49 protein-coding genes and 3 pseudogenes (2 of these 52 running past the window's edge) are annotated in these 56847 nt (G+C 70.2%); 26 read left to right on the plus strand and 26 right to left on the minus strand.

Features of this window, described 5'->3' with window-relative positions; all coding sequences use genetic code 11:
• Positions 1–4889 carry the 5' portion of an AAA family ATPase gene (locus WMF29_RS09920; protein WP_437328601.1) on the minus strand. Its footprint begins 1087 nt before the window's first position, so only the first 4889 of its 5976 coding nucleotides appear in the window; the start codon lies at positions 4887–4889; its stop codon lies off the left edge, out of view.
• A 389-nt stretch (positions 4890–5278) separates the two neighbouring features.
• On the opposite strand from WMF29_RS09920, the gene WMF29_RS09925 reads away from it, so the two are divergent.
• Complete coding sequence (locus tag WMF29_RS09925) at positions 5279–6259, plus strand: response regulator (protein ID WP_437328602.1); 981 nt, start codon at positions 5279–5281, stop codon at positions 6257–6259.
• A gap of 25 nt (positions 6260–6284) precedes the next feature.
• Here WMF29_RS09925 and WMF29_RS09930 read toward each other — a convergent pair whose 3' ends face one another.
• The 4 genes from WMF29_RS09930 to WMF29_RS09945 form a co-directional block, all read right to left on the minus strand.
• Positions 6285–7004 carry an acetolactate decarboxylase gene (locus WMF29_RS09930; protein ID WP_437328603.1) on the minus strand — a complete coding sequence of 240 codons (720 nt, stop codon included), beginning with the start codon at positions 7002–7004 and terminating at the stop codon, positions 6285–6287.
• Between the two features lie 31 nt (positions 7005–7035).
• Complete coding sequence (locus tag WMF29_RS09935; protein ID WP_437328604.1) at positions 7036–7434, minus strand: MarR family winged helix-turn-helix transcriptional regulator; 399 nt, start codon at positions 7432–7434, stop codon at positions 7036–7038.
• Between the two features lie 260 nt (positions 7435–7694).
• Positions 7695–8903: a chromate efflux transporter gene (chrA, locus tag WMF29_RS09940; protein ID WP_437328605.1), complete on the minus strand. Its 1209-nt coding sequence runs from the start codon at positions 8901–8903 to the stop codon at positions 7695–7697.
• Positions 8900–9385 (minus strand): DoxX family protein, encoded by a 486-nt coding sequence (locus WMF29_RS09945; RefSeq protein ID WP_437328606.1) that lies wholly within the window; start codon positions 9383–9385, stop codon positions 8900–8902. Before WMF29_RS09945 ends, chrA begins: the two co-directional genes overlap by 4 nt.
• A 391-nt stretch (positions 9386–9776) precedes the next feature.
• Between WMF29_RS09945 and WMF29_RS09950 the strand changes: the two genes are divergently transcribed.
• Both WMF29_RS09950 and WMF29_RS09955 read left to right on the plus strand, forming a co-directional pair.
• A complete protein-coding gene (locus tag WMF29_RS09950; protein WP_437328607.1) occupies positions 9777–10496 on the plus strand; it encodes a hemerythrin domain-containing protein in 720 nt (239 codons plus the stop codon).
• A 103-nt stretch (positions 10497–10599) separates the two neighbouring features.
• Positions 10600–11454, plus strand: a complete 855-nt coding sequence (locus tag WMF29_RS09955) for an AraC family transcriptional regulator (RefSeq protein ID WP_437328608.1) — start codon at positions 10600–10602, stop codon at positions 11452–11454.
• Between the two features lie 53 nt (positions 11455–11507).
• Here the strand turns inward: WMF29_RS09955 and WMF29_RS09960 are convergent, their stop codons facing one another.
• Positions 11508–12389, minus strand: coding sequence for a VOC family protein (locus tag WMF29_RS09960; protein ID WP_437328609.1), 882 nt, complete (start codon positions 12387–12389; stop codon positions 11508–11510).
• A 202-nt stretch (positions 12390–12591) separates the two neighbouring features.
• The gene (locus WMF29_RS09965) at positions 12592–12996 is read right to left on the minus strand and encodes a VOC family protein (RefSeq protein WP_437328610.1); all 405 of its coding nucleotides are present in this window, start codon (positions 12994–12996) and stop codon (positions 12592–12594) included.
• Positions 12997–13343: 347 nt separating this feature from the next.
• On the opposite strand from WMF29_RS09965, the gene WMF29_RS09970 reads away from it, so the two are divergent.
• Positions 13344–13829: a hypothetical protein gene (locus WMF29_RS09970; protein ID WP_437328611.1), complete on the plus strand. Its 486-nt coding sequence runs from the start codon at positions 13344–13346 to the stop codon at positions 13827–13829.
• An 88-nt stretch (positions 13830–13917) separates the two neighbouring features.
• On the opposite strand, the gene WMF29_RS09975 is transcribed toward WMF29_RS09970, so the two are convergent.
• On the minus strand, positions 13918–15765 hold the full coding sequence (locus WMF29_RS09975) for a DUF2169 family type VI secretion system accessory protein (RefSeq protein WP_437328612.1): 1848 nt from the start codon (positions 15763–15765) through the stop codon (positions 13918–13920).
• A 218-nt stretch (positions 15766–15983) separates the two neighbouring features.
• Here WMF29_RS09975 and WMF29_RS09980 point away from each other — a divergent pair, with 218 nt between their 5' ends.
• Genes WMF29_RS09980 through WMF29_RS09990 form a run of 3 tightly spaced genes read left to right on the plus strand, consistent with a single transcriptional unit; the run spans position 15984 to position 18964 of the window.
• Entirely contained in the window at positions 15984–16202 is a 219-nt protein-coding gene (locus WMF29_RS09980; protein ID WP_272101560.1) for a hypothetical protein, read from the plus strand.
• A 16-nt stretch (positions 16203–16218) separates the two neighbouring features.
• Entirely contained in the window at positions 16219–17463 is a 1245-nt protein-coding gene (locus tag WMF29_RS09985) for a DUF2169 domain-containing protein (protein WP_437328613.1), read from the plus strand.
• Between the two features lie 28 nt (positions 17464–17491).
• Entirely contained in the window at positions 17492–18964 is a 1473-nt protein-coding gene (locus tag WMF29_RS09990) for a hypothetical protein (RefSeq protein ID WP_437328614.1), read from the plus strand.
• Between the two features lie 66 nt (positions 18965–19030).
• Here the strand turns inward: WMF29_RS09990 and WMF29_RS09995 are convergent, their stop codons facing one another.
• Positions 19031–19792, minus strand: coding sequence for a hypothetical protein (locus WMF29_RS09995; RefSeq protein ID WP_437328615.1), 762 nt, complete (start codon positions 19790–19792; stop codon positions 19031–19033).
• 506 nt (positions 19793–20298) lie between these two features.
• On the opposite strand from WMF29_RS09995, the gene WMF29_RS10000 reads away from it, so the two are divergent.
• From WMF29_RS10000 to WMF29_RS10015, 4 genes are all read left to right on the plus strand, one after another.
• Positions 20299–22761, plus strand: coding sequence for an FG-GAP repeat domain-containing protein (locus WMF29_RS10000; RefSeq protein WP_437328616.1), 2463 nt, complete (start codon positions 20299–20301; stop codon positions 22759–22761).
• A gap of 511 nt (positions 22762–23272) precedes the next feature.
• Entirely contained in the window at positions 23273–23572 is a 300-nt protein-coding gene (locus tag WMF29_RS10005; protein WP_437328617.1) for a hypothetical protein, read from the plus strand.
• 131 nt (positions 23573–23703) lie between these two features.
• On the plus strand, positions 23704–23841 hold the full coding sequence (locus WMF29_RS10010) for a hypothetical protein (RefSeq protein ID WP_437328618.1): 138 nt from the start codon (positions 23704–23706) through the stop codon (positions 23839–23841).
• Positions 23842–23973: 132 nt separating this feature from the next.
• A complete protein-coding gene (locus WMF29_RS10015; protein ID WP_437328619.1) occupies positions 23974–24405 on the plus strand; it encodes a CBS domain-containing protein in 432 nt (143 codons plus the stop codon).
• A gap of 165 nt (positions 24406–24570) precedes the next feature.
• On the opposite strand, the gene WMF29_RS10020 is transcribed toward WMF29_RS10015, so the two are convergent.
• The 9 genes from WMF29_RS10020 to WMF29_RS10060 form a co-directional block, all read right to left on the minus strand.
• Complete coding sequence (locus tag WMF29_RS10020; RefSeq protein ID WP_437328620.1) at positions 24571–25791, minus strand: hypothetical protein; 1221 nt, start codon at positions 25789–25791, stop codon at positions 24571–24573.
• Positions 25792–26120: 329 nt separating this feature from the next.
• Entirely contained in the window at positions 26121–26261 is a 141-nt protein-coding gene (locus WMF29_RS10025) for a hypothetical protein (protein WP_437328621.1), read from the minus strand.
• Positions 26262–26479: 218 nt separating this feature from the next.
• The gene (locus tag WMF29_RS10030; RefSeq protein WP_437328622.1) at positions 26480–26662 is read right to left on the minus strand and encodes a hypothetical protein; all 183 of its coding nucleotides are present in this window, start codon (positions 26660–26662) and stop codon (positions 26480–26482) included.
• A gap of 107 nt (positions 26663–26769) precedes the next feature.
• Entirely contained in the window at positions 26770–27060 is a 291-nt protein-coding gene (locus WMF29_RS10035; protein WP_276597748.1) for an RNA recognition motif domain-containing protein, read from the minus strand.
• Between the two features lie 529 nt (positions 27061–27589).
• Entirely contained in the window at positions 27590–28660 is a 1071-nt protein-coding gene (locus WMF29_RS10040) for a DUF2169 domain-containing protein (protein ID WP_437328623.1), read from the minus strand.
• A gap of 31 nt (positions 28661–28691) precedes the next feature.
• Positions 28692–30872 (minus strand): type VI secretion system Vgr family protein, encoded by a 2181-nt coding sequence (locus WMF29_RS10045; protein WP_437328624.1) that lies wholly within the window; start codon positions 30870–30872, stop codon positions 28692–28694.
• A 177-nt stretch (positions 30873–31049) separates the two neighbouring features.
• On the minus strand, positions 31050–31610 hold the full coding sequence (locus WMF29_RS10050; RefSeq protein WP_437328625.1) for an NADPH-dependent FMN reductase: 561 nt from the start codon (positions 31608–31610) through the stop codon (positions 31050–31052).
• 419 nt (positions 31611–32029) lie between these two features.
• Positions 32030–32461 carry a type II toxin-antitoxin system VapC family toxin gene (locus WMF29_RS10055; protein ID WP_437328626.1) on the minus strand — a complete coding sequence of 144 codons (432 nt, stop codon included), beginning with the start codon at positions 32459–32461 and terminating at the stop codon, positions 32030–32032.
• The gene (locus WMF29_RS10060) at positions 32458–32757 is read right to left on the minus strand and encodes a type II toxin-antitoxin system Phd/YefM family antitoxin (RefSeq protein WP_437328627.1); all 300 of its coding nucleotides are present in this window, start codon (positions 32755–32757) and stop codon (positions 32458–32460) included. Before WMF29_RS10060 ends, WMF29_RS10055 begins: the two co-directional genes overlap by 4 nt.
• Before the next feature lie 437 nt (positions 32758–33194).
• Between WMF29_RS10060 and WMF29_RS10065 the strand changes: the two genes are divergently transcribed.
• The 3 genes and pseudogenes from WMF29_RS10065 to WMF29_RS10075 all read left to right on the plus strand — a co-directional run.
• Positions 33195–33401, plus strand: coding sequence for a hypothetical protein (locus tag WMF29_RS10065; RefSeq protein WP_437328628.1), 207 nt, complete (start codon positions 33195–33197; stop codon positions 33399–33401).
• Positions 33402–33596: pseudogene (locus WMF29_RS10070) on the plus strand (HNH endonuclease); the annotation flags it as partial.
• A gap of 264 nt (positions 33597–33860) precedes the next feature.
• A pseudogene (locus WMF29_RS10075) lies at positions 33861–34007 on the plus strand (NAD-dependent epimerase/dehydratase family protein); the annotation flags it as partial.
• Between the two features lie 73 nt (positions 34008–34080).
• On the opposite strand, the gene WMF29_RS10080 reads toward WMF29_RS10075, so the two are convergent.
• Positions 34081–34968, minus strand: a complete 888-nt coding sequence (locus WMF29_RS10080; RefSeq protein ID WP_437328629.1) for a hypothetical protein — start codon at positions 34966–34968, stop codon at positions 34081–34083.
• 448 nt (positions 34969–35416) lie between these two features.
• Between WMF29_RS10080 and WMF29_RS10085 the strand changes: the two genes are divergently transcribed.
• The 8 genes from WMF29_RS10085 to WMF29_RS10120 all read left to right on the plus strand — a co-directional run bounded on the left by WMF29_RS10085 (position 35417) and on the right by WMF29_RS10120 (position 43789).
• Positions 35417–36340 (plus strand): Rieske 2Fe-2S domain-containing protein, encoded by a 924-nt coding sequence (locus WMF29_RS10085; protein ID WP_437328630.1) that lies wholly within the window; start codon positions 35417–35419, stop codon positions 36338–36340.
• A gap of 129 nt (positions 36341–36469) precedes the next feature.
• Entirely contained in the window at positions 36470–37966 is a 1497-nt protein-coding gene (locus WMF29_RS10090) for a DUF692 domain-containing protein (protein WP_437328631.1), read from the plus strand.
• A 3-nt stretch (positions 37967–37969) separates the two neighbouring features.
• Positions 37970–38716, plus strand: a complete 747-nt coding sequence (locus WMF29_RS10095) for a nucleotidyltransferase domain-containing protein (RefSeq protein ID WP_437328632.1) — start codon at positions 37970–37972, stop codon at positions 38714–38716.
• Entirely contained in the window at positions 38713–39786 is a 1074-nt protein-coding gene (locus tag WMF29_RS10100) for a hypothetical protein (RefSeq protein ID WP_437328633.1), read from the plus strand. Before WMF29_RS10095 ends, WMF29_RS10100 begins: the two co-directional genes overlap by 4 nt.
• Complete coding sequence (locus WMF29_RS10105) at positions 39734–41134, plus strand: hypothetical protein (RefSeq protein ID WP_437328634.1); 1401 nt, start codon at positions 39734–39736, stop codon at positions 41132–41134. The genes WMF29_RS10100 and WMF29_RS10105 overlap by 53 nt, the downstream gene beginning before the upstream one ends.
• An 87-nt stretch (positions 41135–41221) precedes the next feature.
• The gene (locus tag WMF29_RS10110; protein ID WP_437328635.1) at positions 41222–42244 is read left to right on the plus strand and encodes a TauD/TfdA family dioxygenase; all 1023 of its coding nucleotides are present in this window, start codon (positions 41222–41224) and stop codon (positions 42242–42244) included.
• A 355-nt stretch (positions 42245–42599) separates the two neighbouring features.
• Complete coding sequence (locus WMF29_RS10115; RefSeq protein WP_437328636.1) at positions 42600–43061, plus strand: DUF6036 family nucleotidyltransferase; 462 nt, start codon at positions 42600–42602, stop codon at positions 43059–43061.
• A 110-nt stretch (positions 43062–43171) separates the two neighbouring features.
• Complete coding sequence (locus WMF29_RS10120) at positions 43172–43789, plus strand: hypothetical protein (RefSeq protein ID WP_437328637.1); 618 nt, start codon at positions 43172–43174, stop codon at positions 43787–43789.
• Between the two features lie 307 nt (positions 43790–44096).
• Here the strand turns inward: WMF29_RS10120 and WMF29_RS10125 are convergent, their stop codons facing one another.
• From WMF29_RS10125 to WMF29_RS10135, 3 genes and pseudogenes are all read right to left on the minus strand, one after another.
• Positions 44097–45233: a hypothetical protein gene (locus WMF29_RS10125; protein WP_437328638.1), complete on the minus strand. Its 1137-nt coding sequence runs from the start codon at positions 45231–45233 to the stop codon at positions 44097–44099.
• A 728-nt stretch (positions 45234–45961) separates the two neighbouring features.
• Positions 45962–46093: pseudogene (locus tag WMF29_RS10130) on the minus strand (transposase); the annotation flags it as partial.
• Between the two features lie 84 nt (positions 46094–46177).
• A complete protein-coding gene (locus tag WMF29_RS10135) occupies positions 46178–47392 on the minus strand; it encodes an alpha/beta hydrolase family esterase (RefSeq protein ID WP_437328639.1) in 1215 nt (404 codons plus the stop codon).
• 118 nt (positions 47393–47510) lie between these two features.
• On the opposite strand from WMF29_RS10135, the gene WMF29_RS10140 reads away from it, so the two are divergent.
• Positions 47511–47666, plus strand: a complete 156-nt coding sequence (locus tag WMF29_RS10140) for a recombinase family protein (RefSeq protein ID WP_373372284.1) — start codon at positions 47511–47513, stop codon at positions 47664–47666.
• Between the two features lie 936 nt (positions 47667–48602).
• Here the strand turns inward: WMF29_RS10140 and WMF29_RS10145 are convergent.
• Positions 48603–49844: a DDE-type integrase/transposase/recombinase gene (locus tag WMF29_RS10145; protein ID WP_437328640.1), complete on the minus strand. Its 1242-nt coding sequence runs from the start codon at positions 49842–49844 to the stop codon at positions 48603–48605.
• The gene (locus WMF29_RS10150) at positions 49819–50202 is read right to left on the minus strand and encodes a transposase (RefSeq protein WP_437328641.1); all 384 of its coding nucleotides are present in this window, start codon (positions 50200–50202) and stop codon (positions 49819–49821) included. The genes WMF29_RS10145 and WMF29_RS10150 overlap by 26 nt, the downstream gene beginning before the upstream one ends.
• Before the next feature lie 1120 nt (positions 50203–51322).
• On the opposite strand from WMF29_RS10150, the gene WMF29_RS10155 reads away from it, so the two are divergent.
• From WMF29_RS10155 to WMF29_RS10165, 3 genes are all read left to right on the plus strand, one after another.
• On the plus strand, positions 51323–52954 hold the full coding sequence (locus WMF29_RS10155; RefSeq protein ID WP_437328642.1) for a hypothetical protein: 1632 nt from the start codon (positions 51323–51325) through the stop codon (positions 52952–52954).
• The gene (locus tag WMF29_RS10160; protein ID WP_437328643.1) at positions 52954–54138 is read left to right on the plus strand and encodes an ARPP-2 domain-containing protein; all 1185 of its coding nucleotides are present in this window, start codon (positions 52954–52956) and stop codon (positions 54136–54138) included. The genes WMF29_RS10155 and WMF29_RS10160 overlap by 1 nt, the downstream gene beginning before the upstream one ends.
• Positions 54139–54236: 98 nt before the next feature.
• Positions 54237–54890 carry a glutathione S-transferase family protein gene (locus tag WMF29_RS10165; protein WP_437328644.1) on the plus strand — a complete coding sequence of 218 codons (654 nt, stop codon included), beginning with the start codon at positions 54237–54239 and terminating at the stop codon, positions 54888–54890.
• Positions 54891–54893: 3 nt separating this feature from the next.
• On the opposite strand, the gene WMF29_RS10170 is transcribed toward WMF29_RS10165, so the two are convergent.
• Positions 54894–55739, minus strand: coding sequence for a class I SAM-dependent methyltransferase (locus tag WMF29_RS10170; protein WP_437328645.1), 846 nt, complete (start codon positions 55737–55739; stop codon positions 54894–54896).
• 74 nt (positions 55740–55813) lie between these two features.
• Positions 55814–56847: the 3' portion of a DUF2252 domain-containing protein gene (locus WMF29_RS10175; RefSeq protein ID WP_437328646.1), read on the minus strand. 361 nt of this gene lie beyond the right edge of the window; only the last 1034 of its 1395 coding nucleotides appear in the window; the start codon falls outside the window, past its right edge — the gene reads right to left on this strand; it ends in the stop codon at positions 55814–55816.

Genomic DNA, 56847 nt, shown 5'->3' on the forward strand with positions numbered 1-56847 from the left:
GCGGACGTCGCCCCACCGCGTATCTCATGGGTGAAGGCGATGCCCTTCTGGTCCGCGCGCACGCGACACAGATCCACCACCGTGCGCACCAGGGCCTGCAAATCGAACTTCTTCGAGACGAGATCCATCTTGCCGGCCTCGATCTTCGCGAGGTCCAGCACGTCTTCCAGCAAGGAAAGGAGATGCTCGCCCGATTTCTTGATGACTTGCACCCCGTCACGGCTCTTCGGGGAGAGCTCGGGCGCGCGAGCGAGGACCTGGGCATAACCGAGGATGCCGTTGAGCGGCGTGCGCAGCTCGTGGCTCATGCTCGAGAGGAAATCGCTCTTCGCCCGGTTCGCCCGATCGGCCGCCTCCTTGGCGATCTGGAGCTCGGCCGTGCGCTCCTTGATCTTGGACTCCAGGTCCCGGTACAGGACGGCATTCTCGACGGCAATGGCCGCCTGCGAGGCCAGCACCGACAGGAACTCCACGCGCGCAGGAGGGAACGCCGACGGCACGTCGCGGTGCTCGAGGTACAGCACGCCCACGAGATGGCCCCTGTGTGTCAAGGGCAGGGCCAGCAGCGAGAGCACCACGCGCGACGCGAGGTAAGGGTCGATGGCGAAGCGCGCGTCGCTCGTCGCATCGCCTGTCACCACCGGCTCGCCCGCGCGGGCCGCGTACTGCACGATCGTCGCCGGAACGTCGTGGCTTTGTCCGAGCGGCTCCGACAGCCCCGTCTCGATGCGGGCCCCCTCCACCGACAGCCGCGCCACGACGGAGAGCGCCTCCCCTTCGCGGAGCACGAGGGCGCCGCGCTGCGCCCCCGCGTTCGCCAGCAGCAGCTCCATCAGCCGGCCCACGACGCGCTCCGGGTCGAGCTCGCTCGAGAGCGCCTGCGCCGCGCGCACCGCCGTGTTCGCGTCGAGGCTCGCGCCCGTGGAGGCGCCCGTTGTCGCCGTGGTCGCCGCCGCCGTCATCGCGCGCTCGACAGGCGCCCCCTGCATGGCCGCCTTGAGCAAGGCAGGGTATTTCGCGTTTAAATGGGCGACCACGTTGACCGCGCCCCAGCGCGCATAGGCGTCGCGAGCCTCGCGCAGGTACATCGCGCCGATGTGCCTCTTGCCCGTTTGCAGCCGGAACTCGGCGGCGAGCTGGATCGAAAGCGCCTCGATGTGGAGGAAGCGGTGCTCGCGCGCGAGCTCGATGGCCTCGTCGTACCTGGCGATGGCCTCCTCGGTCTCGCCGCGGACGCGGGCGTATTCGGCCTCGGCGAGGCGCAGCTTGTGGACGAAGTTCGGCGCGCAACCTTCCGCGAAGTACCGCAGCCGCTCGAGGCCGTGCTCGATGTGCTCCCGCAGCCGCGCCTGCTCCCCGGCGCCGGCGGCGTCATGCCAGCACTTCGCCGCCGAGAGGGCGAGGAAGAACGGGATATCCGTGACCGGCGGCATGCCGAGGATGTCGGCTCGAGACTGGTCTGCCTCCCGCGCCCGCGACAGCGCTCGCTCCCACCTGCCGGTGACGCCGAACAGATAGACTTCCAGGGTGCGAGCGAGCCCTCCCGTGAACCCGTCCCCGTCGGCCAAAAGGGAGTGCGAACCTCGCGACAGCGGCTCGTCGTTCAGGAGCTTCGGGGCACCCTCAGAAGTCATCAGCACGTCACAATAGGACGCGATCGCCTCGAAGTGGTGCCTTCCCACCGCGTCGCCCGCGCGCTGCACGAGATCCCAGCGAGCCTTGACCTGCGCGTCGACCTGGACGAGCGGCAGGCCACGCCAGACGCGGTAATAGAACAGATCGGCGAGGAGGCCCCAGCTCGTGCCCTGGAACGAACCGAGCTTCAGGCCGGCCGCCATGCCTCGCTCATAGAGGGCAGCCGTCTCGTCGACAGGCCTGGAATAGACCATGTAGATACCATGGAGCACCAGGCACTCGGGGAGCATCGGGGACCCGACGCGCTCTGCAGCGCGCACCCCGGGCTCGACCCACCGCAAGACGCGGCGGTACATGCCCGTGGCCACCGACCAGACATTGGCGAAGCTGCAGAGCATGAGGGTGGCAGCTGGCGTGAGGGCCCCCCGTCGCACCGCCTCGGAGACCAGGCGAACGATGATGAGCGTGTAGAGCATCGGCCGGCCGCCGTAGATGGAGCAGAGCTGCGTCTGCGTCATCAGGGCGTCGATGAGCCGGTGCTCCGGGGACTGCTCGGGCGGCATTCGATCGAACGCGCCGAGGTCTTGCTCCAGCCATCGATCCAGCGCGGCGGACTCCTCGAGGAGCGCCGGCTGGCACGCTTCGTCCGTCTCGGGGAAGGCGAAGCCCCGCTCCGCGAGCGCCGCGATACCAAGCCCGATCCCCCGCGCATACCGGCCCGTCGCCAGGCAGCAGCGGACGCGGATCTCCTGCGCCGACAGCCAGGCCGCCGCCCCGACGGGCCTCGCGAGCAAGTCGAGCGCACGCCGCTCGACGTCCTCGAAATCTCGCAACAGATAGGCCGCCTCCAGCTGCTCCAGCGCTATCTCCACCGACAGCGCCAGCTGTTCGTCGGTTGCTCGCTCGCCGAGGAGCGCCTGCGCGTTCTCCAGCAGGGTGGCCATCAGGCGGTGGGAGCTCGCGGCCTTCGCGACGCGAGCGGCCTCCAGGTTCATCCGCGCGACGTCATTGAGCTCCTCCACGGACGTGAGCCGCGCCGAACCCTGGTTCATGTGCCGCGCGAGCTCCAGGAGCTGCTGAGGCGTGCCTCCTTCCGCGCGATACCGCGCCCAGAGCCGCCGGCCGATCTCGAGGTGCGCGAGGACGCGCTGCTCCGGCGAGATCCGCTCGTAGCTCGCCTGCTGCACGCGGTCGTGCAAGAACCGGTACGAAGCGTCCAGCGCTCCGTCGCCCACCCCTCCGAGCGCCTGCGCGGGGCGATACGCCCCGTCGACCGGCACGACCAGCTCCTCCTGCAGCGCCGGCCATAACGCTCCTGTCACCCGGGCGGGCTCCCACCCGCTCAACCGCTCCAGATCGTGGAGGTGGAACGTGTGCCCCGCGCACGCCGCGAGCCCCATGAGCTGCTGTGTCGCGTCCGGCATTTCTCGCACTTTGTCCGTCAGCAACGACACGACGTTGTCGGTGATCTGCGCTCGCTCCAGGTCCGCTTGATTCCAGCGCCATTCCCCGCTCTCGGCGTCCCTCGCCAGGAGCTTCTGCCGGTGCAGGGAGAACAGCAGCTGCTCCAGGAAGAACGGGTTTCCGCGCGTCTTTTGCCACTGCACACGCGCGAGCGGCTCGATGCGCTTCGGCTCGCTCTCGAGCGTGCGCGAGAGCCACTTTTGCACCTGCTCTTCCGACAGGGGGCCCACCGTCAGCCTCGATACCTTGGCCTCGCTCGCCTCCACTGCCTCGACGAGCTTCCACAGCGGATGCTCGGGCGGCGTCTCGTTGTCACGGTAGGCCGCGATCACCAGCAGCGACCTTCGCTCCACGTCCGTCAGCAGCGTCTGCAGGATGATCAGCGTGGCGCTGTCTGCCCACTGCATGTCGTCCAGGAACATGACGAGCGGCGGGTTCGGCGTCGTGACGGTTCGAACGAAGTTCAACCACGTCAGCTTCTGCCGATTGAGCACCTGCTCGCCCTCCGCCGGCGGCACCGGCGGCAGCTTGCCCATGACGAGGTCGAGCTCCGGGACCACGTCTGCGATCAGCCGCGCGTTGTCCCCGACCTCGTTCCGGATCCGATCTCGCCAGGTCTCCAGGACCGCCTTCGGGCTCGAGATCCATTGGCGCATCAGGCCCCCGAATGCCTGCGCTATCGCGGCGAACGGCGTCGACCGCGCGAGCTGGTCGTGCTTGCCTGCGATCAGGAGGCCGCGCCCCGCCTTCGCGATGTCGTGGTAGACCGTGCGCACCAGGGCCGTCTTGCCGATGCCCGACGGTCCGCCGACGAGCAAGAGCTCCGCCGCGCCTCGCTCGGCGCGGGCGAACGATTCGCCTACCCGCTCGACGTCCCGCTCCCGCCCCACGAGCACCTGCGGCAACCGCAGCTTCCGTGAGAAGTCCTTCTTTCCAAGCGAGAAGGGCGCCGCCGTACCGCGCTGTTGGAGCGCGCGGAGCGCCTCCTCCAGATCCTCGGCCGCGCCTCTGGCTGTCTGGTACCGCCGCTCGGGATCCTTCGCCAGGAGCTTCGATATGATCGCCGACACGCCGCTCGGCACCTCCGGCGCGATCGTGTCGAGCGGAGGCGGGCTCTTGGCCAGATGCGCGTGCACCAGCGAGAGCGGATCGCGGTCCGTGAAGGGCCGCCGCCCCGAGAGCACCTCGAAGAGCGTCACGCCCAGCGAATAGAGATCCGTGCGCGTATCGAGCGCGCGCGCCGTGCGCCCCGTCTGCTCTGGCGAGATGTACGCCAGGGTCCCTTCCAGCGCTTCGGGGATGCTCGCCTCGGTCGCTTCCTGCGACAGCAGCGAGGCGATGCCGAAGTCGAGCAGGGTGATCTGCTCGTACGTGTCATCCACCAGCAGGTTCTGCGGTTTGACGTCCTTGTGCATCACGCCGGCGGCATGCACGCCCTCGAGCACCTGAGCAAGGCGTTGCCCGAACCGCAGCCCGGCCACCACCGGCAAACGACCGTGCTTGGCGAGCACCTGATCGAGCGAGCTCGCCCCAGGGTTCTCGAGCACCAGCGCCGCGGTGCCGTTCCGCTGCTCGAACGCATGCACGCGCGCCACGCCTGGCACCGCCGCGAGCTGCTGAAGCACCTGATGCTCGTGGACCAGCCGCCCCATGACGCGCGGGTTGGGTACGTCGGCGAGCGGAAACTTGATCGCCACCTGCGCGCCCGAGGGGAGATGCACCGCGCGACAGACGCGCGTCTCGCTTCCCTCGTACGCGATATCCCCCAGCGCATACTCAGTCAGTTCCATGCCCGAGCCCCTCCCATCCATCTGCGCCCCGGCCCGATAGCCGAGTGGGCGCTAAACTAGCCTGGGCACGGCAACACAAGTCAATGCAAATTTGAAAGACGCTTCGCGACTGCCACATTCGCGCACCCTAGGCACGTGCTGGAGCACACCCGCGTGCGCCGTTTCCAGATCGTGACCAACGTTGCGCAAAGTCGTACACGTAGGCACACGCACAGTTTGATCTGTCCTGGCGTCCTCGACGTGAAGGATGTTACAGATGCGTCGTGTGAGCGCTTCGCAGGGATCTTCGGAACCGCGCTCCCGGGGCGACGCTGCATGCTTGACCCTTTACAGTCGTCACGCTCCTTGATAGCGTCCAGCTGCGTTTTTCCGGCGCTGGGGGGACGATTTTGACGCAATTCAATGGCTTCGTGGTCGCGGTCGACGACAATCCCGCCAACCTCGACACGCTCCTCGACGCATTGTCGAGCGAGCATCTGGACCTCGCCGTCGCCACGGATGGCAACATGGCGATCAGCTTGATCGAGCGCGAGCAGCCGGATCTCGTCCTCCTCGACGTCATGCTGCCAGATATCGACGGCTTCGGGGTGTGCAAGCGCCTGAAGGCCAACCCGCAGACCGCCGACACGCAGATCGTCTTCATGACCGCCTTGAACAATCGAGAGCACCGGCTGCAAGGGTTGAAGGCGGGCGCCGTGGACTACATAAGCAAGCCCTTCGATACCGAGGAGCTCCTTGCGCGGATACGCCCGCACATCGCCGTCCGGCGCATGACGCGAGCGTTGCAGGAAAAGAACGCGAGCCTGGAGTCGGAGGTTCGGCAGCGCGTCGCCGTCGAGGCCGCGCGCGAGGCGCTCCTCGTCGAGCTCATGACCCGCACCGACGAGCTGCGTGAGGCCAAGGAGGGGCTCGAGCGCGAGCTCGTCGAGAAGGGGCGCGCGAACGCGGAGAGGACCGCGCTGCACGAGCAGGTCATCGCCGCGCAGCGCAGCCGGCTCCTCGAGCTCTCCACGCCGCTCATTCCCATCACGGATCGCATCCTGGTCATGCCGCTCATCGGTACGATGGACAGCGACCGGGCTCAGCAGGCCATCCATGCGATGCTCCACGGCGCCAGCAGCCGAGGCGCGGAGTTCGTCATTCTGGATATCACGGGCCTCAAACGCGTGGACGAGAGCGTCGCCACCATGCTCCTCACCGCGGCCAGCGGCCTGCGGCTCCTGGGGACGCGCACGGTGATCACCGGGATAGGCTCGGAGGTGGCCCGGACGCTCGTGCACCTCGACGCACCCCTGCAGGGCGTCGTCACGAAGGGCACGCTCCAGGACGGGATCGCCGTCGCGATGCACGCCTCCCGTCATCGGGGATAGGGCGTCTGCTCTGCCGGAACGAGCCTCAGGGCGCCGGCAGGAGGATCCGGGCGCCGCGAGCGAGCGTCACGCCGTCCACGTGGCCCATCAGCGGTCGCTCCGGCAGGACGACGTGGAAGTGCGTGTTTGACCCCATGTGCGTGAAGACGCCGTGGTGGTGCTTCGAGAAGAAGCCCACCAGCACCCCCTCGACGGCGGGGAGCGCTCCGCTCACCGACGCCCGGACATGGTCGGCGTGGCCTCCGCCGGGGGTGAGCTTTTTCCCGTCGATGACGTGCCACCGGAGATCGCGGAAGCCGCCGCGCACCTGGACCGGGACGGCGCCCTCCGTATCGAGGCCGCGCTCCCGCAGCAATGCCTCGATGCGCGCGTCGATTTGCCCGTCAGGCACGTCGGCGTCGAGCGTCGCGTCCTGCCACCGCGCGACGTTCGCCACCACGAAGAGCGTCGCCTCCTCCTCCGCCCCGGCGGGGCGGACGTCGAGGGTCCCGTCGTCGCGCGCATAGGAGGTCCAGATCGCGTCGTCGACGACGGTGACCTCCCCGCGCAATCCGCTGAGCGCCCCGACCCCGAACGCGCGCGGGCCCGGCACCACATCGCCGATGCGCACGGCGGGCCCCGTCTGCCCCTCGTGCATGATCGCGCGCAGGGCGCCGAACGAGCGGACCTGCACCGCCGCCGGAGCGCCCGGCGCGGGTCCCGCAGCGGTCTCGCTGGAAGGCGTGCAGGAGGCGATCGGGGACATCAAAAGAGCTCCGAGGAGCCCGAGAAGAAGGTCATGGAGAGTCGCTCGCATCGCTCGCATCGGGTTGCTCCTCTGTCGCGCGCGTCACGCGCGAGAGCGCACGATTCAGGGCGTGCAGCGCGCGCACCACGGCGGCGCGCTCCTCGCAGGGGATGGCGTCCACGATCGCCTGGAACCGCAGCAGGCTTTGCTCCTCGATTCGCCCTGCCATCCGGCGCCCGGCCGAGGTGAGCCGCAGGCGGCGGACCCGTCCGTCTTCCTCACTGACGTCCTGCTCCACCCGGCCATCGTCACGAAGGCGCTGTATCAGCCGGGTGACATTGCTCTTGTCGATGCCGAGCGCCCGCCGCAGGTCGCTCTGGGAGAGATGCTCGCCCGCCCGCTCGGCGTCCGCCAGGACCGTCAGGGCGTGGGCCTCGCGCGGCGCCACCCGGACACCGCACGGTGTCCGCTCCTCGTCCAGGAGACCGAAGCCGCGAACGAAGGCGCGGACCTCCGAGCGGAGCTCTCTCGTGGTCACCCTCCGAGGAGAACACAGATGGTTGCGATGCGCAACCAATTTGGAGGCAGGGACGTTCCGCTCCGCGGCCACCCATGGGCGCCGAGCCGCCCCGGGGTGTGCGGCGCCGTGGGCCGTATCGCGCGGCTCGTCGCTGGCGTCGCCGGTGGCGCGCGTGCCGGGCGCCTACCTCACCCCGCGAATCCTGCGCTGTGGATGGCCCAGCCCAGCGCGCCGCCGCCGACGACGAGCCAGGTCGAATTGACCTTGAAGCGAAAGAGCAAGAGCGCGCTCGCGGCCGCCAGCAGCACGGTGGGGAGATCGATGAGCGAAGCGCGACCGAGCTGCAACGTCACGACGAGCATGAGGGCGAGAGAAGCGACGTTCACCCCATCGAGGACCGCCCCCGCGATCTGCGAGCGGCGCAGCCGCGGCACCAAGGGGCCGCTCACGGCGACGAAGAAGAACGCGGGCAAGAAGATGCCGACGGTCGCGACGAGCGCGCCCGCCGGGCCGGCCAGCACGTACCCCACGAACGTGGCGGTCGTGAACACGGGCCCCGGCGTGACTTGCCCCACCGCGATCGCGTCCAGGAGCTGCGCCTCGGTCATCCAGCCGAGCCGCTCGACGAGATCCGCACGCAGGAACGCGAGCAAGACATAGCCGCTGCCGAAGAGGACCGCGCCGGTCTTGAAGAACACCCAGAAGAGCCCTGGCAGCGTGACCGACCCTGCGACGGCAAACCCGGGTAGCCACGGCGCCAGCGCCGCCGCTCTGTTGCCGGCGCCTGTATCTTCATCGCTCGGCGCCGGAGGGCGGACCGAAGGCTTGCCGAGGCGAGCGAGCACCGCGCTCGCAGCGCCCGCGCCGATCAGCACGGCGAGCTCGTTCACGCCGAGCCACGCGAGGACGGCCGCCGCGACGCCGAGGAGCCTGAGCGACGTGGTGCGGGCAGCCTTCGGGGCGAGCGCGCCGATCGCCTGCACCACGACGGCGATCATCACGGGTTTGACGCCGTAGAGCAGCCACGTTGCCGCCGGCACCGTTTCGAAGCGCACGTAGGCCCAGCCAAGGGCGCCCGTGATGAGCATCGCGGGCAGGATGAAGCAGATGCCGGCCACCGCGAGGCCTGGTCCTCGCGCTCGGTCGTAGCCGATGTGGATCGCCATCTCCGTCGAGTTGGGGCCGGGGATGAGGTTCGTCGCGCCGAGCAGGTCGAGGAAGCGCTCCTCCGAGAGCCACTTGCGCCGGCGCACGACCTCGTCCTGCATCATCGCGACGTGCGCGGCAGGCCCCCCGAACGCCGTCACGCCGAGGCGCAGGAACAGCCACGCGAGCTCGCGCAGATCGGCCCCCGTCCAGCGCCGGACGGACGTGGGAGAGGTGGCTGATTCATTCACGGCGCGCTCCGGCGCCGCGCCATGCGCGCGTCGACGGACAGGCGCCCCGCGCCGACGACGAGGAGAAAGAGCGCGCCCAGCAGCATCGCCCAGTCCGTCCTCGCCTCGTGGGCCATGCTCCAGAAGCCGTATTGCGGCATCTTGCGCACGTGGAAGCCGAGGATGTCTCGGCCGAGCAGGATCGGAAGCTTGGTCGAGACCAGCGCCACGACCATGTCGATGACGAGCAGAGCGGCGGCGACCCGGGTCAGGAGCCCCGCGAGCACGAGCGCCCCGCAGACGATCTCGAGCACCCCTACGAAAGGCCCCATGGCCTCCGGCCAGGGGATGCCGATCTTGGCGAACCTTCCGGCGCCGAGCTCCGCTGGATAGATGAACTTCTGGAGCCCTTCGGACAAGAAGACGGCCCCGACCGAGAGGCGGACAAGGAGCGTCGCCGCGGGCGCATCGGTATCGAGCATCTTGCGCAGGAGTTTCCTCATTTCGTTCCAGCCCTCGTCGACGGAGTGTGGATATGGATCTTCCAGCGGCTCACCCGGATCTCTCGATGCGCCGTCGAGATCATGGTTCGAAGCGCGTAGACGATCCTGGTAATCTCGTCAACCTGGACGCGCTGCCGTACGGACGCGGCCTGTGGCCTTCCGGCTCGGTCGTACAATCGAACCCGGCGCCTCCGCATCGGCCGGCTGGGAGCTCCTTGGTATCGTGATCCATGGCTCAAACCGCCCGCATCGCAGGTCACGGGATGGCGCCGGCTGCTGCGCTCGTGATCGGCGCCTCCAGGGGAATGGGCTGCTCGATCGCACCGCGCGCGTGGAGGGGCTGAAGCACGGGTAGCAAGCTGGGGCGCGGTGCGGAAGGGAGGTATCGCCCATGAACAACGACGGATTGTTGCGGAGGACGCTGGTGCTCGCGACCAGCAGCATCGGCATGAGCGCCGTCCTCGGCGCCTGCGCGCGTCCGCGCGACGCGGCGGCCCGCGAACCGAAGCAGGAAGGCGGCGCCGGGGAAGGCGACGAAGTCACCCCCGGTGAAGATCTGATGCGAGAGCACGGGGTCCTGCGCCGGGTCATGTTCCTGTACGACGAAGCCATCCGGCGCCTGGATGGGTCCGAAGACGTCCCGGGCGACGTGCTCTTCTCGGCTGCGGGCGTCGTGCGCCGGGTGATCGAGGACTATCACGAGAAGCTCGAAGAAGACTTCCTGTTCCCCCGCTTCGAGAGGGCCGGTAAGCACACCGATCTCGTCGCGGTGCTCCGGCGCCAGCACCAGGCGGGGCGCCTCGTGACCGCCGACGTGCTCACGCTCGCGAGGGAGCCGCTCCGGGAGCAAGCCGCCCGCCGCAAGCTCGCCGACAGGCTGCGCGCGTTCAATCGAATGTACCGGCCGCACGCGGCGCGCGAGGACACGGTGCTCTTTCCCGCGCTTCGGGCGCTCGTCGGCGCCAAGGCATATGCCGATCTCGGCGAGCAGTTCGAGGAAAAGGAGCACCGCATGCTCGGCGACGAGGGCTTCGAGAAGGCGGTCGCCGAGGTCGCCGAGCTCGAGGCGGCGCTCGGGATTGCCGACCTCGCGAGCTTCACGCCAGCCTAGGGGAAGGTGAGACGGGAGCACTCGGGCTTCGCGAGCGCCGCGCAGCGATGTGGCCGGCGAGGTCATCGTCGGCCATAGTGTCCACGTGTTGTATGTCCGCCACGTGCCGGGTCCGCCGCTTTCGGCGCACGTCGCCGAGCTCTGGTACCTTTCGGCTGCTCCGCCGCACGCGGCCGAGCGCATCCTGCCCTCCGGTACCCTCCAGCTGGTCGTCAACCTCGACGAGGACGAGGTTCGCATCTACGACGGCCCCACCCTCCGCCGCCACTCCGGTGCCGTCGTGTCGGGTGCGTACCAGTCCTCCTTCGGCGTCGATACACGCGAGCACGCGTCGATGGTCGGGGTCCACTTCCGCCCCGGCGGCGCGTGGCCGTTCCTCGGCGCGCCGCCCGGCGCGCTGACCGACACGCACGTCGACCTCGCGGAGCTCTGGGGGCTGCGAGCGGCGGAGCTCCGCGAACGCCTGTGCGCGGCGCCGGAGCCGCGCGCTCGCTTCGAACTGCTCGAGCGCGCGCTGCTCGACCGCCTTTCGGATGCGCGCCCCGGTCATCCCCTGGTGCCGCACGCGATCGCGGCGCTCGATGGAGGCGAAAGGCGCGTCGCGGACGTCGCGGCCACGCTCGGCATCAGCCACCGCCGGCTTGTCGACGTGTTCACCGCCGAGACCGGCCTCGCGCCGAAGGCGTTCGCCCGGATCACACGCTTTCGGCGGGCGCTCTCGCAGGCCGAGAGGGAGCGCGAGCCGGACTGGGCCCGGCTCGCTGCCGTGTCAGGGTTCTGCGATCAGTCGCACCTGATCCGCGAGTTCGTGGCCCTCTCCGGCAATTCGCCGACCGCGCTCGTCGCCCAGTCCTCCCGCGAACGCGTCAAGCTGCATCACATCGCCATCGCCGCGCCGGATGGGGCGCGCGGAAGGGACCGGCGACACGCGCGAACCCGAGGCGTCCTGACTGGATGACCGCGAAGGAGCGGCGCGGCGTCGGGATGCGCCGCGGCGCGGCCGGCGCATGGCTAACCCGCCGATGCCTCGTGGAGCTCGATCGGGTTGCCGTCGGGATCCTCGAGTTGAATCTGCGCGCCCCCCATGCCGCGCTCGATGTCGTTCCGGAAGGGTGTGCCGGCCGCGCGGAGTCGCTCGATGATCGCGGCGAAGTCGTCGACGTAGAGGACGATGCGGTTCCAGCCGCCCGCGGTCTGAGCGCGGCCGTCGGGCATGGGGCGCGCGCCTGAGCTGCCGGGGCCGCTCAGGAGCAAGCGCAGGTCACCGCGGGAGACCATTGCGAACGCCGTGCCGGACTGCAGGTCGAGCGTGAAGCCGAGTTGCTCGATGTAGAAGCGAACGGCGCGATCGACGTCCGTGTTCTGGTAGCGGACGACTGCCGAGGTGGCATCGGGGTTTCCTGCTGCCGAGGTCGATTCCTCCGGCGCCTCGTGAAGCTCGACCGGGTTGCCGTCGGGATCTTCGAGTTGAATCTGCGCGCCCCCCACGCCGCTTTCGATGTCGTTCCGGAAGGGTGTGCCGGCCGCGCGGAGTCGCTCGATGATCGCGGCGAGGTCGTCGACGTAGAGGACGATGCGGTTCCAGCCGCCGGCGACCTGAGCGCGGCCATCGGGCATGGGGCGCGCGCCGGAGCTGCCGGGGCCGCTCAGGAGCAAGCGCAAGTCACCGCGGGAGACCGTTGCGAACGCCGTGCCGGCCTGCAGGTCGAGCGTGAAGCCGAGCCGCTCTGTGTAGAAGCGAACGGCGCGATCGATGTCCGTGACCTGGTAGCGGACGACGGCCGAGGTGGCATTGGGGCTTTGCATGGGCGAAGTCGACTCCGTGCTGTGGGAGATGCAACCTCCGAGTGAGAGGATGACCAGCATGAGGATGATCTTGAGGATGATCTTCATGCGCGGATTCTGTCGCCCGCGCGCGCCGCCGTATTGGACAAATTGGAAGCCGCGGCGGTCCGGGCCGTCATCGCGGGCACGGGCACCTGGTCTTCGACGTCGTGTCCCACGAAGGCGTCGCGACCCCGATCGCCAAGGAGCCGCCGGACGTCGGGGTGACGAGCGCTTCGCTGGCCCACCTCGCGCGCTCGCGCCGGGGCGATCAGCGCTGCCTGTCGAACTTTTTGATCGCTTCCGGGCTGACGGGGGTGAAATAGTTCACGAGGTTGCCGTCCGGGTCGCGGAAGAGGAGCGAACGGTTGCCCCAGGGCATGGTCGTCGGCTCCTGCACGACCTTACCGATGACAGGAGCCAGCCTTCGATACTCCGCGTCGACGTCGCTCACGCGAAACTCGACGATGACGGAGTGGTTGTCGGCGGGGTGCGCTGCTCCCGCCGCGAAGAGATCCATGGTGCGCCGGTGCGCGATGGCGAGGGTGCACGAAGGCGTCTTCAGCTCGGCGAAGTCTTCGGTGTACCAGGTCGCTACGACGCCTGTGACCTGCTCGTAGAACGCGACCAGACGTTTGGTCGCGTCGGTGATGATGCGAATCGAGACGAAATCCATGACGGCCTCCTTGCGCAGCCGCGGCTGCGGAGTTGACGCGCATCCCATGTAGTTTGCGCCTGCTGACAGCGTGGCGTCAGCAGGGGCTCTTCCGGCTCGTGGACATGCGCCGCACCGAACGGCCCTTCGCCATCCTCCATGTGCTGCGTGTCAATGTTTGACCATGCCGGGAGCCGCAAGGCGGTGGAAGAGTCCTGCGCCGTAGTGTCCGCGGTCGCAACCCGGGACGTTCAGATTGCGATTGCCCGGCGCGCCCGGGTGCGCTCTTCTTCGATCCAGGAAGCGGGAGACTCTCCCGCGAGCGCGCCGCGATGAAGCCCTCGTACGAAGCTCGTGCACCAGAGATCGTGACGGAGCCCGAGCAGGTGGACCGGCTGCCGGCGCTGATCGAGCGGATCGCGGAGCAGACGCGGCGCGATGCCGAGGGCCGGCAGGTGGAGCTGCCGTCGGGGCGCGTCGTCGAGGTGCGATCCGCGGCAGGGGACGAGGAGCGGGTGACGATCCGGAGCGCGTCCGGGGAGATCGAGCTCGACGTGCGCCTCACCGCGCGCGGGCCGGTGCTGCGGATCCGGGCGGCGGAGCTCGAGCTCGAGTCGCCGGGCGCGGTGCGCGTCGACTGCGATCGTTTCCATGTGCGCGCCGAGCACGGGATCGTGCACGAGACCGGCGGCGACCTCGCGCAGACGGTCGCCGGCGACGTGACGACGCGGGCGCGCGGCGAGCTGCGCGCCGAGGCCCGTCAGGTGAACCTCGAAGCCACGCGCGGCGACGTGCAGATCGCGGCGAACGACGACGTGCAGCTGCTCGGCGAGCGGATCAAGCTGAACTGCTGAGCGTTGCGGGCGGCGCGCCGCGCGCGGTCGACCCCGCGCGTGCCGCGGGCGGCGCGCTGCGGACGGCGCGCGCCGGGTCGACCGCGCGTCAGAGGGCCGAGAGCGCGCGCTCGACCTGCTCCGCCAGCGCGGCCTGCGCGGCGACGCGCCGCTGCCACACGCGCTTCAACCGCATGCCGAGCGGCGCGTCGAGCCCCTGCTCCGCGATCTCGAGCGCGAGCTTGCCCCGCCGCTCGGCCCTGACGAGGCCCGCGTACTGCTCGGCCCGGAACCGGTCCGGGTGGCGCCGCTCCCAGGCGCTCACGTACGCATCGTCGAAGCGCTCGCGCAGCGCGCGGTCCCCGAGCTTCAGCGCGCGCTCGAGCTCGTCACGCCAGCGCCGGTCGGCCTTCCGCCAGGTGGCCTCGTCGAGGTCGTGCGCGGAGAGCACCTCGCCGCGCAGCGCGCCCCGCTCGGCGAGCTCCGAGCAGACGGTGGCGTAGCGCTCGATCGTGACCTGCTCTTCCGGGCGCGCTGCGCTCGGCGCTGGCGGCTCCTTCAGCGAGGCCGGCGGCGACGGCGCCGAGGCGGGCGCCGGGGGGCGCGGCGCGGCGTCCGCGGGGGCGGGCGGCTGCGATGGGGCTCCGTCGACGTCGAGCGCGGCGAGCACCGCTCCCGCCGCCGGGCCGGGCGTCGTGGCCGCGGGCAGCGGGGTGGCGGGCGGCGGGGTGGCGGGCAAGGTGCCTGACCCCGGCGCGCTGCCGGGCCCGTCGAGCGCGAGCGTGCCGCCCGCGGACCCCTCCCGCCGCCGCGGCTCGCTGGAGCGCGACGGCGCGGCTGGCGCGGCCGCAGCGGAGCGCTGGCCCGGCGGGCGCCGCGGCGGGACCGCCGGCGCGCTCCCGACGCCCACGCCGGCGACGGCCATCAGGCGCTCCCGCTGGGCCGGGTCGCGCAGCTCGACGTGGGCGCGCCAGGTGATCGTGCAGAGCAGCCGATCCGCGTCGACGTGGAGGCCGTCGGCGTGGAACACGAGCCGCGCCGGGGCGTCGGGATCGGCGTCGTCGAGGCCGTACACAGCGCCGGCGACGCGCGCGTCCGGCAGCGCGCTCTGGATGCGCGGGCGATCCGGGTGGAAGCCCTCGAGCACGACGACCGTGTCCGGCTGCAGCGCGGAGACCCACTGGTCGCGCGGGGCGCACTGGAAGTACGACCAGTCGAAGGCGCCCGGCACCTCCATCACCTCGGCGTCGAGCCTGGCGCGGGCGCCGGCCGGGAGGCGGCGGCTGCGCGCCGGCCACGCCGCCGCGAGCGGACCGAAGCCGCTGGGCCTCTGCGGATCGACCGGATCGAGCACGTTCGGCAGCTCGCCGTCGCGCTCGCTGCACCCCAGGGGGTTCTCGGGCACGCCGACGCCGCCGGCGGCGCGCTCGTACACGATCGGCATCCGCACGAACGGCTCCGGCGCTGCCCCGGCCTCCTTGCGGCGGCCGACGACGCGCACCGTCTTGTCGAGGCCGGGCACCTCGCGCTGGACGAGCGCGAACCGCGCGCTCATCTCGGCGACGGGGCGGCCGCCGGGCGCTGCGGCGTGCCCGAGGGCCGTCACGTCCACGTACTGGCGGTACGGCACCCGATCGCTCGCCGCGGTCACGTGGGTCATGGGGCCGCGGCGGTCGTGGACATCCTTCGTGTGGAACGGCGCCGCTACATCCGCCGGCCGCATCGGCGACGCGTCGAACGAGAAGCTGGCCTTCACGACGACCGTCAGCCGGAGCTTGCCCTCGTGGCGCCAGGGGACCGTGTCCACGGTCGCCTGCGCCGCCGTCGCCGACGCCGACGGCGTGAGCGAAGCGCAGGCGACGCCGCCCACGGTGCCTGGCAAGAACGGCAAGGCGCGCGCCGCGAACTGCGCGGCCTGCGCGTCGTCGACCGGGAGTGTCCCCTTCGGCTCGCTCATGTCCCCGTCGTGCACGGTCGCAAACCGCGCCTCCCGAGGTCAAGGGCTCATCCAGCGAGCGCTGGCCGTAACAACCATTGGAGTCGTCGACGGTGTGTGCTGGTGCGCGGATCGCTTCGGAACCTGGCCGCCGAGCTCGACCAGAGGTGCGCGCCGGCCGCGGTAGATCACGACAAAATACCGAGTGGCCGCCCGCGCGCCCCAAGTACCATGACCGCATGAAGCGGCTCACCGACCCCTTCCACGTGCTGCCGGAGGCGCAGCGCCACGAGCTCATGCGCGACACGGTGATGGCGATCTTCGGCCCCGCGGTGGGCCAGGGCTTCTGGGATCAGATGGAGCCGCTGCTCACCGACACACGGCGCCAGCCGGGCGACGCGGAGGAGCCGGAGAAGAACTTCTGGCGGGGCCGCTGGCGCATCTACGAGGCAGAGTGAGCGGGGAGCAGCGGCCGTGAGCAACGACCCGACGCCGCCCGCCGCGCGCGCGCCTGCGCACAGACCGCGCAGACCGCGCCGCAAGACCGAGCTGCTCCTGCAGGGCGAGCCCGACGGGAGGCGGTGGATCGCCTGGATCTCGAAGCGCACCTACCGGATCCACAACGGGCGCTGCGAGCTCGACGCCCCCGGGCAGCAGGAGGTCCTGCACGACGACGAGATCCCGTACAGCGAGGATCGCAAGCCGCCGCGGGTCTCCCCGCCGATCGCCGTCGACGACATGCTCCCTTTCCGGCGCGCGACCGACGTCGTCATCCAGGCCTTCGCCCACGCCTACAAGCCCGACACCCGCACGCTCACCGCGAGCGTCCGGTTCGGCAAGCACCACCGCGAGATCGTGGTCCACGGCGACCGCGTGGGCGAGATCGACAGGGCGGGCCGGCCGCGCTTCTCCGAGCCTTCGCCGATCGAGGTGGTCCCGATCCGCTACGACTATGCCTATGGCGGCGTCGATCTGACGGCGCTCGGCCGGAACGGCGACATCCTCGGTCAGCTCGTCCAGGAGGCCCGGCGCGGCACCGACAGGCTCGCCGACACGGTGTATCACTACCCGAGAAATCCATGTGGTTACGGGTACTTGATGGAGCTCGACGCCGAGGGCTTCGCTGGGCGGCCGATCCCCAACCTCGAGTTCCCGTTCGACCCGCTGACGCCCCAGCGCCTCGCCGTGGGCAAGCCGTACCGGTGGATCCACGCGCCGCTGCCAGCAGGCTGGGATTACCAGTCCATGGCCTGGTTTCCACGGCTCGCTTACCTCGGGCTCGCCCCGACCTGCCAGAGCGACGGCAAGCTCCCCGCCGAGGTCGAGCGGGGCTGGGCCGCCCGCGATGTCCTCTCGATACCGCCCCTTTATCAGGCTCCGGACGCCCCGCTCCGCCTGGAGTATGCGCAGGTCGCGTCGCCCGGGATGAGCGTCTCCGACCTCGCGCCGGACGAGTATTTCGAGCTGCACAACGTGCACCCGAGCCGGCAGGTCTACTCCTTCCACCTGCCCGGCGAGGTGCCCCGGGTGATGCTGGAGCTCGCGCCCGGTCGGGCGCTCGTCGAGGTGGAGTCCCACCTCTGCTCGGTGGTCGTGCGGCCGGTCCCGGGCGAGGTCGTCGTGGTCTGGAGCGCCCGGGCCCCCGTGGCCCTGGATCTCACCGAGGAGCAGATGACGAACCTGCGGCGCGAGGTGCGCTGGACCTCGGCGGCCCGATGAGCTCGATGAAGATGAAGGAGCGCGGACGATGTCCTACGGCTGCCTGACCGTCACGCGGTGGAACGTGTTCCTCGGCCTCTCGTGGCACGAGGCCCTGTTCTGGTGGCCGATGCCGCCGCCCGGGGCCTACGTGCCCCAGAAGTACTGGCCTCATTTCCAGACAGGGCTGGTCAGCGGCACGCACCTCTTCTCGTTCTGGTCGGAGCAGAAGAAGCACGAGATACAGCTCGACGGCGTGCACTGGATAGGGCGGGGGAGCGACGCGAGCCTCGTCGTCCCGCACGTGGACGTGGTCCAGGGGTGGAATCCGCTCCTGCCCTGGACCATCCTCTTCGGGAGCTCCATCTCGGTCTGGGGGACGAGCGGGGTCACGATCGCGTGCGACAACCCCATCTTCGGCGAGACGGCCTGCGATCTCGCGTGCTCGCCGTTCAAGACCGTGCCGTTCTCGCTCCACCTCGCGTGCAACAGCCCGGTCAGCCTGCCGCTCGATTTCACCATCGTCTGGGGCACCGCCAAGGCCGGCTTCACCTGGACCGACTTCATCGCGTGCCTCGTCGACATCGCGATCGAGATCGCGATGGACATCCTGATGAAGTTCGGCGGCCAGATCGCGGGCAAGCTGTGGAAGGGCGCGAAGGCCGCCGGGAAGGGGCTGATGAAGGGCGCGAAGATGGCCGCCGCCAAGAGCGCGGACCTCGCGCAGCCGTTCTTCAAGCGGGCCGGCAAGGCCCTCGCGCGGGAGAGCGCCGAGGAGACGCTCGCGAAGATCCTCAAGGAGTCCGCCGAGGAGGCGGCCGACGACGTCGCGTCGAAGGTGGGCAAGCAGGCGGCGGAGAGCTTCTCGGACTCGCTCAGCCGGCTGCGATCGCAGAGCGACGAGCTGCTCGAGGAGCTCGCGGAGGCCGCGGACGGCAGCGTGTGGAAGTCGTTCAAGCAGGGCGCCGCGGAGCTCGGCGAGAGCGCCGCCGATCGCATGAAGAAGCTCGGGAAGAGCCTTGGCGCGGCGGCGAAGTCGGCGAAGGACACGATCATCGCCGTGAAGACGTGGAAGAAGGTGACCGAGGAGAACCTCCTGAAGTCGCGGAAGGTGAGCGGCATCCTCAAGTACACGGCCCTGGCGAACGGGTTCAAATACTCGAAGAAGATCGGCGGGAAGCTCACCAGCTCCATCGACGCGCAGTACCACGACCCCGGGGATCTCGACGCGGCCTCGGACGGGTACAGCTTCGGGCCGTTCGCGCTCGGGAGCAGGAGCGGCGTCTACGACGACCTCGGGGACCCCGTGGGGGGCACGGGCGACGACGACGATGATGACGAGACCAGCAAGACCGTGGTTGGCGATCGGTTCGCCTGGAGGAGCGACGCGAGCGCGAGCGCGAAGGCGGGCGTGAGCGAGCGATTCTCGTGGTCCGATCAGAGCGACGAGAGCGGCGCGAGCGCGGGTGTGGACGACCGCTTTGCCTGGATCGCGAGCGACGCCGCCACGTCCGGCGCATAGCTCCACCCACCAGGAGTCCAGGTAGCCTGACCGCCTCGTCCTGCTGTCGCGCGCGTCACAGCACGCCTACGGCGTCACGAAGATGACCGAGAGATCATCCACGTAGAAGGAGCCCGTGGAGTTCGCGCCCATCCAGGCTCTGACCGCGCCGAAGTTCCGCGCCTGGTTGAGGAAGTAGCTCGGGATCGCGACGTCGAGGCTACCCGACGCCATTCCCAGGAGCGAGATGGTCGCCGTCGCCGCGGTCGCGCTGATATTGAACGTCACCTGTACGCTGAACACCTGCCCGCGTTGATACGTTCCAAAGACCAGGTTGCTGTCGTCGTTGACGCGCACCGTTCCGTTCGTGAGAAAGTCGAGGTGCAAGAAGCTCTTCAGGTCGCTCAGCGGCTGGTTGAAGCCCTCGAACTGCAACGTCGGGACGCCGCCGTCCGCGCCTGGAATGTAAAGCCTGGCGGTCGCCACGTATTGACCATCTCCGCGGAAGGCGCTGAAGCGACCCTGGATCGACGTCACGTCGTTGAAGCTCGGGTGCTGAATGAGCACCCACTGCTCGTTGGCCTCGCCAGCCGGCGAAGCGGCCACCATCACGTTGCCGTTGCCGAGCGCCGTCGCGACGGTGCCGACCGTTTGCTGCGAGCTCGGCAGCTGGGATGCGGCGTCCTGGTTGAAGCCGGCGCTGAGGATCGTCTCGGCCGTGCAGCCTGTGAGCAGCGCCGGCGCGGCCAGCAGCGGCAGACCCAGGATCGTGCGCCGAGAAACGAGGAGCGATTTGCCGGTCCCATGATCTTTGGCGCGAGCAGACTCGATCGTTCGATTGAACGTCATGTTCATCTCCGTTGTGTTGAAGCGGCCCACGCACGACGTGCATGGCTCGGTGGTCGAAGGGGCGTTGCCGCCGAGAAGCGCGGCGTACAGCGGCAGGTTTCGCAATCGTCATGCCACGGCGAGAGGGCCGCGCGTCCGCCGACGGGCCCCCGCGTTCGCGCCGAAAACGAGGCTCATCGCTCGCCTGATCCCGGGAGAAGAGCACGGGGCTGCCGAGCACCCTGTCTCTCGGAAGGAGACACCTGTTCCCCCCGGAGAACCAGCGCGGGCAGGGATGGCCTGCGGAGGAGGGCTCCGCGCCGAGCGAGGCGCTCGGTTCGCCCCGGGTTTCGACGAGGCGTGGCGACGGACCGCAGCCGGTCGGACGGCATGGTCCCAACCCAGGCCCAACCGGTGAGCTTGGGGCCTGGCGAGCTCGGGGCGGACTGCGCCGACCCGACCACCTTCCGGATTGGCTTTACGCGGATTATCCTCCCAATCCCGGCTCATTGTAAGGTGATATCCAAATGCGTAAACATCGCGGAGTTTTGCCGTCGGCGTTCGTCATTTTCTTCAGCTGTGCCTGCGGTGACGCTCCATCCGGTCACCCCGATGGTCAGGGCGGCGGGGGGCTCGGCGGTCAAGGTGGCGCGGGCGGCGTGGGGGGCGGCGGCGGCACGGGCGGGGGCGGCGGCGCAGGCGGCATGGGCGGCAGCGGCGGTGTGGACGGCGCAGGCGGCATGGGCGGGGGCGGCGGCGCTGGCGGCGCAGGCGGCACGGGCGGGGACGGCGGCGCAGGCGGCACGGGCGGGGACGGCGGCGCAGGCGGCACGGGCGGGAGCGGCGGCGCAGGCGGTACGGGCGGGAGCGGCGGCCAAGGTGGCGCAGGTGGGGAGGGGCCTCAGGCTGCGGAGACAATCGATTTTGATGTCGTCCGATTTTATGCGACCGGATCGAGCTATGTCGGCACTCCATTCGCGCTCGCCGACCTCAATGGCGATGGGCTGGTCGACGGCGCGCTGGCGCTACGCAGCGCGAATAGAGTGTCGGTGCTCCTCGCCGACGGCAAGGGCGGGTTTCTTCCTTCGACCGAACACGTCGTGAGTGGTGCGCACGACGTCGCCGTGGGCGACGTGAACGGCGACATGAAACAGGATCTGGTCGTCACGCTCCTGAGCGCCGGCGGCGGCGTCCGCGTCCTGCTCGGCAACGGCGACGGCACGTTCCAGGCCCCGATTTCGAGCCCGGGAGCGGACTATATGTCGCCCGTCCTCGCGGACGTGAACGGCGATGGGAAGCTCGACGTCGTGGCGAGCAGCAATGGCACGAACATCACGATCCTCGCGGGGGATGGCGCGGGCGCGTTCACGACGTCGAGGACGATCACCGGGACCACGAACTGTCGATTCATCGCGCTGGCCGACCTCGACAGCGACGGCGTGCGGGACATCGTCGGTTATGACACGGAGCTCTCCACGCCGGTCGTCAGCGTGCGGCTCGGTCAGGCCGGCGGCGTGTTCGGCCCCGTGACGAAATACACGATCTCCGCGCGAGACGGCGTGCCGGTCGGCAGCGCGGCTGATCTGGCGGTCGGCGATCTCGACGCCGACGGCAACCCCGATATCGCTGCCGTCGATGCGAAGGGAATGACCCTCTTGATGGGTAGCCCGTCGGGCGCGCTCTCGACGACCATGCGCGTCCCGGCGGGCCTCGCGCCGAGCGGCGTCGTCATCGGCGACTGGGACAGCGACGGGAGGCAAGACATCGCGGTGCAAAGCATGGACGACTCGATCCTCAGCGTTTTTCGGGGTGACGGGCTCGGGGGGCTCGAGCCCCGGGTGACGTACTCTACTGGAGACCGTGGCTCACGCGTCCGGTCGGGGGATCTCGACGGGGACGGCAAAGCAGATCTCGTCATGTCGATGAGCGGCCTCGTGGTCGCGCGAGGTCGCGGAGATGGGACGTTCCACGCAGCTCCGGCGCTCCTCGGGGGCAAGGGCGCGAGAGGCGCGGCGCTCGGCGATTGGAATGAAGACGGCAAGGCCGATGTGGTCGTCGCCTATACCGGCGGCCGGTCGCTGTCGTTCTTCGTCGGAAGAGGCAGCGGCGCATTCGAGTTGTCCGTGGCCATGCCTGCCGGCGGCGTGGATCCCGAGCAGGTCGTCGCGTGGGACGTGAATCGCGATGGGCACCTCGACGTCGTGTTCGGCACCGTCGAGGCGGGAAAGGTCGGTGTGCTGCTCGGCGACGGCGCAGGCTCGTTCGACCCCGTGGCGCTCCACGAGGGCGGGAGGGGGATCGCGCTCGCTGACATGAACGGAGACGGCGCCGTCGATATCGCCGCGACCACCTTCGACGAGCTGCGGGTGCTCCTCAACGACAAGGCCGGCGGGTTCCTGCCGCCGAACGCGTATCCCGCGGGCGCGAACATCCTGGACGTCACGGCTCGCGACTTCAATGGAGATGGAAACATCGATCTGGCGACGGCGAACTACGACAGCGACGATATTCGGGTCTTGATCGGCAACGGAGACGGCACGTTCGCGGTGGCCACGAGCCTCCCGGTGGGGAACTCCGCGTGGACCGTCGCGCCCGCCGATTTCACGGGCGACGGCGTGCTCGATATGGCGTTCGCGACGGTGGGGAGCGCGAGCGTCATCGGCGTGCTACCCGGCCAGCCAGGGGGCACGTTCGCGGCGCCTATCTCCACGCCGGTCTACTTGCCCCTCGAGACAGCGCTCACGACGGCGGATTTCGACTCCGATACGCGGCCCGATATCTTCCTTGCGCAAGGCGGAGGTGGCACGGTGGGTGTGTTTCGCGGCAAGGGCGACGGCACGTTCGACGCAGCGCTCGTGTACCAAAGCCTCTTCACCAGGGCGCTCGCTATCGGAGACGTGAACGCCGACCGGAGGCCGGACGTGCTCGTCGTCTCCACCCCAGTCCAGCAGGACGGGAGCGTGAACGTCTTCGTCAATATCTCTCATTGAGGCCACCTCAGGGCAGCGTGGCTGTCGTCGTCGCCGTCCCCGGCAGCGCCGACCCTGCGCCGGGTTCATGGACAGCAGCGGAGGGCACGACCGGATGGACCTGGGTCCCCCGGCTCCACCGCAGCAGATTTTTTCCGCCCGGACACCGTCGCCTTACGGCATGATACACATAGCCAATGCCGCTCTGCGGCAAGCCGGCGGCCCCACCATCGAAGAGCTGGATCCAGCTGCGCCGTCGGCATCGACGGCGGTGGTCGGCAACACCGAGCGGGCCGGAACCAGCGCCCGAGCGCGGCCGGACTTCGCATCGTGGACGCGGCATAGGCCGGGTCGCGCAGCCGCCCGGGCGGCGAGCAGGCGCCGGGGGGGCGGAGCACGGGTCTTGCACCGCACAGACCAGGGGTCGAATTCTCTTTACGCTCGCAAAGCAGCCTGAGATGCTATGCGCTGACACGAAACGGCGCAGGACAAGGGCATCGTTTCGGGGGCGAAAGCATCTTGGAGGGGTACCATGCCGATCTCAGTGACAGTCAAAGGGAAGACGTACGAGAGCGACGGTCATTACCATGCGGAAGAAATCATGCTCGCTTCCGTCAGCCGTTCAGCGAACCTCGTCGTGGAAATGAACGGTTGGCCGTGCACGGGCGAACGGCACCACAATTGCCACAAGCGCTTTCTTGCCGAATCCGCCGGCCGCACGATCACGGTGACCATCACGGACGATCACGCCGGCTACGCCGCGAACCATGGCCGCAAATTCGGGCAAACAGGGACGATCACCTACACCAATGGCGTCGCGACCTACGGCTAGAACGTCAGACGTATAGGAAGGCGTCGCGTCCTCTCGCTCACCACAGGCACGCCGGGCTCGCCTGGCCTCACCGGGAGAGCTCCGCGCCGGGCGTGTGGTGGCGCGTTCACCCGGAGCTCGGGAGCGCGCTCATGTCGGTCATCGCCATCGCCACCGCGCGCGGCGAGGGTTCCTACGCCTTCTCCTCGGCGGACGGTCGCCCGGTGCGGCGCGACGCGCAGCAATTTCATCGCATCCGCAGGCCTTGCGCCCGCGTCGCGGCGGCGTAGCGGCGCACCGGCTCCGGGCGCGGGCGCGCACTGGTCGGCCTCTTGCATGCTCGTCGAGCGGGCGCAGGAGAGCGGAGCTCGCAACGACGGCAGGCGTGCTCATGCGTGCCGAGAGCGCAAGGAGTCTGTTCGATGAAGCTCAAGAAGAATCGCAGGGTCGAGGATTACATGAGCACCGCGGTCATCACGCTGAAGGAGGCCGACACGATCAGCGCCGCGAATCTCGAGATGAAGCTCGCGGAGATCCGGCATATTCCCGTCGTCGACGCGAAGGGGCACGTCGTCGGGATCGTCTCCGATCGCGATTTGCTCCGCCACGTGAGCCGCCTCGACGCCAAGCCCATCCCGATCGAGTCGATCATGACCCGGCGTGTCCGCACCGTGCGAGCGACGACCCCGGCCGCCGACGCAGCCCAGATGCTCCTCGATCACAAGATCGGCTGTCTGCCCGTCGTCGGCGACGAGGAGCAGCTCATCGGGATCATCACCGAGACCGATTTCCTGAGCATCGCCCAGCAGGCGCTGCGAGGCATCGACGTGACCCACAGCGCCGGAGATCGCTAGAAGACGGGCGGTGGATGGCGTGTCCCCGTTCCTCCTGAAGCTCACCTCCGGCGGCACGCTCTGAGTCGCCGGCACCTTCTACGGTTCCATCGACGTCGGCTCGGGTCCCGTCGCGCCGCCGAGCACGAGCGGATTCGTCTTCCGCATCCCGGCGCGTAAGCAAATTCAGAAGGCCGGGTAGCAGCTCTTGCCGTCGGTGGTGATCGGTCTGTCCTCGGGCTCGGCCTGCGTGAGGTCGATGGCGTGGAGATCCGTCACGTCGTCATGGCGCAGGCAGTAGACGAGGGACGTCGCGTCGGGAGCGATCGTCGCGCTATCTATGTAGGTGCCGGGCTCGGCGAGCACGAGGGGGGATATCATGGCTGTGGCCATGTCGTAGACCAAGAGGGCGCTTGTCGCTACCGTGGTGTCGTTGGCCGGAACATCGATGGTTCCGACGAAGACAAAGCCGCTGCCGTCGCCGAGCCAGCTCGCCGTCGTGAGCGAGGGCCGCACCTGGCCTGCGCCGTAGCCCTCATCCACGAGCTTCGTGGGGCTGGTGCCGCCCCCTCTCGGATAGAGAAAGATGCCCTGATCCTCCGAATTCACGCACACGCTGTGAATGAGGAGGATTTCGCCGGTGGCCGGGTTGACCGAAGGTTCTATCACCGTGCAGCTCAACACCGTGGGGAAGGGCTCCGGCAAGCCACCTCCCGCGGGCACGCGCCACGGGAACGAGCCTCCTTGGAGGCTTGTCCCCTCGTACCACCAGTTGCCAAAGTCATAGAGAATGCCGGTGCCGTCGGCCGTGAACCTCGGTGCGTCCACCGAGATTTCGAAGTTCGTACGGCCCTCGCCGTCGTTGGGAAACACCGGCGTGAGGCGGCGGAAGTCGGTCCCGTCGGTGGCGAGGCTCCAGAGGCGGCGGGTCGCGAGGTGGGTGTCGTTGTCTTCCTTGGTGGGGCCGTAGAGCGAGGCGAGGACGATGCGGGTGCGGTCGGGCGAGAGGGTATGGCCCCAGATCTCCCAACCTTCACTGCCGTCGCCGCGCAGATCGGTGACTACGCGCTCGGCGCCGGTCGCGAAGTCTCGCGCGATGAGATGGTCGTGATCGGCCGTCTCTGCGCGCACGTAGAGGAACGTGCCGGCCGGGAGGGCACCCGCGCCGGTGGACGAGCCACCGCTGCCGGAAGCGCCCGTCCCGTCCGATGTGCCGGTGCTGCCGGAGGAGCCGCTCGGACCAGCGCCCCCGCCGCCGGAGGTGCCCGCGCTGCCGGACGTGCCCGCGCCGCCGGCGGTGCCCGATGTACCGGTGGACGACGCGGTCTCGATTGTGCACGCCAACGTCGAGCTCGCGACGATCGCAACGAGACTGAAAACTAGCCAACTGTTCTTCGTCGGAATCATGCGACCAGCCTAACAAATTCTACTCACGCGCATTTGTCTTTCAATCCGGCTGGATCTCGGGCTCGACCAGGTGCGCTCGAGCCCCATCGTCGGCTTCGACTTCGAGCTCAAGACCGTCGAGTCGTTGCGCCAGGGTCGCATCAAGGCCACGCACCTCCAGCGGCAGTATTACGAGGGGTACCTCGATGGCCAACGTGCGACGAAGCCGCTCGGCGCGGTTTGTCGATGGCGCGATTGCCGTCCCGCTTGCGTTTCGGAGCGGGCTTGTCGTTCGCCATCGCGGACTCTTCCGGCCTCGCAGGGCGTCGTCGCTGGCTCAGCTACCCCGACTAGGGGATTTCGGGGTCGGTGTGCCTTCGCCACTCGTTCCGCGCGCTTGAGTAGGCGGTCCGGGCGGCGAGCTCGCGCTCCACGCCGGTGATGGCGGGCATCTTGCGATGGCACAGCTCCCCGGGAAGGGTGATCTCCACCTGAGTTCGTGCTTCACGCAGCGTGCCGGGCCATCCTCCGGCGGCGGGGCGGCCTTCTCGATGGAGGTCTTGACGCCAACGCCTGGCCCACGCCTGGCCCAGCGCGTTTGCGCTCTGCTCGATGAATCGTTGCCGCACGGTCGCCTGCGCCGAGCCGTCCTGGTCGGTTGCTGGCTCTGACGGGGCGCGCTCGGCGCCCTGGCTCGGCGCTGCGCGCTTCACTCGGTGACCGCAGGCTGAGGCCCCGGGACGATCCCTGCGATGTCCGGATCCTCTCCCGGTGTCCCGCTGACGGCGGAGCCCTTTCCCGTGCGGCGCGCGAGACGGTTCGCGTCTTTCTCGCGCTGCTTCTCTTGCCGTTCGCGTTCCTTTTGCCGCTTCAATGCTCCTTGCCTCTGCATGCGAAACAGGCCTTTCGGCGCCTCCGGGCGCGTTCTTCAGCACCTCATGGTGCGTCCTGAAAGCGCAGGCGTGGCGGCGCACGAGCGCCGCCACGCCGCGCCCGTGATCAGTACCGGTCGCGACCGCCGCCGCCGCCGAAGCCGCGCGCCGGACGCTCCTGCGCTTCGTTGACCTTCAGCGCGCGGCCATCGAGCATGGCGCCGTTCAGCTGCGAGATGGCGCTGTTCGCGGCCTGGGCCGTGCCCATGGTCACGAACGCGAAGCCGCGCGGCTGCCCCGTCTCGCGGTCGGTCGGCATCGCGATCTCACGGACCTCGCCGGCCGCGGCGAACGCGGACTCGAGGGTCTCGCGGGTGGTGTTGAACGAAAGATTTCCTACGTAGAGACGATTTCCCATGCCATCCTGCTCTTTTACGGCTTTCTGGTGCGCTCTCGGCCTGCCATCCGACGAAGCCGTGACGGATCGAACGGAGACGTGCGGCGCGGAACTCCCGCGCGATCACACGGTGCGTCGTCCAGTCGTCCGAGCGAGCTGCAATCTCCCTCACGGGTGAGGGAAGAGGGAAAGCGTCGTTATCGAGGGCCAGGGACGGTCGTGAGGAGGGCATCCTAGCCCGGTGCATCGTCGTCCGCAAGCGGGCCGTTCCGTCTTCCGTCGCTGACCCTGCCGCCGACCGCAGGCAGCCGGCGAATAACGAAGTTGCATGGGGGCGAAATGGCCGATGTCCGCGATCGGCGTGCACCTCGGCCCCGGACCCTGCGATGGCCCGCCGTGAACTGAGCGGGGGCCTGGCGCCTGCGCCCGCGCCCCTCGCGACCGCGCAGCGTGCCGAACGGGCCCGGCCCTCGGCGCGAGAACGTCAATCTCACGTTAACATCCGCTCGCCCTGGACCGGGGTTAGGCGGCAGGGGAGCGCGCGCCGGCCTCACCGGCCGTGCGCGATCCGGTAACTCCCCGGGATCAACGCGGGCGCCGGCCCGCCGTACAGCGTCGCGGTGCGCCGCTCCTCCTTGCGGACGTGGTACTCGAACACGCAGCGGAGGGAGAAGAACACCCGCCCTTCCCCCGCGACGATCCCTATCTGATCGAGGTGCATGGGAAAGACATACTCCCGCTCCTCGAGCTGCACATGGATGTGCATCCGCAGGTCGGGCATCGCGAAGGCGAGGTCCCCGCCGCGCAGGCCGTGCGTGAGCCGGATCCCGTCGCCCGGTCTCGGCTCGCCGCCTGGCTCGATCATCATGCCCGGGTGCCCCATGTTGAAGAACGTGGGGAGGATGTCCCTGTGCCCCACCTTGAATTCGGGCGCCCTGTCAGGCGTGAGCCGGCCCGGGTCCGGCGCGGCGGCGCTCGTCGCGGCCTTCACGCGGAGCGCGCCCTCGGCGGGGTAATAGCCCAGGCCGACGGGATCGGGGGTGTCGCCGAACGAGCGGAGAAGCCGGTTCGGGTCCTCGAGGTTGGGCAGCGGCTTCCCGAGCGCGCTCTTCGCGTCGAGGTAGAACCCTCGCCCCGCCGGGTTGGGCGTGAAAGGCATGTCGAGCCCGTAGTCGGTAGGGCACGTCCCGCCGAAGGCGCGCGCGTAGTCGAGCTCCATGGAGACGAACGACTCCGGCTCGCTCGGGACCAGGGCGCCGCCGGGCCCGGGCGCCCAGGAGCGGTCGCCGAAGACGGCGATCCGCCGCCGGAAGGTCCGGCCCGCCTCGAGCTCGACGTCGAGGCGCGGCCTCGCCGCGCCGCCGGGCTGGCGCACCTTCCCGCCGAGCAGCACGTCGATCCCGCCCATGTAGAACGGCTTGTCCCCGGGCATCTTGCCGAGCGCCGTCGCGACGGGCTCGCCCGAGATCGGCCACGGCTCGTCGGGCGTGGCGACGAGCGCGCCGCCGGCGACCCGGAAGGTGGGCCGCGCGATCGCGCAGCCCAGCATGTGGTCGTCGCTGCGCGCCGACGCCGTCCTGAGGAGCTGCGCCGGGTGCCTTGTCTCGTTGCGAAGCTTCACGGATCGAGCCCTCTCCGCCGCGGCGCCGCGCTCAGCAGTTCAGGCGCACGGTGCCGCCGTCGAGCTTCTCCGTGGCGCTCCCGTTGGTCACGTAGATCCCGTCCGAGGTGATCTCGATCTTCGCGGACTTGCCCTCGGCGTCGGTCGAATTGCCGATCTCGAGGACGATCTTCTTCTGGGCCCGGATCCGGATCGTCGAGTCGGCGAACAGGGCGAGATCCGGTCCGCCGATCTGGACCTCCTGCTCGGACTCGACGCGCACCTCTCCGGCGCACGTCATCTCCAGCGCGCCGTCGGTCACAGCCCACTCGAGCGAGCCCGCGCTGAGCGCGCAGTGCCCGTCGACGACCTGCTGCATCGTGCCGCCGACCGAGAGGGTGAGGTTGCCCGTGACACGCCTCGACTCGTCGTCCAGGGACGAGATCGCGTGCGCCCCTGTGACGACGACCGTCCGATCGCCGGTCACCTTGACCGACTCGTCCCCGCCGACGCACGCGCTGCGGTCCCCGGCGACGATGTCGCGGCGGTCCCCGACGACGCTCGCCGTGTGATCGCCCGCGACCGAGAGCCAGCTGTCGGCGCCGACCGAGGTGGTCTGATCCGCGGCCACCGTCCTGGTCTCGGCCGCGCCCACGGTCACGGTGCGCGCGCCCGAGACCGTCACCGTCTCCGCGCCGCCGACGGCCTTCGTGCGGTCGCCTGTCACCGCGAGCGCATCGTCGCCGCCGACGTTGCGGCGCGCGTCGTTCAGCGCCTCGAGCTTCAGGTCGCGCTGGGCGCGGAGGTAGACCTCCTCCCGGCCTGACTGGTCCTCGAAGCGGAGCTCGTTGTACCCGCCGCCTCCCGGGGTGCTCTGCGTCCGCAAGGCCGATCGGGTCTTCTCAGCGGGGAGCGCGTACGGGTAGGGGCTCACGACCGTGTACACCCGCCCGGTCACGATCGGCCGGTCCGGATCGCCGTCGAGGAACTCGACGAGCACCGCGCTCCCGACGCGCGGGATGTGCATCGCCCCGTAGCCGGCCCCCGACGCCATCTGGGCGACGTGGACCCAGCACGCGTTCTCCGAGGCGCTGCCGTTGCGATCCCAGTGCAGCCTTACCTTCACGCGCCCGTCGCCGTCCGTCTCGATCTCGGCCCCCTGCGTCCCGACGACGGTCGCGGCCTGGGGGCCGGCGATGCGCGGCTTCGGCGTCCTGCACGGGGGCCGGAAGGCGACGCCGGCAGGGACGCACTCGAACGTGCAGCGGTACCCCTCCTTGCTGTCGAACCGGGCCGCGTGCTCGAGCCGGGTGACGAGGTACTCCGCGTTGAAGCTCTCCCTCGGATGATCCTCGAGCCGGAACCGCGCGCCGGGCGCGAGCCGCACGGAGCAGGCCTCGCCCTGTCCCACGGCGGCGGTCGCCTGGAGCGCGTCGAGGCGGACCTCCGCCGCGGGGCTGGCCGGGTACGCGAACACGGCGAGGTCCGTGTGACGCCCCTTCTCGGCCGCCGTGTCCACGACCGAGGCGGGGTTCTCGAACGGCACGTCGCGCGTCGTGACCTTCCCCGGCCGGACCCGCTGCGCGAAGCGGAACGAATCGACGCCTTCTCCGGTATGGAGCGCCCCCGTCACCGGCCGATACCGGAGCTCCTTCGGGGAGATGGGCGAGTGGACCTGCGCCGTGTCGGAGATCATCAGGGTCGCGCCAGCGTCGGTGTGCTCGAAGTAATAGAAGATGCCCTCTTCCTCCATGAGGCGGCTGAGGAACGCCCAGTCCGACTCGCGGTACTGGACGCAGACGTCGCGCGCCTCGTAGCTGCGCTGGAGCACGATCTCGTAACGCCGGACGCCGCCGAGCTTGAGCACCCGCTCGATGACCTCGGCCGTTGTGACGCCCTGGAAGATGCGGCAATCGTACCGCTGGTCGAGGAGCCAGACCTCCGGCACCAGGGTGGCGCGGTAGGCGGCGCGGTGCTCCGAGGTGTGGACCTGCTCGAACCCGCTGACGATCCCGTGCAGGTGGCGGGCGCTGGCGCCGTGATCGAGCGTCAGCACGGCCGACTCGGCGACGAGCGCGTCGAGGTCGAGGTCGGTGTCGGCGCACTCGACGGTGATGTCGAAGGCGTAGAGCTGCGACATCGCCTCCGCGCCTGAGAGCTCCTTCACCTCGAGCGAGGTCTTGAGTCCATCGATCGTGAGTCGTGCGCGGACGAGGGGCGGTGCCACGGCCATGAGAACCTCGGAAGAGTTTCGACCATCAGAGCCGATGTCGCGCCGATGTGCAAACCCGTCGCGCGGGCCGGCCGCGCCGGGCGAGCTGTGCGGTGCAGGTGCGATGTGCCGCGCCTCGATGGGCCCGCTCGGTACGCCGCGTGGCGCGGCCGTGCGTGAAGGTCCTGGAGCCGCTGCTCACCCGGTGCGCAGCGTCTTCATGGCGCCGGCCCACGCGAGCAGCTGATCGAGCAAGGCGAAGGCGGACTTCTCGTGGCGGGGGCGGGGCTTGAACACGCTGAAATTTTCGAAGTCGTCGAACAGAGAGAGCATGACCTGCGCGCGCACGTCCGCGATCTGGAGCTCGGCCATCACGAGCCGGAGCTGCTCGACGGCGCGCGAGCCTCCCGCGCTGCCGTAGCTCACGAAGCCAGCCGCCTTGTTGTTCCACTCCTTGTACAGGTAATCGATCGCGTTCTTGAGCGCGCCCGAGGTGCCGTGGTTGTACTCCGGCGTGACGAACACGAAGGCGTCGAACGGATCGATCTTCGCCGCCCAGGCCTTGGTGTGAGGCTTCGTGTACTGTCCCATCGACGGGGGCGCCGGCTCGTCGAGCAACGGCAGGTCGAAGTCCTTGATATCGACGAGCTCGTAGTCGGCGCCGCCCTTCTTCAGCGCCACGTCGTGCACCCACTTCGCGACAGCCTCGCCGTTGCGGCCCGGCCGCGTGCTCCCCAGGATGATCGCCACCTTCAACATGTCTTCTCTCCAAGGCAATAGCCCCTCTCCGCTCGAGCCGGCAGGCGGCGTGATGCGCATTCCCACGACGCCGCGGTGGAGGGGAGGGGGCTCACGAGGTTGCTACCAGCTCGACGCTACTACCAGCCAGGCAGGCTTCCCGCCAGCCAGGTGTCGCGGGAGCGCGCGATCCCTCGACCCGTACCGCCGCTTGCACATCCACGCGCCGAGGCAGCGACCGCTCGTGGAGCTTGTGGGCGTGCGGCGTGCGCAAGGCCCGCTCCGGCGCCATCGGCAGTCCGAGCCGTCGGCCGATCGCCTCGTGAACGGCTCAGGTCGCCGCCGCAAATTCGTCCTCAGAGCTGCGCCGCCCTTGAGCGGCCGTCGCGCGGACCTGCGCGGCGATACCTGGCTTCGCTGCCGATACGATGACTCGGCCCCTACTTCTTCTTTCTGCTCGACCAGCTCTCGATCGGCAGGCCCTGAAATCGCTGAAAGTCTCGAATGTTCGCCGTTACCAGGATCAAGTCGTTGCTCTTCGCGATGGCGGCGATCTGCCCGTCCACGAACGGTGCCGGCGTTCCCTTCGCATCGAGGCGAGCGCGCTCGTCGGCATGCCATGCCGAGGCCGCGGCGTCGTATGGCAAGATGGGAAAAGACACGTAGACGACCTCGCGCAGGTACGCCTCCAGTGCTGTGCGCCGCTTGCCTGAGGGCAGGAGCCGACAGCCGTACCACAGCTCGTGCCATACGGGGGCGGCGAGCGCACTCTCGTGCGCGTGGGCCTCGATCTTCGCGAGCATCGCCTCGTCGGGAGCCTTCTTCATCGGCTCCGAGATCGTGGAGGTGTCGAGCAAGAAGCGCGGGCTCACAGCTTGACCTGTCGACCCGGTGAACGGTCGCGAACGGACGCGGCGAAGTCGCGCTCCAGGCCCACCTCCTCGAGGACGTGCCGCTTTCGGAACGCACGGTATGCGTCGCCGAAGCTCGGTCGATCCGCGCTCAGCCGCTCGAACTCCTCCCGGGACAGGACGACCGCCACGGGGCGACCTCGCCGGGTGAGCTCGACGACTTCACCCGCTTCCGCTTGCTCGATGATGGAGGGGAGATGGGCCCGAGCTTCTGCGACGGAGTAGCGATGCGCCATGCCATAGATGTACATCAACATGTACATTCGTGCAACCGGGCGGGATGGCTCTGGTCCACGCCCAGGTCGCGCAGCTCGGCGGCAGGACCGGACCGGTCTTGGCGCCGGAGCACTCCCTCTGACGAGCCCGCCGACGATAAGTGGCTCGCGACCAACGAGTCGGCACAGGGGTTCACGTGCGTGTGCTGTCAGCCTGCATGCGCGTGCTGCCAGACAGGAGATGACGGCGGCTGTGCCATCCGCGTCGCCACACGTCGCGAGCGCCTGCCGTTGCCCCTGCGCTCCCGGCCTGATATGGGTAGGGTGGCTGCCATGAGCTGGACCGAGGATGACCAGAGCAGGCTCGACCGCCTCCGTGACAGGGAGCTTTCCGGTACGCTGACGCAGCCCGAACAGGAGGAGCTCGCGGCGCTGATGGCGCGGATCGAGGCGGAGGAGGCCGCGATGCTTGCCCGGAGATGGCTCGGCTGCGTGCCGAGGCTGGCGACCTGGCGGCCGAGCTGGCCAGCGTCGAGGGCGAGAACGAGCAGCTGGCCCAGCTCATGGCACAGCAACAGGCCCTCGTGACCGACACGCGCAGATTCCTCGAAGAGTTCGAGCGGCGCCGCGCGTCCATCCTCGACGGACTTGCCCGCGTCGCCGGCGGGCCGCTGCCCGCTGCATGAATGGCCGTCTCGACTGAAGCGCGCGCAATCGTCCGGACCGCCTTCGGTGGACGGTGTGGTTACTGCGGTGTTTCCGAAACGTCGGTGGGGGGCGAGCTGGAGATTGATCACTTCCACCCGGTTGCTGCGGGCGGCTCCGACAAGATCGAGAACCTCGTCTACGCTTGCACCGCGTGCAACCGGTTCAAGGGCGATTATGCTCCCGCGCACGATGCACCTGACAGCTTGCGGCTTCTTCGCCCTCAGCATGACGATCTCGGCGCGCACGTCGAGGAGACAGTCCACGGCCGGCTGATCGGGCTCACGCCTCGCGGCTGGTTTCACATCCAGCGTCTTCATCTCAACCGCACGCTGCTCGTCGAGCGGCGCCATTGGCACCACGTCCTTCAGCAGCAGAAAGCCGACCTCTCGCGGTCACGAGGCGGAGGCGCGTCTGCGGCGGCGAACGAACCCGGCGGCATGACCACCGTCTCCATTCGCCCGCGCCTCGTCTGGGGCCCAACGGATGCGACGGTGCTGCCCGTCGTGCTGCGCAGGGCGCGGGAGGGGAGCTTCGCCTGGCTCGACGGCGGCGGCGCGTGCACGTCGACGACGCACGTCGCGAATCGTGGCCGATGCCGGGCCGTTTCAGCCGCCGTTTGCGCGGGCTGGGCGTGACGGCTCGATGCCCGCCGTGCGTTCATTGCGCGCGAGCGCCGCGGCGCTGCGCAAACAGCCAGCGCCATGTCGCATCCTCGGCGTAGACATCGACGAACACGGCGTGCCCGCCGCGCGCGAACTCCGTGAGCGTGAGCGCCTCGTCCGCGGACGCGTCGGTGCCGGGACGCCAGACGACCTGGCCGCCATCGAACACCGCGGTCGAATCGGACCCCGGCGGATAGCTCAGCATCGGATTGCCGCTCGGGACACCCCGCAGCGCGGCGATGGCGGACACCCAGGTCGCGGACATGTAGTTCGGCACGATCTCGTCGTCGAAGGCGTGGAACGCGCGCACCGGCAGCGTGCGCAGACCCGCCGCGAGCTCACCCGTCTGCGGGCAAGCGCCGCAGATGGGGAGCGCCGCCGCCAGCCGCTCCGGATGGACAGCGGCGTAGCGCCACGTTCCGCATCCACCCATGCTCGGACCGGTGAGATAGATGCGCTCGCGATCGATTTCGTGCGTTGCGAGCAGGTAGTCGAGGAAAGCGTCGATCTTCGCCGGGTCCCATTCGCCGGGCGACTGCGGGGCGGCGATCAGCACGCCGGCGTCGACGAGCGGGGACGACATGCCGAACAGGCGCGCGCGCGCCAGATAACGCAGCGGGGGCAGGCGGTGGATGATGGCGCGCGGGTGCGTACCATCACCGCGGCTGCCCCCGCCGTGCAGCACGAGCAGGAGCGGGCGCGGCCCCGGCTCCGGCGGCACGTACTCGACATATCCGTAGGGCGACGCCGTCGACCCGATGGGATGCGCCTGCATCATCAGGGCAGGGATCACGTAGCGCAGCGCGAGCAGCGCGAGCCCCGTCGCCGCGACGACGGCCTGCGTCGCCCTCCTCGCGCGGCGAGCCCAGCGAGGTCCTGACACGCGGCCGAGCCTACACTGCGCCGAGCATGGGGGCCATCCGCGTGCTGCGCTCCTTCCGGCGCGAGCGTGGCTCGCCCACGGGGGGTGGTGTACTTTGGCCGAAGGTGGCGTCTTTTGAACCGCCAAGTCGCCAAAAGACGCCAAGAAATACATAAAAATCTTGGCGTCTTCTGGCGTCCTTGGTGGTTCCATCATTCCGGCAGGGCAGGGTAAGTACCCCACCACCCGCCCCGGATGCCCAGCAGCTCGCGTCCGGCCGCCCGGCTGCTCGTCAGGCGCGCCGCGCGCGGCGAGGGAGCGTGCCAGTGCCTCGGCGCACTCACGCCTGCGAGGTTTGCTGGTAGAGTGACGTTCTCATGCCGCGATCACCGGCACGATGAAGCCCCTCCGCCCGGCGCTGCATGAGCGCGCGGGCGACCCCGACAGACGCTGAGCCGAGGAGATCCACGTGAGCGCTCGAATTCCCCTGCAGCCTTTCCCCCGAGGCTGGTTCCAGGTCGCCACCTCGGACGAGCTGTCCACGGGCGGGCCCATTCCGCTCCGCTGCTTCGGGCAGGATCTGGTGCTGTTCCGGACGCAGGACGGCGAGGCCCGGGTCCTCGACGCCCACTGCCCTCACATGGGCGCGCACCTCGGGGTGGGCGGCCGCGTCGAGCAGGGCGGCATCCGGTGCCCGTTCCACGGATGGGTGATCTCCGGCGAAGGGAAGTGCGTGCACATCCCTTATGCGGACACGATCCCGCCGAGAGCGAGGACCCGCGCCTGGGAGGTACGGGAGCTCGACGGCCTGATCCTGGTCCACCACGCGCTGGGCGGCGAACCTGCCGCCTTCGAGATCCCGCCGCTCGCCGAGGCGCGCTCGACGGAGTGGTCCCCGAAGCTGAGCAAGCGCTGGCGGGTCCGGACGCACGTCCAGGAGACCCTCGAGAACATCGTGGATCCTGCCCACTTCGTGACGGTTCACGGCATGCTGGTGCCGCCCCGGACCGAGATCGAGATCGAGGGCCACATCATCCGATCCAGGTCGGCGGTGAAGCAGAAGGGCCCGGGAGGGCAGGTGGTCGACGGCACGATCACCTGGGAAGGCCACGGGATGGGGTACGGGACGATCCGCTTCACCGGCATCGTCGAGCTCCTCTTCGTGAACACGGTCACCCCGATCGACGACGAGCTCGTCGACATCCGCGTCGCCTTCTGGCTGCGCAACGACGGCGCGCAGCGCCTCGGACAGGCCCTGGCCGCGGAGGTCTGCCGGCAGATCGAGGAGGACATCCCGATCTGGGAGAACAAGATCTACCGCGCTCAGCCCGTCCTGTGCGCCGGTGAGAAAGGCATCATGACGTTCCGCAAGTGGAGCAGCCAGTTCCTCTGACGCGCGGGGCGCGGCGGCGGAGCCTATCCGAGCGGGGCTCTCGCATCTCGGGTGAGCTCGACTTCTAGCCGATCCCGATGCCCTCTGTTCCGGATCCCTCCGCGCGGGCAGACTGAGGCAGGTCCCCGCGTGCTCGTGCCCGCCCCCAGATCGCCCCTCTCCGGCGTCAGCGTCGTCGGCGTCGGATTCCGCCCCGAGCTCGCCGCCGACTTGCTGTCCGCGCCCGGCGCCGTGGATTTCGTCGAGGTCGTGGCCGAGGCCTGCTTTGCGAGCCCGGCCGCGCGGCGCGAGGCCTCGGCCATCGCGCGGATCTGGCCGGTGGTGCCCCACGGCGTGAAGCTCTCGCTCGGCAGCGCGTCGGGCATCGACATGGAGCGCGCGCGCCGCCTCGGGGCGCTCTGCCGGGAGCTCTCGGCCCCGGTCGTGAGCGAGCACGTCGCGTTCGTGCGCGGCGGCGGCCGGGAGATCGGCCACCTCACCGCCCTGCCGTACACGCTCGAGGCGGCGCGCGCCGTCGCGCGGAACGTCGCCGCCGCCCGGCGGGCGCTCCCGGACATCCCCCTGCTGCTCGAGAACGCGGCGTGCACGCTGCGGTTCCCCGGCGACGCCCTCGGGGAGGGGGAGTTCTATGCCGAGGTCGTCGACCGCACCGGGTGCGATCTGCTCCTCGACGTCGGCAACGTCTATGCGAACGCCGTCAACGCTGGCGTCGATCCCGGGGAGCTCGTCGGTTCCTACCCGCTCGAGCGCGTGGCGATGATCCACATCGCCGGCGGCGTCGTGGAGCACGGCTTCTACTTCGACACGCATGCCCATCCGGTCCCCGCGCCGGTGTTCGTCCTGCTGGCCCAGGTCGTTGCTCGCACCGGGCCGCTCCCGATCCTCCTCGAGCGCGACGGCGACTTCCCGCCCTTCGCCGCGCTCGCGGCCGAGATCGCGACCGCGAGGGCGATCGCCCGGTCCGCGCCGTCCCGACCGACGTTGACCCGACCGACGTTGACCGGGCCCGCGCTGGCGCCGTCCCGACCGACGTTGGCCGGGCCCGCGCTGGCCGAACCCACGTTGGCGCCGACCCGACCGGGGTTGCCCGCCTCTCGCGCCGCGTCGCTGAAAAATTCTTCCGACGCCTCACCCCCATCGGCGTCGGCGCTCGCCGAGGTCCAGGCCCGCGTGGCCGAGCTGCTCACCTCACCCGTCGATCCGCCGCCGGAGGCCGTGGCTCCCTTCGACGCCGAGGACGTCGCCCGGTCGCGCGCGATCCTCCAGCGCAAGCGCGTCGACGACGCGCTCCCGCTCTTGCCGCGGCTCTCGCCTCACCGCGAGGCGGTCGCCCGCCTCGGGGCCCGGTGTGTCGAGGCGTCGCCGCGGGCCCCGAGCCTCACGGCGGTCGCCGACGCGCTCCGCATCGCCGCGGCGGCGGTGGACGACGCCCGGCTCGCGCCCGAGGCGATCGTCGACCGCCTGCTGCTCCGCGCCCGCTTCGTCGGGCCCGCGGGCGACGGGAGCGTCAAGCCCAGGCTCCTGCCGTTCATTCGGCGAGAGCGGCTGCCGGGAGGTCGGGTAGTCTGGGCGATCAAGGGGATGGGCTCGAGCGCCGAGGTCCGGCTCATCGAGCCGCGAAGGTAGACCATGAACGAGGGATCCATCGCCACGGGGAGCGCCGTCTCCAGGTTGCCGGCGCCGGTGCAGGCGCGGCTCGTCGAGCTCAAGGAGGGCCTGGAGCGGACGCTCGGCGACGAGCTTTCGTGCCTGCTCGTGTACGGGAGCGCGGCGCGGGGCGGCTACCGCGACGGGCAGAGCGACGTCGATCTGATGGTGGTGCTCGAGCAGGCCTCCCGCCAGAGCCTCGACGCGATCGCCAACGCGCTCCAGATCGCGCGCTACGCGGCCCGCATCGAGGCGATGATCCTCACCGCCGCCGAGATCCCGCGGGCCGCGGACGTGTTCCCGCTGCTCTACGACGACATCCGCCGGTGCCACGTGCTCCTCTCCGGCCGCGACCCGTTCTCGGCGCTCGTGATCGACGGCAAGAACCGCCGCCTGCGCGTCGAGCAGGAGCTGCGCGAGGCGCAGATCCGCCTCCGGCGCGCGGTGGTGGACGGGATGGGCGCCGACGACGCCTTGAAGGGCGCGGTCTCCCGCAAGGTGAAGCAGATCCGCGGCCCGCTCCACGCCCTGCTCGGCCTGCACGGGATCGAGGGCGGCGACGATCTGGGCACGGTGCTCGCCGGATCGGGCAAGCTCCTCGGCGTCGACGTGGCCCCGCTGCAGCGCGTCCACGAGGCGCCGGGCGCGGCCTACGCGGCGCTGGCAGAGCTGCTCGCGCGCGCGGTCGACGACGTCGACCGGCTGGAGCACCCGGAGGCGGCGCGATGATCCACGAGATCTTCGACTTCTTCCCGTTCAACATGGGGTCGGGGCCGGCGTTCCTGCTCTTCTATCTGGCGCTCTCGATCGCCGGCCTCGTCGTCGCCATCCTGGTGCGCAGCGCCGTCGGCGCCTCCCTCGATCGCTCGGCGCAGCTGAGCGGCGCCGCGGCGGTCGCGGGGGCGCCGGGGGGCGCGCCTTACCGGACCCCGGCCTTCGCGCATGCGCCGCCGCGGCAGCGGCTCTCGGCGGGCTGGATCCCTCAGCCGGACGAGTACTGGGCGATCGCGTACCTCCGCGACGGGAACAAGGGCGTCGCCGCCACGCTGATCGCGGTCGCGATGGCCGCGGGCTGGCTCGTCCCCGCGGGGGAGGCGAAGGACGCGCCGCAGGCGCTCCACGTCATGGTCGGCTCGGCCCCGCCGGACCGGGTGCTCGCGGCGTTCTTCAGCTCGCTCTCGTCGAGGGGCGCGCACGGCGATCGGATGGTGGCGCTCTCGCTCGATCAGGTGCGCGCCTCCGCCGGCCAGATCGCGGCCCGCTTCGAGCCGGAGCTCCGCGCCGAGCTCGCCGCCGCAGGGATGCTCCGCCCGCGGGGGACGATGACGGCCCTCTCGGCCGTCGTGTGGGCGGTCGGCGTCGGCCTGCTCGGCGTGGGCCTGATCCGCGCCATCCGGGCGGAGGAGCTCGATCGGCCGTACTCGTTCCTGGTGGTGGAGATGATCGCGCTGCTCGTCGCCACGTGGATCGTGGCGCGGACCGCGAGCGCCTACAGCACCATGAAGTCGGACTACCTCAGGTGGATCGACGACTCGACGGTCTCGCTCCGCTCCGACGTCGCAAGCGGCCGCCGCCGGGAGGCGGTGGACATCGGCTTGACGGTCGCCGCGAGCGGCACGGCGGCGCTCGCGATGTCGCCGCTCTTCGGGCCGATGGTCTATGCGATGACCCCGCCCCCGCCGATCTCGACGGGGGGCGGCTCGTCGGGCGGATCGAGCTGCAGCTCGTCGAGCTGCGGCGGCGGCGGTGGCTGCGGCGGCGGCGGCGGCTGCGGCGGTGGTGGTGGCTGCGGCGGGTGACGCCCGCTTCGAGGTGCTCGACGCCCTCGGCCTGTGCCGGCTCACCCGGCGCACCGGCGATCTCGACGGCGCGGTGCCGCTCCGGGTGGCGAAGGCGTGCGTGCCGCTGCTCGAGGGCAACGCGTTCGGGCTCCAGATCACGCTGGCGCGGCCGATCGAGGTGCGGCGGCGCCTCGGGTCGCTCCGCGCCGAGCCGGCGGGCGAGCACCGCGAGGCGCTCGTCCGCGCCCATCGCGCCGCGCTGCCCCGGCTGGTCTCGCAGGGCTTCCTGGCGCCGGAAGGGGCATGGCACCGGGCGCTGCGCGGCGGCCTCGCCTGGACGCGCCGGAAGGGGCTGGGGCCGCCTCGCCTGCGCCTGTGGACCGGGCTCCTGGTGCGCCCCGACCCGGGCCTGTGGCTGCGCGTCGCGGGGGCAGCCAACCGCCGGAACGCGCTGATCGAGGTGAGCGAGGCGTACCTCGCCGACGAGGGCGCCTTCGTCCCGCTGGTGGTCGAGCTGCGCGTCCGCGACGAGGCCCCGCAGAGCCTGCAGCTCGAGGGCGAGATCGGCTGCATCGCGCCGGTGCTCCCCGACGTGCAGATCGAGGCGTGTACGCTCGCGGAAGCGCCCGAGGTGGGGCGGGCGCACGCGGAGTTCTACGACGCGAAGTACTTCGCCGTGAAGAAGGGCCAGGTGACCCGCAAGTACCGGCGGCTCGTGGCGGGCACGGCGGGTGGGCGGAACGCGGGCGCGGGCGAGGGGAGCGCGGGGCCGGCGCGCGTGCGGCTGGTCGTCGCGGGGCCGGCGGCGCCGGAGATCGCCGAGGTGACCGAGGTCACGACCGCGGCCGGGCCGGATCCGGTCCCCTGGCGCGGGGGTGCTCGGCGGCTCGCGTCGATCGTGGTGAGGAACGCCGTCCCGTTCCGCGCGACGTTCGACGGGCACACGCTCGCCGTCGCGCCGGACGCGCCGCGCCTCGCCGACGCGGCGGCCGCGGTGGAGCGCTCGTTCGCGCAGACCTTCGGCGACGAGTTCATCGCCGCGAACCGCGGGGCGCTCTGGTACCTGACGAAGTACTTCACGCCGCATCCGCCGGGCGAGCCGCACTTCTTCGTGAAGCCGTGGGCCTTCACCCGGACGCCGCCGGGCTGGTCGAGCCTGCTCGACGGCGTCAACGGCGACGGCTACGACGTGATGCGCGGCGTGGTCGCGACCGACGCGTTCTTCGCGACCCCGGCGGTGTTCCACGTGCGCCGGCTCGGGGCGCCGATCGAGGTGCCCGAGGGCGCGGAGCTGCTCCGGATCGTGCCCATCCCGCGCGAACTGCTCCGGGCCGGCTTCCGGGAGGCCCGCTTCCTCGATGCGTGACCGGGGTGGACGGCGCGGTCATCGGGTCCGTATGTGCTGGATAAATAGGATGATTTTGCCCTTCGAGCGCCCCCGCGGAGCGCGCCCATGAGCGAGCGATGGATCTGGCCCGGGCCGGAGGGCGGTCCGGCGAGGCTCTTCGACGAGCTCGCGGCGCGCGGCTTCTCGGTGCTCCGCGGCGACACGGCGCTGGCGCCGGAGGAGGCCGCGCGGGCGCCGTGGAGCTTCGCCGAGCGGCTCCTCGGGGCAAGGCCGCTCCTGGTGGAGCGGCAGCCGATCAAGGCCGTGCCGGGCGGCAGGTCGTTCGCCGCGAGCTCCGCGGCGGCGCCGCTCCACACCGACAGCCAGTGCTTCGCGGGCGCGCCTCCGGCGGTGCAGATCATGGCCTGCGTCAGGCCCGCGGAGCGCGGCGGCGGCTGCCTCCTGCTCGACGGCTGGCCGCTGCTCTCGGCGATCGAGCGCGCCGATCCCGAGCTCTTCCGCGCGCTCTTCACGGTGTACAGGCGCATCCCGTTCGTCTTCGGCGACTTCTTCGGGCCCACCGTGTCGCTCCGCGGCGGCGCGCTCGCGCTCACGCACGCGCCGTTCGTGCCGCCGGGGGACGCGATCGCCGCGCGCCTCGCGCGGTTCGTCGAGGCGGCGCGGCGCGAGGTGATCGAGCTGTCGCTCGGCCCGGCGGACATCCTGGTCGTCGACAACCGGCGCATGCTGCACGGGCGGCGGGCGTTCGAGGGGGCGCGCGAGTTCGTGCGGCTGCTCGTCTGGATGGAGGCGCGGCTCCCGTCGCCGCCGGCGTACGACGCGCTCGCCGCGGAGGTCGCGGAGGCCGCCGCGCGCCGCCTCGCCGAAGGGCCGCGCGCCACGCGGCGTCGGCTCGGCCTCGGCGCGCCGCCGCCGCCCGAGGCCCGCCGCCGCCTCGGCCTGGTCCTGGAGATGCTGCGCGGCGTCCCGCCGGGCGTCCTCGCCGCGCGCGAGCGCATCCCCGAGCCCGAGCTCTACCGCCTCCGCGACGCGGCGCTCGCCGCCGCGGAGGAGGCGCTCTCGGGCGACGCGGAGGGCACGGACGACGGCGCGCTGGCGGAAGCGATCGAGCGGATGAGCCAGGGGTGAGCCGCGCTTGCGCCGGGCTGCTGTGCGGAAGAGAGCCGTGGCCATCGGGCGGAAGCTGCGTGGACGGCGCTGTGGACGTCCGCCAGGTCGATGCGGTCGCAGCTGCGCTGGCCTGTCCATCGGCTCCGCCAAGCGGCATGGTACAGTGTGGCCATGAGCGCAGGTGATGAGGCTGCGGAAGCGCGGCGGTTGGCTCGCGCGGGCTGGATGATGCGCGTCTTTCGGCCAGGAGAGGACGAGGCGCAAGCGGAAGCGGACGCCCTCTTCTGGAGCTCCATCCCCATCCAACAGCGTGCCGAGGTCACCTGGAAGCTAAGTCAGGAGCTGTTCGAGCTGGCCTTCCCGGGATCCGCCCATGAACGAAGACTTCCTCGATCTGATTTCCGCCCTGTGCGCCGTTGACGCGAAGTTCTTGGTGATCGGGGCCTACGCCGTCGGCGTGCATGGCCGCCCGCGCGCGACCAAGGACCTCGATATCTGGGTCGAGGCGAGCCCTGAGAACGCGGTGCGGGTGATGGATGCCCTGCGTCGGTTCGGGGCGCCGCTCTCGGAGCTGACGGAGCAGGAGCTCGCTACGCCGGGTATCGGGTTCATGATGGGCGTGCCGCCGCGACGTATCGATGTCCTGACGCAGATCTCCGGCGTCGAGTTTGGCGAGGCGTGGCCACGCCGCGTCGAGGTCGCGTTTGCAGAGAACGTCCGTTGTCCGGTCATCGCGATCGAGGACCTCATCGCGAACAAGCGCGCCGCAGATCGACCTCAGGATCGCGCTGATGTCGAGGCGCTGGAGCGCCTCCTCCGGCTCCAGCGTGGTTGACGTCCGCACAGGCTGCCGGGAAATGCCGCCCCGCGACCAGCGCACCCGCTGCGCCCCCGCCCGCGCTTCGGTGTTGGTGCGGCGCGGCCGCCGGGATACGTTCTCGAGGCATGGCGTCATGTCCTCTCGGAGCGGCCGCGCTGTGCGGGATCGCCCTCGGCTGCGCGGCGTGCAAGCCGGCGGCGCCGCCGCTGCCGGCGCATGCGCATGTCCGCATCTCCATCGACGGCGCCGTCATCAGCCCGGCCAAGACGGACGGCCGTCAATGGGACGGCATGGGCGCGGTCCCGGCGGAGGCGCTCACCGCCATCGGCGGCCTGCTCCGCACGAAGCACCCTGTCGCTGCGGCCGCCAGCGTGGCCGGCTTCGCGGCGGAGGCGGCAGGGGCGGGGACCGAGCCGCCGGAGCCCTTCGGCTCGGCGGAGCTGTTTGTGGGCGGCCGGTCGCTCGGGAGGCGCGCGCTGGACCGCCCGGGGCAACGCGACACCTGCACGCCTGGATGGAAAGGCCCGCCGACCTGGTACCGCGTGCCGCTCACGCCGGATGTCCACCTGAGCGGTGAGCTCATCGACAGGGACCTCGTGAACGACGACTTCATCGGGCGATTCGCGATCAACCACGCTCACCTCGTCGAGGCGCTCCGAGCGCGCACGGTTTATCCGGTGGCGGTCGACGACCAGGCCGCCGGACAGGTGCTGTTCGTCTGGATCGAGGTCTGGCCGGAGTAGAGCGGCGGTCACCCGCTTCGGATACGGGCCCATCTCGGCATTTTCGGTGCTCAGCGCACCGGAGTGCGCTTCCGCGCCGAAAACGCCGATCTGGGCCCGTCTCCTGTGCGGGAGACCGCCGCTCTGCTCTGCATGGTGCAGAGGCGGGCGGAAACCGCTGTAGGGCGACAAACGGGCTGAAGCTGCCTTAAAAGCGCAGATTTCGGACCGCCAAGGCGCCATAAGACGCCAAGATATTTTTATTCTTCTGGCGTCTTCTGGCGTCTTCTGGCGGTTCATTTCTCGCTTGAGCAACGTGAACAGTATTCTAGGGCAGCGCGGCGGGCACCGCTTCGACCCGCGTGCTGACGACCCTCCGGCGCTGCGCGCCGATGTTCGCGAGATCGAAGAGAAACGTCAGCTTGGGCAGCTTCACGCCCGGCGACGGCGCCAGATGAGGCGACCTGAAGCGATCGTCCAGCGAGTCTTCGCGGATGATCGACCTGCCGTCTCCAGGTCTCTTCGTCGGCGTCGGGATCCCGTGCGACGTCCCATCCGGCATGACGACCCGGCTGGTCACGTGGACCGTCACCCTGCTCCCGGCGGCAAAGTCGCCGTTCATCGCCAGCGCACGCGCGGAGAAGCGCTTCAACACGGCCTGGGCGACGCGCCGGAAGTCGTCGCCGTTCCCCGTGTTTGCCTCCAGGAAGCGCACCGAGACCAGCCGTCCCTTCGCGTCCAGCGTGAGCTCGAACGAGCTCTCGGAGTCCGGCGGCACGGCGGATGACGACACCTCCTCCGCGACAGCAGAGGCGAGCACGCCCGCCGCGGGGAAGACCAGGACCGGCTGCCGCCCGTCCTTGGCCGCGTCGCTCCGCGCGGAGCGCTCAGGGACGGGGCGCACCGGGGCGAGGGGGCGCTCGGCAGCGCGGGGACGCACCGGAGGCTCCACCGGCAAGACACCTGGCAATGCCCAGACCGGCGCGCCGCCGAGGCCTGGAGGTGCCGCGGCGGTGGGAGGCGCGTCGGGCGCGCCCGGCGGCGCGTGGGCAGCGTCCGGCGGCGCATGGGCGGCGTCTGGCAGCGCGTGAGCCGCGTCCGGCGGCGCGTGATCGTGGGTCGCCGCGCCGGAGCGAGATGCTCGCGCAGGAGGCGCCTCGGACAGCGCTCGGCCGCGCTCTCTCGGCGCGGCACGCGAGAAGCCGGGATCGACGCCCGTTGCCCGGGCGAGGACCTGGCGGGGCTCCGTCGCTCGGGCTTCCGGCGTCCTGGGTTCGTCCAGCAAGACATCGGTGTCCAGCACCAGGAGCGGCTCGAGCTGGTCGCTCGCGCCAGCCCGCGCCGGCGCCTCGAGGCCCTCCGGCACGAGCACACGAGCCGCGATGACGCCGCCCGCGTGGAGGAGGAATGCTGCGAGCAGAGAGAGGGAGCCCCGACCGCGCACCGGCCGGCGCGAGGGTATCACGTGGGCGCGCTTCCGATGGCCTCACACCGACGTCGGAAACTGGCTCCGTGCGCCGCATCGCGCGGGCGCTCCAGCCAGTTCTGCGAGGCGCCCGCTCGAGCTCAACCGTTTATTATCCAGGCATCAACGGCGCCGCCTTCACACGCTGTGCCCTCCACGGGCCCGCCATGGCGCATCCGTCGTCTTCTACGCTGTGCAAGCGTCGAGCGACGCTCGGCCGCTCAGCCTCGATTCCTTCTTGCTCGCGCTCTGAAGAGGAGGGCTCCGATCGCCGCAAGATGGATCCCGAAGCGCCAAGGCGGCGTTCCGGGCTCGGACCCGGGGACCGAGACGCTGCAGCTAGAGTCTTCCGTCGCGGGCGCCCCCTCGTCGGTGCCGCCGCTCGCGCTGCTCGAAACCTGCCCGCCAGTCGTTGCAGAACCGCCTGTCGTGACGGCACCACTTCCGGGCACGCCCCCGCCGTTTCCGCTTCCTTCCCCTGCGCTACCGCCGTTGCCGCTCCCGTCCCCTGCGCCCGCGCCGTTGCCGCTCCCGTCCCCTGCGCTACCGCCGTCGCCCGCGGCCCCGCCGGCCCCACCGGCGCCATCCGCCCCACCGGCCCCACCGCTGCCCGTCGTGCCCCGGTCGAGGAAGATGCGTTGGGCGAAGTTGTAAGTCGGATTTGGGCCGGTGAGGTCCCCCTTTTGGCGCCTTCACCGAGGCGCTGTCGAGAGAGCTCCACTTCCAGCGATGCCGCGACGACCGTCATACAGGATGCCGGCCATCACGACTCGCGCTGAGACTGGAGGGCGACCTCCCTTCGGCTTCGGCGGCTCCGCTCGTATCAGCGGCTCGATCCGACGCCACAGAGCGTCGGGCACGTCGGCAAACTTGGCTTCCACAAAGCACTGTAGCTCACACTCGATCCGACCTTTCAAGAGGTTTTAGGCTCGACTCTTGGCAGCCTAGAACTGACTGAAGAACTTCCAAACCTCTTGCGGTTGCCAACGTTGACCACCCTCTCGCGGCGGATCAGGCGTGTGCGGTCCCACGAAGGAGCAGAACTCGACCGGATAACCCGTCGTGCAGCCCATGAAGTTGGTGCACACGTGGTTTCCGGTGGCCCTTGTCGGCTCCTTCCAGGTGCAACCGTTCAGCCCGGCGTACGTCTGCGCCATCGAGACACCGCCACCGTACTGAAGGACGTTGTCGTTGGTGCCATGGGATGCGTAGAAGGCGACCGCTTCGCTCGGCTTGCAGTTGCCGGCACTGAGCTGCGCCGCTCCGTTGTAGATGGCGACGGCGCGGACACCCCAAGTGCCGGTTCCATCGAGTGGACGCGAGCAAGCCGTCCGGTAGGACATGCTGCCGCCGTAACTCCAGCCGTTTGCGAAGATCTTGCTCTTGTCGATACAGAAATTTTGCTCGACCTGCTCTACCACGGCGTCCGCGAGTGCCACGTTCGAGCCGCTTGAGTCGGGCCACCCGCAGCCGCTTTCCCCGTTGCCAGTCCCGGTGCACGGCGTTCCGCTCTTCTCCCCATTGGGAGCCACGAAGATCGTACTGCTGGCGGCGTCGGCGATGTCCTTCAGCCAGTAGTAGTTCTGCTGATACATCTGCTTGTCGTTTCCATCGAGCTGATGCCAAGCGATGACCAATCTGTACGGCTTCTTATTGTCGTAGTTGGCCGGCACGCTCAGGATGTATCGACGTTGCCGATTCGCCGCCGTAATCGAGATCGGGTTGCCGTTATTGTACATGCTGGCGTCAATGGTCGGCGTTTTGCCGCACCCGGCGGACAACGTACCCGTGTCCGAGCCTCCACCAGCGCCACCACCGGACCCGGCCCCGCCGGCTCCGCTACCACCTGAGCCAGCAGCCCCGCCCGTGTCCGAGCCGCCCGTGCCCGAGCCGCCCGTGCCCGAGCCGCCCGTGTCCGAGCCGCCCGTGGCCGAGCCGCCCGTGGCCGAGCCGCCCGTGGCCGAGCCGCCCGTGGCCGAGCCGCCCGTGGCCGAGCCGCCCGTGGCCGAGCCGCCCGTGGCCACGGCACCGGTGCCTGCGGAACCATTGGGAGCGCTACCTCCAGAGCCCTGCGTGTCGCCCGAATCGGACGAGCAACCGACGAGCGCCGAGGCACACGCGAACGAGTTGAGAATGACAACGAGGGAAGCGCGGTTCATTAGGCCTCTCCATAAAGGGGACGTACGGGTTTACCTACCGCTTGTAAGTACCGGAGTCACGGTCTAGAAATTTATTCCTTCGCTGTTCGCTCCCTCGGTCCGATCCGCGGGTGAGCACGTGGGCGCTCGTGGGCGACGCCGAGCTGGCGCGGGCTGGATGCACTCCGCCATTCGCGAGATGCTGCGAAACCCAAAGTACGTCGGCGAATTCTCGTTCGGTCGACGGAGGTGGAATTTGTCAACGCGGATGAGACAGCGGTCACGAGAATCCTAACTCGGCACGCGCTCTCGTATCGCCGGTGGCCGCGGCGGGCTCGTACCTCGGTACAACGTCGCACGGCTCACTCCCAGCGCGGCGCACGCGGCGACCACCGAGACCCCAGGCTCGGCGAAGTCTTCCACCAGGTCCATCAGCTGTCTCCGTGCGGATAGGACAAGCAAACGCGTTCCGCAAAGTCAAGATTCTCGGAGCCGTTCCTGGCTCGTGCAGTCCGACTGTACGAGCTTATCGACAGAACGGGCCTTATGCGATCAGACAGGCCTTCCACTCGTGAAACGCCTGCGATTACCGCGACGTCGCATCAAGCGGAAGGCATCCTACCGTATAGCTGTACACTACTGGCACCAAGCGGAAGGCATCCTACCGTATAGCTGTACACTACTGAGCTCGTCCAAACGGCCGCCGTCGCGGTTCGCGGCGCGTCGTGATGGCCGGCGCACGCACCTCAGGGCAGACCTCCCCCCGGCCACGTCGTCGAGCAGCGTCCCTCCCCTTTCAGTTTCGTCACGCGGGGTCCGCCGGGTACCGCGCGCGGCACTCCAGCGGCTCGGCGAACAGACCGAGGTGGCTCAAGATCTTCCTCGCCGTCGCCTTGTCCGTGATCGCGGCCATGAGTCGCATCCGCCCGCTGCATCGCGGGCACGCGAGAACATCTACTGCGTAAGTCCGCCGCAAAAGCTTCGCCCATTCGACGCGAGGCGACGTCGCCAGAAGGAGCCCATCCAGCAGCCGATCAAGATGCTGGACCGAGATCCCCTCCGACACGAATCCAACATCAGCCCACGGCAGTACAGCGCCCAGCGCAGTCGACACCCGCTCGCGCTCGACCGCGCCATGCACCATCGTCAGCAGCGCCCCAACCGCCACGTCCCGAGCGCCTCGCTCCGACACTGCCGACGGCGCCGCCTCGCTTCGCTCGTCTCCTCTGCGCTACGGCGTCTCCATGCCTCTCGCCGGCCCCTTCGGCGCCTGCCTCGCCGGCAAGGGCGTGATCGTCGTCGTCTTCTTCTTGTCATCGCTGCCCGCGCTATCAGCTCCGGCGCGCTGCTCGCCCTTACGCGCCTTCCCCGTCGCCTTCGGCACCACGAGGCTGCGTTGCTTCGCATGCGGCGCGAGCACACCGTGGTAGCGCACCAGCGGATGGCGCGGCGGCGGCACCAGCGCGGCGAGCCTCGCGAAAAACACAATCGGCGTCATCACCCGATGCGTTCCTTTTCGCCGCGGGTATTTCACCTGATAGGCCACCCGACCGTCGCGGAGGATGCTGAGCCGCTCCAAAGCGAAACAGGGACGCGCGCAATACCGGACGAGCCGCTCGCGCCCCTCGTCGTCGTAGCCCTCGATGCGCACCGCCGCCTCGACGTTGAAACCATCGAGCTCCACCGTGAGCGGCCGACGGCGCTTCGCCTCGAACCGCGCATGAGCCAGCGAGGCAAAGCGGTCCGGATAGTCGGGCTGGTACTTGAGCGTCTTGAACTGCGACTCGGAGAAGGCGTTGTCATCGCTGACGTGAGGCCGGCTGAAGCTTCGAACGACGCCGAGCGAGCCGAGGAGCTGAGCGAGCCCCTCCGACCTCATCGCGGAGCCGCGGTCGGCGTGCACCGTGAGCGAACCGGGCTCGACGCCGTGGCGGGCGACCGTCTCTGCGAAGAGGTGCTCGGCGAGCTCCGCGCTCTCGCGCTCGGCGAGCAGCCAGCCGACGGTCATGCGACTGAACAGGTCGAGGGCGACGTACAGGCAGTAGAAGACCCCGGGCAGCGGCCCGCGCAGCTTGGTTATATCCCACGTCCAGATCTGGTTGCGGGCTGTGGCGGTGAGCGTCGGCTTGGCATGCTTCGTCGGCCCACGCTGCGCGCGTCGCTCGCCGCTCTCGCCGGACGCCGCGAGCAGGCGGTACATCGTACGGATGGAGGCAAGGTAGACGCCGCGCGACAGCAGCGTCGCGTAGACCTCCGGCGGGGGCTGGTCGACGAACTCGTCGCTGTGCAACACATCGAGCACGGTTTGCCGCTCGGGGTCACTGAGACGGCGTGGGCTCGGAACGGGCCCCCGCAGCGCGGGTGGCCTCGCGGGCTGGGTCTGCCGGTAGAGCGTAGCGCGGCTGACGCCGAGTGTCGCGCACGCCTGCGCGATGGGGACGTGCGGGTCATCGAGCTCTTCGATAACGTCCATCAGCGCTCTTCGTCGCTCGTGAGGTTGATGCCCAGAATGGCAGAGACTTTTTTTTTGAGATCGATGAGCTTCTCAGCGAGCGCGAGCTTCTCCTCGAGTCGGGCCGAGCGCTTCTCGAGCTCGGCGATGCGCCGGTCCTTCGCGTCCTGCTTCGGCTTGCGGCCGGGCTTGCGCCCGCGAGAGCCTCGCTGCCGTGGAGAGCGAGCTGCTTGCGCCACGCCGTCAGGAGGGAGCTGTAGATGCCCTCGCGGCGCAGCAGCGCCTCGATATCGCCGCGCTGGGTGCATGCGGCCGCCTCGCGAACGATGCGCAGCTTCTCCGCCGCCGAGAACTTCCGCCTCTTGCCCGCCTTCGGCATGGTCTCGACGGCGACGCCACTCGCGCGAGGAGCAGCGCCCTGCGCCGCTGGGGCAAGGGTAGGATCGACGGATCGGAGATGGGAAGGCTTCGGCACGGGTCAGGTCCATTCTCCGCCCTCTCACCACAGATTTCCAGGGGGAGCCTGTCTCACCCGACGTTGGCACAGAGGGCTTGCGCCCCCTCAACGGGAACAAGGGGCAGTTTGCGTTTGATGGCAAGGCGGTGTAACCGAATACGCGACGCCGCTGCTTGAGCATGGCGGCAAGGTGGCTGCGCCCTCGGCGGAGCTGCGAGAGGGTGGTCCCGATCGGCATCCCGAGGCTCCGGGCGATCTCGCTCACCTGCTCACCGCCGCCGACGAGGATCAACACCCAGCGCTCCCACTGATGCACCTCCCAGAGCAGGTCCACGATGGCGCGAACCTCTACCTCGCCGTAGGGAGACGGCGCCCGCTACCGACCGGCGACGTAGATCAGCGGAACGGCGACCTCCAGGCGGCAGACCCCGTCGTGGGACTTGCGGCCTGGTGGACGGCGACGGCGTTCAGCCGGCCGCGGTGGCGTTCTCGTCCGGCCGACCAGAGATCGCGGGGTTAGCGCCCACGATCGCCGAGTCGACGCCGGCTTCGACCCCCTCGAAATCCGCTGAAACCCGCCCCATCGCGTCCTCCCGCTCCCCCTGGAAAAGTGACGCTGTACCAGGAACTTTTCCGTGCGGGCACGCGTGCCAGGGGCGGCTCGCGCCCCACACGCCGCGTTGCCTCCCTCGGGGAAAGCGGTCAAGGGACAAGGAGTCCGCGGGACATCCAGGTCGCAACCACAGGCTTCGTGCCCTCCCAGGCGACGAGGGCCTGCTTCGTGAGGTCGATGTCTGTCCGTTTTTCGCCACCCTTGCCCTAACTGGGTTCGGAGCGGGGGACGAAGACATGGCAGGCAGGGTGGAGAGTTCAGCGCTGCCAGCGATGACCTTGTCGTCAAGGGAGATCTTGTCCTTCGAGAGGTGCCCCTCCGGGTGTATGCTGCCGGTTGCCGCCCGTGGGACTTCGGGGCGATTTCCGATCCCAGTCTGGAAACTGTCGTAGGTTGATCGCCCCATCATTCCCCGGGCGGCTCTTTGCCATGCCCACCGCCCCTCCCGCGCTCCCCGCACGCTTTCACACCGAGCGCGTCGAGCGCGAGGACCTCGTCATGTTCATCAACGCCTGCTTCGCGTGCACAGGGCAGGCCGAGTTCTATGGCACCTCCGGAGGCCAGGCCGTCTCCATCGAGTTCCTCCACGAGTACATCCTCGGCAATTACCGCCGCCTCTACGCGCGCACGCTGGCCGCCGGCATCAACCACTTCAACCAGGCGCGCATCGCCGTGAACCTCCTCGCGACCGGCGCCGAGACGCCCGCTCCCGACCGGCGCGAGGAGGGCTCGCTCATCGCGGCGGCCCTCCGGGAGCTCCCGCCGCAGCGCGCGCTCCGGGCGCTGCGCGAGCTCCGGGAGCGCCGCGTGAACAACCGCCGCGCGCGCGCCGTCATCCGCGGCTACCTCGCCGGCCGTCCGGACCCGGCGTTCGACGCCGTCAAGTACCGCGCCCACGTCCGCGCGCTCGCGGTGCACGCCCGCCTCCAGCTCCCCGGCGAGATAGGGCCCTTCCTGTTCGAGCCCAAGCGCCGCGCGCCGTTCGAGACGCCGCTCCTCGAGCGCGCGCGGCAGGCGCGTTATGCGAAAGAGGCGATCTTCGACCTGCCGCTGACCGTCGCCGAGGGGCTCGCCGCCGCCCGCGGCGTGTCTCGCGAAGAGCTCCTCCGCCGCGCCGCGCCGCGCATGACCGAGGGCGAGCGCCTCCGGCTCCAGCGCGCCGCCGGGCGCGAGGACGTCGATCTCGCCGTCGACCTCGGCCGCGCCCCGCTCACGCGGGTCGCCCTCTACGCGCTCTCGCTGCCCGAGGAGGTGCGGCGCGAGCGCCGCGACGAGCTCCACGCGGCGCTCGAGCGCGCCGCCGCCCGCGCGCTCAGGAAGAGCCCGGCCGCGCTCGGGCGCGTCGCCGCCGTGCTCGACCGGAGCTACTCGGCGTCCGGATCGAGCGAGAAGCGCCGCCGCCCGCTCGCCGTCGCGCTCGGCGTGAGCTACCTGCTCCGCGCCGCCGCCCGCGAGTACCGCGCCTTCTGGACCGCGCCCACGCCCGACGAGATCCTCGTCGGCGCGCGCGGCCAGACCGATCTCGCGACGCCGCTGCTCGACGCGCTCGCCTGGCGACCCGACGTCGTGATCATCCTCTCGGACGGCTTCGAGAACGACCCGCCCGGCGCCGCCGCCGAGGTCGCCCGCTGCTTCCGGGCGCGGCTCGATCCGGGGCAGCGCACGTCGATCGTCCACATCAACCCCGTGTTCGACAGCGAGCGCTACGCGCCCCGCGCGCTCGGCCCGTCGATCCCGACGGTCGGCCTGCGCGACGCCGAGGACCTGCCGACGGTCCTCGGTTTCGCCCGCTTTGCCGAGGGCACGGCGCCGCTCGCGGAGCTCGAGCGCTACCTCGCGCAGCGCGCGGCCGCGCTGCTCTCGCGGCACGCCCGGACACCGGGCGCCCCGGAGCCAGCCGCGGAGGCGGGGCCGGCAGACGCCGTGGAGCTGGCAGAAGCCGTGGCGCTGGGAGACGCCGTGGAGCCGGCAGGCGCCGTGGAGCCGGCGGATGCCGTGGAGCCGGCAGACGCCGCCGAGCTCGCAGAAGAGGCGCCCGCCGCGGCGCTCGAGGTGCCCTGATGGCCAAGGCGCCGGCCCTGCTCCGGTCGCTCTCGCTCCGGGGCCTCTCCGCGACGCACGCGCAGGTCTTCGCGGGCGTGCGCCTGGTCCCGCTCCTCCGGGACGCACCACGGGACGACCTGCGCATCGCCGGCCGCAAGCACGAGGACGCCTGGTCGATCGTCAATCTCGGAGATGGCAGGGCCTACTGCTCCTACGTGCCGCACGCGCTCGTGATCGGGTGGACCGAGGACGGCTCGCCGGTCGCGTCCTACGGCGCTGCGCTCGCGGGGCCGGAGGTCCGAAACCCGCTCAGCAAGTGGGGCTGCGGCGTCCAGCTGCTCCACCGCATGGCCCGGCGCGAGGCGCGCGGCGAGGACCCGGCCGAGCGGAACCGCCTGCGTCTCTTGCCGCTGCACCTCGCGATGGAGGGCTTCCTCGCGCTGCACTTCAACGCCCCCGAGATCGCCTGGTCCGAGTACTCGCGGCGGGCGATCTCCCGCGGGCTCGATCCGCGCACCGAGATGTCGCTCTCCGGCCGGGCGATTCCCAGCCTGGAGGACGCGCTGCGCGTCTTCGAGATCCACGAGGGCCAGTGCGGCGTCCTGCTCTTCGTCGGCGAGCTGCTCGCGTCGGTGTTCGTGGTGTCGCACCCCGACGACTACCGCGCGCTGCACCGCACGCTGATCGAGGACTTCTACGAGCAGACGCTGCTCTACGCGGCCCGCCACAACGGCGACAGCCAGGCGCTCGAGCACACCTTCGACGCTGCGCGGATCGGCTCGCTCGACGACCTGCGGGCCGCGCTCGGCCGGGCGCGGGCGGAGGCCGGCGCGCTGCACGTGGACACGGCCGCGGGGCTCCTCGGCCGGCCGATCGCGGCGGAGCGCGTGTACCGGGCGGGGCCGTTCTCGCTGCAGCGGTTCATGACGGAGCTCGATCCGGCGCTGGACAACCACATCGGCGAGGCGATCGTGCGCGAGGACGGCGCGCTGGAGTACGCGAAGACGTACCGGCTCGCGGCGGGGCAGGTGAGGCGCGCCCGGCTCCTCCAGCAGCTCGCGGCGCACGGGTGGAACCTGGACGCCACCGCGGCTGCGCTCCGGACCACGCGCGACCAGCTGATCCGGCGGATCGACGGCGAGGGGTTCGGCTACCTCATCGCGGAGCACGTGCTCAAGGCGGCGCTGAAGCGGACGAAGTGAGCCCGGAGCATCGAGGGGGAACGCGGGCGTGCTTCGCGACCTCCGTTGCAAAGGTCTGCCTCCGCGGCCGATGATGCTCGCCGAGGAGGAGCCTCTCGATGACCATCACGATTACCGCCTTCGAACGCTCACCCGATGGAGGCAAGGGACTGGCGCGCGATACGCGCGTTCGCTGGGCGCTCGAGGAAGCGGGCCAACCCTACCAGGTTCGCCTTGTCTCGTTTCGCGCGATGAAGGAGCCCGCGCACCTGGCGCTTCATCCTTTCGGCCAGATTCCAACCTATGAGGAGGGCGATCTCGCGCTGTTCGAGACGGGGGCGATCGTGCTTCACATCGCCGAGCGACATGCGGGCCTCCTGCCGAACGACGCCAATGCTCGGGCGCGCGCGATCACATGGATGTTCGCCGCGGTCAACACGGTAGAGCCACCGATCCTCGAGCTCGTAATCGCCAGGATCCTGGAGGGCGACAAGCCCTGGACCGCGGAGCGCCTGCCTCTGGTCGAGGCGCGCATCCGCGCTCGGCTCGGCCAGCTCTCCGCTCGCCTGGGCGATGCCGATTGGCTCGATGGTGCGTTCAGCGCCGGCGACTTGATGATGGTGTCGGTGCTGCTCAGGCTGAGAGCATCGGGCATCCTGGACGAATACCCGAACCTGGCCGCTTATGTGGCCCGCGGCGAAGCGCGGCCCGCCTACAAGCGAGCCTTCGACGCGCAACTGGCGGTGAACACCGGCAAGCCATCGACCGGCTGATCTCTAGGCGCGCGCGCTCACGAGCCAGCAGGCCGCGGTGAAGCGGGCCGCGCCATCGCGGACGTAGGCGTCGAAGGCAGGGCGAACCGCTTCGGCCGTCCGGGCGCGCGTCGGCTCGTCCGCGTCCCGCAGCGCCTGACCCACCTGTCCCAGCCGGGTGGCGTAGGCGAGCAGGTCCTTCTCCGCGACGCTGCTCGGCGCGTCGATCGGGCGGATGTCGACGTCGGTCCAGCCGCTCGCGTCCAGGATCCGCTGCACGCGCTCTCTGTCCGCGAAGGCGAACGGGCCGGGGGCGTCGGGGGGCGGGACGCGCAAGTCGGGCAGGAGCGGGGCCGCGGCGCGCGCGGCCTCGGTCATGAACGGGTTCTCGTCCGCGCTGCGCCAGGCCATGAACGAGAGCTTCGCCCCGCGCCGGGCGGCGCTCCGGATGTTGGCGAACGCCGCCGTGGGATCGTCGAAGAACATCACGCCGAAGCGCGAGATCACCGCGTCGAACGTGTCGTGCTCGAAGCCATGGGTCTGCGCGTCGGCCTGGAGGAAGGCGGCGGAAGCCAGGCCCTCGGCGGCGGCGCGCGCCCTGGCGGCCGCCACGAGCGGCCCGGAGATATCCACGCCGAGGCAGAGGCCGGCTGGCCCGAGGCGCCGCGCCATCGAGAGGGCCGTGGCGCCCGCGCCGCAGCCGACGTCGAGGACGCGCCCGCCCTCGCCGGGGAAGCCCGCTTCGATGAGCGGCGCCTCGAGCGGCGCCAGCATGCCATCGAGCATTTCCTGCATTTCTACCCAGGTGTGCCCGGCGGACTCGTTCCACAGCTCGGCCTGGTCGCGATTCGGCGGATGGGCTTCGGACATGGGCGTCTCCTTCGGGCTCGGCCAGGTGGCGGGGTTCTCGCTGGACGAGATCGCCCGCCTCGCCAGCGCGTCGGTCAGAAGTTGGCGCAGAAGCTCGCGTAGTCCAGCGCCACCTGGTCGGCGTAGTCGAGCGCGATCGCGCGGACCTTGGCGCGGAAGCCCGCGTGATCCCCGTCGGTGAGCGCGTCGATCTCCGCGTCGACCGAGTCCGGGAACACCGCCGCGTCCCAGTCCTCGTCGGCGCGCGCGTGCTGCGTCGCCAGGATCTCGCCCCACTGCTCGGCGAGGTTGGTGAAGCGGGTCATCGTCGAGAGATCCGCTGTGTCGAAGGTGTCCTTGTAGGGCGATCGCTCGCGCACGCTGTAGCTCTGGCCGTCGGAGAGCGTCATCCAGCCGAGCAGGTCGTCGACCCTGTAGCCGAGCGCCTTGTACGCGAGCACGGTCCGGTACGCCTGGTTCGTGCCGCTCGCCGCGTTGGTCTGCGAGACGGCGGCGGAGGCGATGCCGGCGAACGCGCTCGGCGCGCCCTGGGCCTTGACGTCGAGGAGGCGGTCGTCGTCCTGCCCCGTGGTGGGCCCCTCGATCAGCACGTAATACCGCGTCACGCCGAGCGAGCCGATACCGCTGTGGAGCCGCTGGGCCACGCCCTTCACCGCGAAATAGGCGGCCGGCAGCCCGGCGCCGCCGCCGCTCAGGGTGGCGCGATAGGCCGACACGTGGCCCCGGACGTCGGTGTCGACGGCCGCTGTCACCGCGGCGAGATCCGGATTGCCCCCCGTGTCGAGCGTGCGCACGCCGCCGACCTTGACCGTGAAATCATCGAGCATCTCGGTCCGGCTGTTCGACGCTTCGACGTCGTCGAGGAAGTCGTCGAGCAGGCCATAGGTGTTGCTCGCCGTGAACTTCAGCGTGGTCTCCTGGCTGTTCCCCGCGTAGCTCGCGATCGCGTCGAGGTATGCCTCGGTGAACGCGTCGAGGAGCGCGCTCTGGTTGGCGGAGCTGTAGCCGCCGTTCTCGCGCGCGACCAGGGCGAGGCTCGTGGCGAGCCGCCAGACGTCGAGCTGGTAGTCGCCGATGACCGCCTCGTCGAAGTCGTTGATGGCATAAA

The organism is Sorangium sp. So ce381, assembly GCF_051473845.1.
GTDB lineage: Bacteria > Myxococcota_A > Polyangia > Polyangiales > Polyangiaceae > Sorangium > Sorangium atrum.

Coding starts and splice junctions, on each gene's coding strand:
- WMF29_RS09930 (WP_437328603.1), bottom strand. CDS start 7,004: ATGTCCCCGATCGCCTCCTGCACGCCTTCCAGCGAGACCGCTGCGGGA.
- WMF29_RS09950 (WP_437328607.1), top strand. CDS start 9,777: ATGAACAACGACGGATTGTTGCGGAGGACGCTGGTGCTCGCGACCAGC.
- WMF29_RS10020 (WP_437328620.1), bottom strand. CDS start 25,791: ATGATTCCGACGAAGAACAGTTGGCTAGTTTTCAGTCTCGTTGCGATC.
- WMF29_RS09990 (WP_437328614.1), top strand. CDS start 17,492: ATGTCCTACGGCTGCCTGACCGTCACGCGGTGGAACGTGTTCCTCGGC.
- WMF29_RS10145 (WP_437328640.1), bottom strand. CDS start 49,844: ATGGACGTTATCGAAGAGCTCGATGACCCGCACGTCCCCATCGCGCAG.
- WMF29_RS09960 (WP_437328609.1), bottom strand. CDS start 12,389: ATGAAGATCATCCTCAAGATCATCCTCATGCTGGTCATCCTCTCACTC.
- WMF29_RS10165 (WP_437328644.1), top strand. CDS start 54,237: ATGACCATCACGATTACCGCCTTCGAACGCTCACCCGATGGAGGCAAG.
- WMF29_RS09995 (WP_437328615.1), bottom strand. CDS start 19,792: ATGACGTTCAATCGAACGATCGAGTCTGCTCGCGCCAAAGATCATGGG.
- WMF29_RS10050 (WP_437328625.1), bottom strand. CDS start 31,610: ATGTTGAAGGTGGCGATCATCCTGGGGAGCACGCGGCCGGGCCGCAAC.
- WMF29_RS09965 (WP_437328610.1), bottom strand. CDS start 12,996: ATGGATTTCGTCTCGATTCGCATCATCACCGACGCGACCAAACGTCTG.
- WMF29_RS10120 (WP_437328637.1), top strand. CDS start 43,172: ATGGCGTCATGTCCTCTCGGAGCGGCCGCGCTGTGCGGGATCGCCCTC.
- WMF29_RS09975 (WP_437328612.1), bottom strand. CDS start 15,765: ATGAGCGAGCCGAAGGGGACACTCCCGGTCGACGACGCGCAGGCCGCG.
- WMF29_RS10115 (WP_437328636.1), top strand. CDS start 42,600: ATGAACGAAGACTTCCTCGATCTGATTTCCGCCCTGTGCGCCGTTGAC.
- WMF29_RS10150 (WP_437328641.1), bottom strand. CDS start 50,202: ATGCCGAAGGCGGGCAAGAGGCGGAAGTTCTCGGCGGCGGAGAAGCTG.
- WMF29_RS10160 (WP_437328643.1), top strand. CDS start 52,954: ATGGCCAAGGCGCCGGCCCTGCTCCGGTCGCTCTCGCTCCGGGGCCTC.
- WMF29_RS10100 (WP_437328633.1), top strand. CDS start 38,713: ATGATCCACGAGATCTTCGACTTCTTCCCGTTCAACATGGGGTCGGGG.
- WMF29_RS10110 (WP_437328635.1), top strand. CDS start 41,222: ATGAGCGAGCGATGGATCTGGCCCGGGCCGGAGGGCGGTCCGGCGAGG.
- WMF29_RS10035 (WP_276597748.1), bottom strand. CDS start 27,060: ATGGGAAATCGTCTCTACGTAGGAAATCTTTCGTTCAACACCACCCGC.
- WMF29_RS10005 (WP_437328617.1), top strand. CDS start 23,273: ATGCCGATCTCAGTGACAGTCAAAGGGAAGACGTACGAGAGCGACGGT.
- WMF29_RS09980 (WP_272101560.1), top strand. CDS start 15,984: ATGAAGCGGCTCACCGACCCCTTCCACGTGCTGCCGGAGGCGCAGCGC.
- WMF29_RS10030 (WP_437328622.1), bottom strand. CDS start 26,662: ATGCAGAGGCAAGGAGCATTGAAGCGGCAAAAGGAACGCGAACGGCAA.
- WMF29_RS10000 (WP_437328616.1), top strand. CDS start 20,299: ATGCGTAAACATCGCGGAGTTTTGCCGTCGGCGTTCGTCATTTTCTTC.
- WMF29_RS09945 (WP_437328606.1), bottom strand. CDS start 9,385: ATGAGGAAACTCCTGCGCAAGATGCTCGATACCGATGCGCCCGCGGCG.
- WMF29_RS10135 (WP_437328639.1), bottom strand. CDS start 47,392: ATGAACCGCGCTTCCCTCGTTGTCATTCTCAACTCGTTCGCGTGTGCC.
- WMF29_RS10015 (WP_437328619.1), top strand. CDS start 23,974: ATGAAGCTCAAGAAGAATCGCAGGGTCGAGGATTACATGAGCACCGCG.
- WMF29_RS10060 (WP_437328627.1), bottom strand. CDS start 32,757: ATGTTGATGTACATCTATGGCATGGCGCATCGCTACTCCGTCGCAGAA.
- WMF29_RS10010 (WP_437328618.1), top strand. CDS start 23,704: ATGTCGGTCATCGCCATCGCCACCGCGCGCGGCGAGGGTTCCTACGCC.
- WMF29_RS10065 (WP_437328628.1), top strand. CDS start 33,195: ATGGCTCGGCTGCGTGCCGAGGCTGGCGACCTGGCGGCCGAGCTGGCC.
- WMF29_RS10155 (WP_437328642.1), top strand. CDS start 51,323: ATGCCCACCGCCCCTCCCGCGCTCCCCGCACGCTTTCACACCGAGCGC.
- WMF29_RS10045 (WP_437328624.1), bottom strand. CDS start 30,872: ATGGCCGTGGCACCGCCCCTCGTCCGCGCACGACTCACGATCGATGGA.
- WMF29_RS10170 (WP_437328645.1), bottom strand. CDS start 55,739: ATGTCCGAAGCCCATCCGCCGAATCGCGACCAGGCCGAGCTGTGGAAC.
- WMF29_RS10095 (WP_437328632.1), top strand. CDS start 37,970: ATGAACGAGGGATCCATCGCCACGGGGAGCGCCGTCTCCAGGTTGCCG.